The 52,456-nt window shown below is 56.7% G+C and carries 48 protein-coding genes; 14 read left to right on the top strand and 34 right to left on the bottom strand.

Annotated elements, in window-relative coordinates:
- Positions 1 to 272: 272 nt before the first annotated feature.
- Genes hemG through pepQ form a run of 4 tightly spaced genes read right to left on the bottom strand, consistent with a single transcriptional unit; the run spans position 273 to position 4,256 of the window.
- Positions 273 to 806 (bottom strand): menaquinone-dependent protoporphyrinogen IX dehydrogenase, encoded by a 534-nt coding sequence (hemG, locus tag FHW04_RS10850; RefSeq protein WP_031375005.1) that lies wholly within the window; start codon positions 804 to 806, stop codon positions 273 to 275.
- A 17-nt stretch (positions 807 to 823) separates the two neighbouring features.
- Positions 824 to 2,275: a Trk system potassium transporter TrkH gene (trkH, locus tag FHW04_RS10845; RefSeq protein ID WP_031375006.1), complete on the bottom strand. Its 1,452-nt coding sequence runs from the start codon at positions 2,273 to 2,275 to the stop codon at positions 824 to 826.
- 32 nt (positions 2,276 to 2,307) lie between these two features.
- Positions 2,308 to 2,925, bottom strand: coding sequence for an IMPACT family protein (locus FHW04_RS10840; RefSeq protein ID WP_031375007.1), 618 nt, complete (start codon positions 2,923 to 2,925; stop codon positions 2,308 to 2,310).
- Entirely contained in the window at positions 2,925 to 4,256 is a 1,332-nt protein-coding gene (gene pepQ, locus FHW04_RS10835) for a Xaa-Pro dipeptidase (RefSeq protein ID WP_089562560.1), read from the bottom strand. Before pepQ ends, FHW04_RS10840 begins: the two co-directional genes overlap by 1 nt.
- A 187-nt stretch (positions 4,257 to 4,443) precedes the next feature.
- On the opposite strand from pepQ, the gene fadB reads away from it, so the two are divergent.
- Together fadB and fadA are read left to right on the top strand one after the other, a co-directional pair.
- Positions 4,444 to 6,627 carry a fatty acid oxidation complex subunit alpha FadB gene (gene fadB, locus FHW04_RS10830; RefSeq protein ID WP_094106298.1) on the top strand — a complete coding sequence of 728 codons (2,184 nt, stop codon included), beginning with the start codon at positions 4,444 to 4,446 and terminating at the stop codon, positions 6,625 to 6,627.
- Between the two features lie 10 nt (positions 6,628 to 6,637).
- Positions 6,638 to 7,801 (top strand): acetyl-CoA C-acyltransferase FadA, encoded by a 1,164-nt coding sequence (fadA, locus tag FHW04_RS10825; RefSeq protein WP_089562559.1) that lies wholly within the window; start codon positions 6,638 to 6,640, stop codon positions 7,799 to 7,801.
- A gap of 72 nt (positions 7,802 to 7,873) precedes the next feature.
- Here the strand turns inward: fadA and fre are convergent, their stop codons facing one another.
- The 3 genes from fre to pepE all read right to left on the bottom strand — a co-directional run bounded on the left by fre (position 7,874) and on the right by pepE (position 10,907).
- Positions 7,874 to 8,575 carry an NAD(P)H-flavin reductase gene (gene fre, locus FHW04_RS10820; RefSeq protein ID WP_031375011.1) on the bottom strand — a complete coding sequence of 234 codons (702 nt, stop codon included), beginning with the start codon at positions 8,573 to 8,575 and terminating at the stop codon, positions 7,874 to 7,876.
- A gap of 41 nt (positions 8,576 to 8,616) precedes the next feature.
- The gene (gene ubiD / locus FHW04_RS10815; protein ID WP_046289563.1) at positions 8,617 to 10,101 is read right to left on the bottom strand and encodes a 4-hydroxy-3-polyprenylbenzoate decarboxylase; all 1,485 of its coding nucleotides are present in this window, start codon (positions 10,099 to 10,101) and stop codon (positions 8,617 to 8,619) included.
- An 80-nt stretch (positions 10,102 to 10,181) separates the two neighbouring features.
- A complete protein-coding gene (gene pepE / locus FHW04_RS10810) occupies positions 10,182 to 10,907 on the bottom strand; it encodes a dipeptidase PepE (RefSeq protein ID WP_089562558.1) in 726 nt (241 codons plus the stop codon).
- A 209-nt stretch (positions 10,908 to 11,116) separates the two neighbouring features.
- Between pepE and rfaH the strand changes: the two genes are divergently transcribed.
- Positions 11,117 to 11,605, top strand: coding sequence for a transcription/translation regulatory transformer protein RfaH (gene rfaH / locus FHW04_RS10805; protein WP_031375013.1), 489 nt, complete (start codon positions 11,117 to 11,119; stop codon positions 11,603 to 11,605).
- On the opposite strand, the gene tatD is transcribed toward rfaH, so the two are convergent.
- From tatD to udp, 10 genes are all read right to left on the bottom strand, one after another.
- Positions 11,602 to 12,384, bottom strand: coding sequence for a 3'-5' ssDNA/RNA exonuclease TatD (tatD, locus tag FHW04_RS10800; RefSeq protein WP_089562557.1), 783 nt, complete (start codon positions 12,382 to 12,384; stop codon positions 11,602 to 11,604). The two genes, rfaH and tatD, sit on opposite strands and share 4 nt — an antisense overlap.
- Before the next feature lie 90 nt (positions 12,385 to 12,474).
- A complete protein-coding gene (gene tatC / locus FHW04_RS10795; RefSeq protein WP_031375015.1) occupies positions 12,475 to 13,233 on the bottom strand; it encodes a Sec-independent protein translocase subunit TatC in 759 nt (252 codons plus the stop codon).
- Complete coding sequence (gene tatB, locus FHW04_RS10790) at positions 13,233 to 13,991, bottom strand: Sec-independent protein translocase protein TatB (protein ID WP_089562556.1); 759 nt, start codon at positions 13,989 to 13,991, stop codon at positions 13,233 to 13,235. Before tatB ends, tatC begins: the two co-directional genes overlap by 1 nt.
- A gap of 3 nt (positions 13,992 to 13,994) precedes the next feature.
- Positions 13,995 to 14,249, bottom strand: a complete 255-nt coding sequence (tatA, locus tag FHW04_RS10785; RefSeq protein WP_031375016.1) for a twin-arginine translocase TatA/TatE family subunit — start codon at positions 14,247 to 14,249, stop codon at positions 13,995 to 13,997.
- A 111-nt stretch (positions 14,250 to 14,360) separates the two neighbouring features.
- Positions 14,361 to 15,998, bottom strand: coding sequence for a ubiquinone biosynthesis regulatory protein kinase UbiB (ubiB, locus tag FHW04_RS10780; protein ID WP_031375017.1), 1,638 nt, complete (start codon positions 15,996 to 15,998; stop codon positions 14,361 to 14,363).
- Positions 15,995 to 16,600 carry a ubiquinone biosynthesis protein UbiJ gene (gene ubiJ, locus FHW04_RS10775; RefSeq protein WP_031375018.1) on the bottom strand — a complete coding sequence of 202 codons (606 nt, stop codon included), beginning with the start codon at positions 16,598 to 16,600 and terminating at the stop codon, positions 15,995 to 15,997. The genes ubiB and ubiJ overlap by 4 nt, the downstream gene beginning before the upstream one ends.
- Before the next feature lie 11 nt (positions 16,601 to 16,611).
- The gene (gene ubiE / locus FHW04_RS10770; protein ID WP_031375019.1) at positions 16,612 to 17,370 is read right to left on the bottom strand and encodes a bifunctional demethylmenaquinone methyltransferase/2-methoxy-6-polyprenyl-1,4-benzoquinol methylase UbiE; all 759 of its coding nucleotides are present in this window, start codon (positions 17,368 to 17,370) and stop codon (positions 16,612 to 16,614) included.
- Between the two features lie 75 nt (positions 17,371 to 17,445).
- Positions 17,446 to 18,945 (bottom strand): DNA recombination protein RmuC, encoded by a 1,500-nt coding sequence (rmuC, locus tag FHW04_RS10765; protein ID WP_089562555.1) that lies wholly within the window; start codon positions 18,943 to 18,945, stop codon positions 17,446 to 17,448.
- Between the two features lie 85 nt (positions 18,946 to 19,030).
- Positions 19,031 to 20,299: a tetratricopeptide repeat protein gene (locus FHW04_RS10760; protein WP_089562554.1), complete on the bottom strand. Its 1,269-nt coding sequence runs from the start codon at positions 20,297 to 20,299 to the stop codon at positions 19,031 to 19,033.
- A gap of 97 nt (positions 20,300 to 20,396) precedes the next feature.
- Positions 20,397 to 21,158 (bottom strand): uridine phosphorylase, encoded by a 762-nt coding sequence (udp, locus tag FHW04_RS10755; RefSeq protein WP_031375022.1) that lies wholly within the window; start codon positions 21,156 to 21,158, stop codon positions 20,397 to 20,399.
- 302 nt (positions 21,159 to 21,460) lie between these two features.
- Here udp and FHW04_RS10750 point away from each other — a divergent pair, with 302 nt between their 5' ends.
- The gene (locus FHW04_RS10750) at positions 21,461 to 22,294 is read left to right on the top strand and encodes a dienelactone hydrolase family protein (protein ID WP_089562553.1); all 834 of its coding nucleotides are present in this window, start codon (positions 21,461 to 21,463) and stop codon (positions 22,292 to 22,294) included.
- A gap of 58 nt (positions 22,295 to 22,352) precedes the next feature.
- On the opposite strand, the gene metE is transcribed toward FHW04_RS10750, so the two are convergent.
- Positions 22,353 to 24,623 carry a 5-methyltetrahydropteroyltriglutamate--homocysteine S-methyltransferase gene (metE, locus tag FHW04_RS10745; protein WP_089562552.1) on the bottom strand — a complete coding sequence of 757 codons (2,271 nt, stop codon included), beginning with the start codon at positions 24,621 to 24,623 and terminating at the stop codon, positions 22,353 to 22,355.
- A gap of 138 nt (positions 24,624 to 24,761) precedes the next feature.
- On the opposite strand from metE, the gene metR reads away from it, so the two are divergent.
- Together metR and FHW04_RS10735 are read left to right on the top strand one after the other, a co-directional pair.
- Positions 24,762 to 25,688: an HTH-type transcriptional regulator MetR gene (metR, locus tag FHW04_RS10740; protein WP_094106300.1), complete on the top strand. Its 927-nt coding sequence runs from the start codon at positions 24,762 to 24,764 to the stop codon at positions 25,686 to 25,688.
- 83 nt (positions 25,689 to 25,771) lie between these two features.
- Positions 25,772 to 26,251 carry a DUF1456 family protein gene (locus tag FHW04_RS10735; protein ID WP_089562551.1) on the top strand — a complete coding sequence of 160 codons (480 nt, stop codon included), beginning with the start codon at positions 25,772 to 25,774 and terminating at the stop codon, positions 26,249 to 26,251.
- Positions 26,252 to 26,433: 182 nt separating this feature from the next.
- On the opposite strand, the gene FHW04_RS10730 is transcribed toward FHW04_RS10735, so the two are convergent.
- Positions 26,434 to 27,297, bottom strand: a complete 864-nt coding sequence (locus FHW04_RS10730) for a carboxylate/amino acid/amine transporter (protein WP_031375027.1) — start codon at positions 27,295 to 27,297, stop codon at positions 26,434 to 26,436.
- A gap of 376 nt (positions 27,298 to 27,673) precedes the next feature.
- Between FHW04_RS10730 and glpT the strand changes: the two genes are divergently transcribed.
- A complete protein-coding gene (gene glpT / locus FHW04_RS10725) occupies positions 27,674 to 29,014 on the top strand; it encodes a glycerol-3-phosphate transporter (protein ID WP_031375028.1) in 1,341 nt (446 codons plus the stop codon).
- Between the two features lie 48 nt (positions 29,015 to 29,062).
- Here the strand turns inward: glpT and yigL are convergent, their stop codons facing one another.
- Together yigL and pldB are read right to left on the bottom strand one after the other, a co-directional pair.
- Positions 29,063 to 29,863, bottom strand: coding sequence for a sugar/pyridoxal phosphate phosphatase YigL (gene yigL, locus FHW04_RS10720; protein ID WP_031375029.1), 801 nt, complete (start codon positions 29,861 to 29,863; stop codon positions 29,063 to 29,065).
- Positions 29,864 to 29,915: 52 nt separating this feature from the next.
- Entirely contained in the window at positions 29,916 to 30,908 is a 993-nt protein-coding gene (gene pldB / locus FHW04_RS10715; RefSeq protein ID WP_089561590.1) for a lysophospholipase L2, read from the bottom strand.
- 113 nt (positions 30,909 to 31,021) lie between these two features.
- Here pldB and rhtB point away from each other — a divergent pair, with 113 nt between their 5' ends.
- A complete protein-coding gene (gene rhtB, locus FHW04_RS10710) occupies positions 31,022 to 31,645 on the top strand; it encodes a homoserine/homoserine lactone efflux protein (RefSeq protein ID WP_031375031.1) in 624 nt (207 codons plus the stop codon).
- 90 nt (positions 31,646 to 31,735) lie between these two features.
- On the opposite strand, the gene rhtC is transcribed toward rhtB, so the two are convergent.
- From rhtC to pldA, 3 genes are read right to left on the bottom strand one after another with little or no spacing between them, the layout of a single operon-like run.
- Positions 31,736 to 32,359 (bottom strand): threonine export protein RhtC, encoded by a 624-nt coding sequence (gene rhtC, locus FHW04_RS10705; RefSeq protein ID WP_031375032.1) that lies wholly within the window; start codon positions 32,357 to 32,359, stop codon positions 31,736 to 31,738.
- A gap of 12 nt (positions 32,360 to 32,371) precedes the next feature.
- Entirely contained in the window at positions 32,372 to 34,201 is a 1,830-nt protein-coding gene (gene recQ / locus FHW04_RS10700) for an ATP-dependent DNA helicase RecQ (RefSeq protein ID WP_031375033.1), read from the bottom strand.
- Positions 34,202 to 34,225: 24 nt separating this feature from the next.
- Positions 34,226 to 35,104 carry a phospholipase A gene (gene pldA, locus FHW04_RS10695; protein ID WP_031375034.1) on the bottom strand — a complete coding sequence of 293 codons (879 nt, stop codon included), beginning with the start codon at positions 35,102 to 35,104 and terminating at the stop codon, positions 34,226 to 34,228.
- 194 nt (positions 35,105 to 35,298) lie between these two features.
- Between pldA and FHW04_RS10690 the strand changes: the two genes are divergently transcribed.
- Entirely contained in the window at positions 35,299 to 35,769 is a 471-nt protein-coding gene (locus FHW04_RS10690; protein ID WP_031375035.1) for a thioesterase family protein, read from the top strand.
- Between the two features lie 23 nt (positions 35,770 to 35,792).
- Positions 35,793 to 36,692 carry an EamA family transporter RarD gene (rarD, locus tag FHW04_RS10685; protein ID WP_089561591.1) on the top strand — a complete coding sequence of 300 codons (900 nt, stop codon included), beginning with the start codon at positions 35,793 to 35,795 and terminating at the stop codon, positions 36,690 to 36,692.
- Here rarD and FHW04_RS10680 read toward each other — a convergent pair.
- The 10 genes from FHW04_RS10680 to FHW04_RS10635 form a co-directional block, all read right to left on the bottom strand.
- A complete protein-coding gene (locus FHW04_RS10680) occupies positions 36,663 to 37,715 on the bottom strand; it encodes an AbrB family transcriptional regulator (RefSeq protein WP_046289561.1) in 1,053 nt (350 codons plus the stop codon). The two genes, rarD and FHW04_RS10680, sit on opposite strands and share 30 nt — an antisense overlap.
- 97 nt (positions 37,716 to 37,812) lie before the next feature.
- Positions 37,813 to 38,766, bottom strand: a complete 954-nt coding sequence (gene corA / locus FHW04_RS10675) for a magnesium/cobalt transporter CorA (RefSeq protein ID WP_031375037.1) — start codon at positions 38,764 to 38,766, stop codon at positions 37,813 to 37,815.
- Positions 38,767 to 38,944: 178 nt separating this feature from the next.
- Complete coding sequence (ysgD, locus tag FHW04_RS10670) at positions 38,945 to 39,001, bottom strand: YsgD/CorL family protein (RefSeq protein WP_353846917.1); 57 nt, start codon at positions 38,999 to 39,001, stop codon at positions 38,945 to 38,947.
- Positions 39,002 to 39,068: 67 nt separating this feature from the next.
- The gene (gene uvrD / locus FHW04_RS10665) at positions 39,069 to 41,231 is read right to left on the bottom strand and encodes a DNA helicase II (RefSeq protein WP_031375038.1); all 2,163 of its coding nucleotides are present in this window, start codon (positions 41,229 to 41,231) and stop codon (positions 39,069 to 39,071) included.
- Positions 41,232 to 41,387: 156 nt separating this feature from the next.
- Complete coding sequence (gene yigB / locus FHW04_RS10660; RefSeq protein WP_089561592.1) at positions 41,388 to 42,104, bottom strand: 5-amino-6-(5-phospho-D-ribitylamino)uracil phosphatase YigB; 717 nt, start codon at positions 42,102 to 42,104, stop codon at positions 41,388 to 41,390.
- Positions 42,101 to 43,006, bottom strand: a complete 906-nt coding sequence (xerC, locus tag FHW04_RS10655; protein ID WP_046289560.1) for a tyrosine recombinase XerC — start codon at positions 43,004 to 43,006, stop codon at positions 42,101 to 42,103. Before xerC ends, yigB begins: the two co-directional genes overlap by 4 nt.
- Complete coding sequence (locus tag FHW04_RS10650) at positions 43,003 to 43,707, bottom strand: DUF484 domain-containing protein (protein ID WP_031375040.1); 705 nt, start codon at positions 43,705 to 43,707, stop codon at positions 43,003 to 43,005. Before FHW04_RS10650 ends, xerC begins: the two co-directional genes overlap by 4 nt.
- Positions 43,704 to 44,528 (bottom strand): diaminopimelate epimerase, encoded by an 825-nt coding sequence (dapF, locus tag FHW04_RS10645; RefSeq protein ID WP_031375041.1) that lies wholly within the window; start codon positions 44,526 to 44,528, stop codon positions 43,704 to 43,706. Before dapF ends, FHW04_RS10650 begins: the two co-directional genes overlap by 4 nt.
- Positions 44,529 to 44,556: 28 nt before the next feature.
- Complete coding sequence (gene lptM, locus FHW04_RS10640; protein WP_031375042.1) at positions 44,557 to 44,757, bottom strand: LPS translocon maturation chaperone LptM; 201 nt, start codon at positions 44,755 to 44,757, stop codon at positions 44,557 to 44,559.
- 146 nt (positions 44,758 to 44,903) lie between these two features.
- Positions 44,904 to 47,462, bottom strand: a complete 2,559-nt coding sequence (locus FHW04_RS10635; protein ID WP_031375043.1) for a class I adenylate cyclase — start codon at positions 47,460 to 47,462, stop codon at positions 44,904 to 44,906.
- A 313-nt stretch (positions 47,463 to 47,775) separates the two neighbouring features.
- Here FHW04_RS10635 and hemC point away from each other — a divergent pair, with 313 nt between their 5' ends.
- The 4 genes from hemC to hemY are packed head-to-tail and all read left to right on the top strand — an operon-like array spanning position 47,776 to position 51,800.
- The gene (gene hemC, locus FHW04_RS10630; RefSeq protein ID WP_046289559.1) at positions 47,776 to 48,717 is read left to right on the top strand and encodes a hydroxymethylbilane synthase; all 942 of its coding nucleotides are present in this window, start codon (positions 47,776 to 47,778) and stop codon (positions 48,715 to 48,717) included.
- Complete coding sequence (hemD, locus tag FHW04_RS10625) at positions 48,714 to 49,442, top strand: uroporphyrinogen-III synthase (protein WP_089561593.1); 729 nt, start codon at positions 48,714 to 48,716, stop codon at positions 49,440 to 49,442. Before hemC ends, hemD begins: the two co-directional genes overlap by 4 nt.
- A 25-nt stretch (positions 49,443 to 49,467) precedes the next feature.
- Complete coding sequence (hemX, locus tag FHW04_RS10620; protein WP_031375046.1) at positions 49,468 to 50,601, top strand: uroporphyrinogen-III C-methyltransferase; 1,134 nt, start codon at positions 49,468 to 49,470, stop codon at positions 50,599 to 50,601.
- Between the two features lie 2 nt (positions 50,602 to 50,603).
- Positions 50,604 to 51,800 (top strand): protoheme IX biogenesis protein HemY, encoded by a 1,197-nt coding sequence (hemY, locus tag FHW04_RS10615; protein WP_031375047.1) that lies wholly within the window; start codon positions 50,604 to 50,606, stop codon positions 51,798 to 51,800.
- The last annotated feature ends 656 nt before the right edge of the window (positions 51,801 to 52,456 follow it).

The raw sequence follows: 52,456 nt of genomic DNA, 5'->3' as shown, positions 1-52,456 counted from the left end.
GATTGTCTGATAAATTGTTAAAGAGCAGTGCGAGCAGCGGGTTAACCGTCTGTCGCGAGGTGGCGTATATTACGCTTTCCTCCCTCAGAGTCAACCTCTTTTCAGAAGTTTTTCTCCGGCGGCGCAGTCTCCTGTGCCTCTCAACCCGGCGGCCGGTAAGCCGTTGTTCCGTGTCGATGGAGGCGCATTATAGGGAGTTCGCGCGGGCTGACAAGCGTTTATTGCAAAAAGATTACCGTTCGAAGTAATTTTCATCAAATCGCGTTATTTCGCTACGATTTGCCTGGTAACTGTGCAAAATCATTGGCAAAACGGCTGACCTGTTGCCAATCGGTGTACTCCACTTCTTTAGTAGAATCGGTCTCGCCACCGGTCATTCGCATAATCAGCTGAATCATGATGCGATCAAACCAGCGATAACGCGGGTAATAGAGCGCACCAGCAAACACCGCACAGCAATCTGGCCGCCACGGCGACTGTGATAAGAACTTCTGGGTATAGGCATTGGTTTCCGGGGAGCGCTTCTCGGGTTTACGCGCCGTCAGGTTCACCGAGAAGAAACCACTGGTACGCTGCTGCAATTGGTGCAAATGCTGCTTAACAAATGCATCGACCACCGGCTGGAAATGGCCGTAACGAATCGAGGCGCCAATCAGCACCCGATCATACTGTGCCCAGTCAGGCGAAGTGGCATGCTGGATATTCATCACATCACAGTTTTGCTGCTGACCGATCTGCTCAGCTATATAAGAGGCGATTTTTTGCGTTTGTCCGTCACGGGTCGAGTAGAGAATCAGCGCTTTCATTTCAGCATCCTTATTAATTACTCACGCCAGAACGTCGGCGTGAACAGCACCAGCAAGGTAAAGACCTCGAGACGCCCGAATAGCATGGTGGAGATCAATATCCACTTCGCCACATCATTCATTGAGGTGAAGTTATCCGCGACCACCCCCAGACCGGGTCCGAGGTTGTTCAGCGTGGCGGCGACGGCAGCAAAGGCCGAGAAGTCATCTACCCCGGTGGCGATGATTGCCAGCATGCTGATCAGGAACACCAGCGCATAGGCCGAGAAGAATCCCCAGACCGCTTCGAGGATACGCTCCGGCAGCGCCCGGTTGCCCAGCTTGATAGTGTAAACCGCATTCGGGTGGACCAGCCGTTTAAGCTCCCGGTTACCCTGCTTGCACAACAGCAGGATGCGGATCACCTTCAGGCCACCGCCGGTTGAACCGGCGCAGCCACCAATAAAGGCGGAGCACAGCAGCAGAACCGGCAGGAACAGCGGCCAGCGCGCGATGCTGTCGGTAGTAAAACCGGCAGTAGTCGCCATGGAGACGACCTGGAAGAACGCCTGGTTCAGGGTCTGCCAGCCACCGGCGTAGACATTGTGGAACCAGAGCACCAGCGTGCAGATCAACACCAGCGTCAGCTGGACGCCGATAAACATCCGTAACTCCGGGTCACGCCAGTAGACGCGCAGATTACGGCCACTCAGCATGGCAAAGTGCAGACCGTAGTTACAGCCGGAGATCAGCAGAAACACCGCCACGATGGTATTGATGGTGCCGCTATTAAAATAGCCGATACTGGCATCATGGGTGGAAAATCCGCCGATGGCGATGGTCGAGAAGCTGTGGCCAATCGCATCAAAGGCCGGCATCCCCGCCAGCCACAAGGCCAGCGCACAGGCCACCGTCAGCAGCACATAGATCAACCACAGAGTCTTGGCTGTTTCAGCAATGCGCGGCCGCATTTTGTTATCTTTCAGCGGGCCAGGCATCTCAGCGCGATAGAGCTGCATCCCCCCCACGCCCAGTATCGGTAATATCGCCACCGCTAAGACGATGATCCCCATACCGCCGAGCCATTGCAGCATTTGCCGATAGAATAGAATCGCCTTTGGCAGTGAATCCAGTCCGACCAGGGTAGTGGCACCGGTGGTCGTCAGGCCAGAGAACGATTCGAAGAACGCGTCGGTAACCGACAGGTGCGGCTGTTCGGCAAAGATAAACGGCATTGCCCCCACGCTGCCCAGCACCGTCCAGAACAGCACCACAATCAAAAACCCTTCGCGTGGCTTGAGCTCTGTCTTCTGTTTGCGGTTTGGCCACCACAGCAGCGAGCCGATCACCAGCGCCATCATAAATGTCTGGCTAAAGGCCCGACCGGCACCGTCGCGATAAATTAATGCGACCAGGCCGGGCAAAATCATCGTCACTGAAAAGAGGATCACCAGCAGACCGACTATGCGGGTAATGGCGCGAAAGTGCATTCAGCCGTTCCTTTAAATAAAAGAGAAGAACATCAAGGTATGAGCGGGATAAGCGCTAACGCGCCCCGACTAAAGTCTGACAGATTTTGCTGGAATCCGTCGATTTGTCCATAAGGCACGGCCAGCGTCAGTGCAATGCGGTCCTGATACTGGCTGTCGGTGACCTTGCCTTCAAAGCGCTGCACCAGCCGTTCGATATCGCTGAGCTGCGCGTAGTCGCATTGCAAAGTGAACAGTTTCATCGGCACTTTACGCTGGCGCGCCAGTTGCTTAAGCCCCTGCTGCACCCCGCCGCCATACGCTTTCACTAAGCCGCCCGTGCCCAGCATGATGCCACCGTAATAGCGCACCACAACCGCGGTGATTTCACCGATACCGGCGCCCATCAGCTGCGCCAGCATCGGTTTACCGGCGGTGCCGGACGGCTCACCATCGTCAGAGAAACCCAGCTGTTGTGAATCATCTGGCGCGCCAGCCACCCAGGCCCAGCAGTGGTGACGCGCAGCAGGATGTTCATGCCTGACCTGTTGAACAAACGCCCGTGCCGCTTCCGTGCCGTCGGTGTGAGCCAACAGCGTGATAAAGCGGCTCTTTTTGATGGTCTCCTCGCTGACGCTTAACGCCACCGCGGGAATATCAAAGGCGTCCATCAGGCCAGGTGCAGATCGCGGGTCATATTTTCAACGCGATGCGCATGGATCACCACGTTATCCTCAATGCGAATACCGCCGTAAGGCCTGAGCGCATCAATGGCCTGCCAGTTAAAATGCTGGCTGAACCGGCCTTCACGCAGTGGCGTCAGCAGCGAGTCAATAATATAGAAGCCAGGCTCGATGGTTAATACCATGCCGGGTTGCAGCACGCGAGTGCAGCGCAGATAAGGATACTGCGCTGGTGCCGCAAGATGGGTGCCCTGCTCATCCTGCATAAACCCGGCGACGTCATGCACCTGCAGGCCGAGCGGATGCCCTAATCCATGCGGCATGAACGGACCGGTCAGATCTTCCGCCACCAGCGCCTCTTCACTGATGCCCTGCACCAGCTCGAACTTCAGCAGCAATCTGGCGATACGCTGATGCATCTGCAGATGATAATCGGTGTAACGCACGCCTGGCTTCAGGGTCGCGATCAGCGCCAGCTCTTCTGCATTCATCGCCTCGACCATCCGGGCATACAGCGAGCTGCTCTGCGCCGCGTAGCTGCGGGTTAAATCAGCGGCATAGCCAAGATATTCGGCACCCGCGTCAATTAGAAAGCTGTGGCGCTTTACCGGTGGCTGATGATCCAGACGGGTGTAATGCAGCACCGCCGCGTGTTCATTCAGCGCAATGATGTTGCCGTAAGGTACGTCGGTATCGCGATGTCCAGTGGCTGTCAGATAAGCCTGATTGATGTCGAACTCGCTTAACCCGGCAGAAAAAGCCTCTTTGGCGGCGCGATGTCCGGCCACGGCCAGCTTCTGCGCCTGGCGCATACAGGCCAGCTCATACTCGGTTTTGATGCTGCGATGGTAATGCAGGAAATCGATCACCGCTTTGGGATTGATATTGCCAGAACTGATACCGAGCTGCGCTGCCCGCGCATTTACCGGGCCAATATAGGCGACATTCTCACGTTGAGCCGGCAACAGCTGCGCAATCTCATCCGCATTTTTCAGGCCGATGACCTCAATCTCAGCGGTCCAGAAGCTGTCCGGCAGCGGCTCAACGTTATGCCAGTAGTCAACCGGAGAGTAAAACCACAACTTTGGTTTACTGACCCCATCAACCCACAGCCAGCAGTTCGGCACCTGCGTTACCGGCACCCAGGCTTTAAACTGTGGATTCACCTTGAACGGATAGGTGTGGTCATCCAGAAACACCGTCAACAACTCACCGGAATGGATCAGCATCGCATCCAGTTTATTGTGTGCCAGCACCTGCTGCGCCCGTTGCTGCAACGTGGCGATATGCGCGTGATACAAGGTCTTCAGGGAATCCATTGACGTCTCTCCAGTGTCGCGAAATGGCCGCAGTTTAGCATACCCCTTAAGCGGATGCCGTGTTGAGAGCGGCTGTGATCTTGTTAGCAAATAAGCAAAGACCCGTTTGCAAAAAATTAACATCACTCCCACACTCTCGATCATCTGGTATGACCAGATCACTTTTCCGCGGTTTCAGGAGACGCACATGCTCTACCAAGGCGCTAACCTTTCTCTTCACTGGCTGGACGATGGCATCGCCGAGCTGGTTTTTGATGCCCCTGGCTCGGTCAATAAGCTTGATACGCAAACCGTCGCCAGCCTGGGCGAAGCTATTGCAGTGCTGGAGCAGCAGTCTGACCTGCGCGGCGTGCTGCTCAGCTCGGCTAAACCGGCCTTCATTGTCGGTGCTGACATCACCGAATTCCTCTCACTGTTTGATGCACCGACCGAAAAACTGAGTCAGTGGCTGAGCTACGCCAACAGCATTTTTAACCGGCTGGAAGATTTACCGGTACCGACGCTGGCCGCCATCGATGGCTATGCGCTGGGTGGTGGATGTGAATGCGTACTGGCAACCGACCTGCGCGTTGCCACTGCCGATGCCCGCATTGGCCTGCCGGAAACGAAACTCGGGATCATGCCAGGCTTCGGCGGCAGCGTCCGTCTGCCGCGTCTGTTAGGAGCCGATAGCGCAATGGAGATCATTGCCGCTGGTAAAGACGTCGACGGAAACGCGGCACTTAAACTCGGTCTGGTCGATGCGGTGGTGGAACGCGATAAACTGCGCGAGGCGGGCATCACCATGCTTAAAGCTGTGGCGCTCGATGGTAGCTGGCGTGCGCGCCGGGCACCGAAACTGGCACCGCTGAAACTGAGCCCGATTGAAGCGGCGATGAGCTTCACCCTTGCCAAAAGTATGGTGATGCAGACCGCAGGCAAACATTACCCAGCGCCACTGATGGCGGTGAAAACCATTGAAGCGGCTGCCGGTCTTGGCCGTGAAGATGCGCTGAAACTGGAAAATGCCGCTTTTGTTCCGCTGGCGCAGTCTGACGAAGCGCGGGCGCTGGTCGGCATCTTCCTCAACGATCAATACGTTAAAGGGCTGGCTAAAAAACGCGGCAGCGAAAGCGGCGCGCCAACGCAGGCGGCCGTACTGGGTGCCGGTATTATGGGTGGCGGCATCAGCTACCAGTCAGCCTGGAAAGGCGTGCCGGTCAAAATGAAAGACATCAATCCACAGGCCCTGACGCTCGGGATGAACGAAGCCAGCAAGCTGCTTAATAAACTGCTGGAGCGCGGCAAGATTGACGGCAATAAGCTGGCCAGCGTGATTGCAACCATTCAGCCAACGCTGGATTACGCCGGTTTTGAACACGCCGACGTGGTGGTCGAAGCGGTGGTCGAGAATCCTCTGATTAAAGCTAAAGTGCTGGCCGAAACCGAGCAGCACCTGCGGGACGACGCCATCCTGACCTCCAATACCTCCACCATTCCCATCAGTCAACTGGCACAGGCGCTGCAACGTCCGGAAAATTTCTGCGGCATGCACTTCTTCAATCCGGTGCCGCGTATGCCGCTGGTAGAAGTGGTGCGTGGCGAGAAAACCAGTGAAGCGACCCTGAGCAAAGTAGTGGCCTGGGCCAGCAAAATGGGTAAAACCCCGATTGTGGTCAATGATTGCCCTGGCTTCTTCGTCAACCGGGTGCTGTTCCCCTACTTCGCCGCCTTCAGCCTGCTGCTGCGCGACGGTGCTGACTTCCGTCAGATCGATAAAGTAATGGAAAAACAGTTTGGCTGGCCAATGGGACCATCGTGGTTGCTGGATGTGGTCGGCATCGATACCGCGCATCATGCGCAAAGCGTTATGGCGGAAGGTTTTCCACAACGCATGAAACACGATTATCGCGATGCGATCGATCTGCTGTTTGATGCCGGTCGTTTCGGTCAAAAAAATGGCAAAGGCTTCTGGCGCTGGGAAACCGACAAAAAGGGCAAACAGAAAAAAGTGGCAGACAGCGAGGTCGATACGCTGCTGCAACAGGTTTGCCAGCCTAAGCGTGTCTTCAGCGACGAAGAGATCCTTAATCGCATGATGCTGCCAATGCTGAATGAAGTGGTGCGCTGCCTGGAGGAGAAAATCATCGCCTCGCCGGCCGAAGCAGATATGGCGTTGGTATACGGTCTCGGCTTCCCGCCTTTCCGCGGCGGCGCCTTCCGCTACCTCGATACCCTGGGCAACAGCAATGTGGTCGATCAGGCCCGGCGCTACAGTGCACTCGGTGGCCTGTATGAATTGCCTGAACTGCTGGTGCAAAAAGCGCATCAGCATCAAAGCTGGTATCCCGCCGCCAAACCAATTGACGAAGCCGCGCTGAAAAGCGCCTGAGGGCAAGAATATGGAAAATGTGGTGATTATCGATGCGGTACGTACGCCGATGGGTCGTTCAAAAGGCGGTGCTTTTCGTCATGTACGTGCCGAGGATCTTTCCGCCCACCTGATGCGTGAGCTGCTGAGCCGCAACCCGGCGGTCAATCCTGCCACGCTGGATGACATTGTCTGGGGCTGCGTGCAGCAGACGCTGGAACAGGGGTTTAACATTGCGCGTAACGCCGCCCTGCTGGCTGAAATACCGCACTCGGTACCGGCAACCACCGTCAACCGCCTGTGCGGCTCATCGATGCAGGCACTGCATGATGCCGCCCGTGCCATTATGGTCGGCGATGCGCACAGCTGCCTGATTGGCGGAGTGGAACATATGGGACACGTGCCGATGAATCACGGCGTCGACTTTCATCCGGGCCTCGGCCGCACCGTGGCCAAAGCGGCGGGGATGATGGGCCTGACCGCTGAAATGCTGGCGCGTATGCATCATATCAGCCGCGAGCAGCAGGATGCGTTTGCCCTGCGTTCGCACCAGCGCGCCTGGCAGGCAACTCAGCGCGGTGATTTCAAAGCGGAGATCGTCGCCACTGCCGGTCACGACAGCGACGGCATTCTCAAACGCTACGATTACGATGAGGTCATCCGTGAAGAGACCAGCGCCGAAGGTCTGGCGGCACTGCGGCCGGCGTTTGATCCGGTCAATGGCACGGTAACGGCGGGCACCTCGTCAGCTCTGTCTGATGGCGCGGCCGCGATGTTGGTGATGAGCGAATCCCGCGCCCGTGAACTGGGGCTGACCCCGCGTGCCCGCATCAGAAGTATGGCGGTGGTCGGCTGCGATCCGTCAATCATGGGCTACGGCCCGGTGCCGGCCAGCAGGCTGGCGCTGAAACGTGCCGGTCTGAGCGTCAATGATATTGACGTGTTTGAACTCAATGAGGCGTTTGCAGCACAAACCCTGCCATGCATAAAGGATTTGGGTTTGCTGGATCGGCTGGATGAAAAGATCAATCTGAATGGTGGTGCGATTGCGCTGGGTCACCCGCTGGGCTGTTCCGGGGCACGTATCAGTACCACATTGCTTAACATCATGGCGCGACGCGATGCGCAGTTTGGTCTGGCGACCATGTGCATCGGTTTAGGTCAGGGCATCGCCACCGTATTCGAGCGTCTGTAATACGTTGGGTCACTTCTTTGTCCGATTTACCCGCCCATGATGGGCGGGTTTTTTCTTTTGGCTTGTCATCGATCAGATGAAGGCGAAAGCATCACCATACATCTGCGATTCCAGCGCACCGCGTTCGGCGCAGAAGCGATCGCGTGCGATCTTGGCCATCTCGAAACGGCCAGCAATATAGATCTCATGCTCGCTCAGCGTGCTGAAATCCTGCATTACCGCGGTTAATACCGTACCCGAACGTCCCTGCCAGCCCGCTTCCGGTTGCTCGACCACCGGGATCACCTTCAGGTTGGGGTGTTTCACCGCCAGCGCATCCAGCTCATCCAGATCGTACAGATGCTTCAGCTCACGTCCGCCCCAGTAAATGGCGATATCACGATCCGGCTGCTGCGCTAACGCGGTCAGCAGAATGGAACGGGCATAGGAGAAGCCGGTACCGCCAGCGATCAGGATCAACGGTTTGCTGCTCTCTTCGCGCAGCCAGGCATCACCGTGCGGCATGTCGACGGTGATCTGGCGATCGTCACGAATACGATCCATCACCGCCATGGCGTACAGGTTGAGATCGGACGCACCGATGTGCAGCTCAATGATATCCTTTTCCATTGGCGTTGAGGCCAGTGAAAACGGGCGCTTATCACGCTCATCCATCACCACCATCAGATACTGTCCCGCGCGAAAACTGAAATCCGCTTCCGGAATCAGGCGAACGCGATACACCGTGTCGGTAATCGCTTCAACTGAAGTTACTTTACAGCTTAACGTTGTCATGCGTTCCCTCTGTCGGGTCGTCTTTATGGTTGTGCTCGCCATCAACGCTGTGGCGGCTGATCAAAAATACCTAACTCATCCCAGATAGCATCAATGCGCGCGGTAATCGCAGGATCTTTCACGATAGGTGTGCCCCATTCGCGCTGCGTTTCGCCCGGCCATTTGTTGGTCGCATCCATCCCCATCTTCGACCCCAGCCCGGAAACCGGTGAGGCGAAATCGAGATAGTCGATCGGCGTATTTTCCACTAATACCGTGTCACGCGCCGGATCCATGCGGGTGGTAATCGCCCAGATCACATCATTCCAGTCACGCGCATTAACATCATCGTCACACACAATAACAAATTTGGTGTACATGAACTGCCGCAGAAATGACCAGACGCCAAACATTACCCGTTTGGCATGCCCGGCATACTGCTTTTTAATGGTTACCACCGCCAGCCGGTAGGAACATCCTTCCGGCGGCAGATAGAAATCGACAATTTCCGGGAACTGCTTGATCAGAATCGGCACCAGCACTTCATTCAACGCCACACCCAGTACGGCGGGCTCATCCGGTGGACGGCCGGTATAGGTCGAGTGATAAATTGCCTGATGCCGCTGGGTAATGTGCGTCACGGTAAAGACCGGGAAGCTATCTACTTCATTGTAGTAGCCGGTGTGGTCGCCGTAAGGCCCTTCAGGTGCCATGTCGCCTGCCTCGATGTAACCCTCCAGCACGATCTCCGCGCTGGCTGGCACTTCCAGATCGTTCGACAGGCATTTCACCACTTCGGTTTTATTGCCGCGCAGCAGACCAGCAAACGCATATTCTGACAGCGTATCCGGCACCGGCGTTACCGCACCGAGAATAGTCGCAGGGTCAGCACCGAGCGCCACCGAAACCGGAAAACGCTCGCCCGGATGCGCTTTGCTCCACTCCTGAAAATCGAGCGCGCCGCCACGGTGCGACAGCCAGCGCATAATCAGCCGGTTTTTGCCGATCACCTGTTGGCGGTAAATGCCGAGATTCTGTCGCTCTTTATGCGGACCACGGGTGACGGTCAGACCCCAGGTAATCAGCGGCGCGGCATCGCCCGGCCAGCATTTCATCACCGGAATGCGCGACAGATCGACCTCATCACCGCTGAACACCACTTCCTGGCAGGGCGCATTGCGCAGGCGTTTAGTCGGCATGTTGAGCACCTGCTTAAACTGCGGCATCTTATCGAACAGATCGCGAAAGCCTTTTGGTGGCTCCGGCTCTTTCAGAAATGCCAGCAGTTTGCCTACTTCCCGCAGTGCACTCACCTCTTCCTGACCCATCCCCATGGCGACGCGCTTTGGCGTGCCAAACAGGTTACACAGCACTGGCATGTCATACCCTTTCGGGTTTTCAAACAGCAGCGCGGGCCCGCCGGCACGCAGCGTGCGGTCGGCGATTTCGGTCATTTCCAGGACGGGATCAATCGATTGCTTAATTCTTTTTAACTCACCGCGCTGTTCGAGCAGCGCGAGAAAGTCGCGTAAATCGTGATATTTCATGCGGCTTTAGCTTTCCGGCCAGAGTGAATCGGCCATTATAGGGCTGATTATGCGGTTGTGTTGAGGTTTATGCGGCAACCTTAATCACAGCGAAAAGGCACCAGCGGCTGAAGCGCGCGGGTATCGTGATAAGCCTGAATCGGCTCGCCGTGGCGAAACACCTTAAAGTCTTCGTTGCGCACACTGTAATAGCGTAGCCGATCGTCATGCAGATGCAGAAAGCTGCCTTCACGCAGCGCAATCACCGACTCGGACGGATTGACGGCACAGAATTCAGCCAGCCGCTCGTCGCGTGTTTCGCCCATATGACCGCTGACGCTGGCATCCAGATAGTGAGGATTGATCTGCACCGGGAACAGCCCCAGCGCAGGCAGCACCACGCTACTACGCACCGGCATATCATTGGTGGTGCGAATCGACGGCGTCGCCACATTACAGCCAGCACTCCAGCCGATATACGGCACCTGCCGTTCACGCACCGCGCGCTGTATCGCCACGATTAAGCCCTGCTCATGCAGCATCTGGTTCAGCAACCAGGTATTACCGCCGCTGACTAAAATCAGCTCCGCCTGGGCGATTGCCTCAGCCGGTGAGGTAAAAGCGTCAACGGGGCGCACCGCAATGCCCAGTGACGCACTGAGATCGGCGGCGCGCTGCGCATGATCGCCCCGGATAATGGCGTAAGGAATCAGCACCGCTGAACGGATAGCACGTCTGGCAATCATGGCGTGTAACTGCGGCTGAGCATAACCCAGTAACGGCGCATCATCCGCCAGCTTGCCGTTGCTTAACAAAAAGAGTTCCATCAGATGATCCTTTTCGCCGGTATGATGGCCACCGAGTCTGATACAGAGCAGGGTGAAACGTCAATTTCCAATCGCCTTTTCTGTCACTATCCGGCATCTTAAGAAAAGTCTCAGTTTATTTTCTGCGCGCTGCGCTTTTCCCCTGCCCGATGCGCTATAACTCTGGCAGCAGGTTTGCTATTCTTAGCGTCCATTCGATGGGAGCGGTTATGGAATCCTGGTATTTACTCTATTGCAAACGTGGTCAGCTATTGCGCGCGAAGGAGCATCTGGAGCGGCAAGAAGTGAATTGCCTCAGCCCGATGATCGCTCTGGAAAAGATCGTGCGCGGTAAACGCACCACGGTGAGTGAGCCGCTGTTTCCTAACTATCTGTTCATCGAATTCGATCCGGAAGCGATTCATACCACCACCATCAGCAGCACGCGCGGCGTCAGCCACTTTGTGCGCTTTGGCACTACGCCCGCTACGGTGCCGCCTGCGGTGATTGAAGCGCTGGAAACCGATGTCCCGCAAATTCTGCTCGATCCTGAAACGCCACAAATCGGCGATGAAGTTGTCATCACCGAAGGGACGTTTGAAGGGCTACGCGCCATCTTTGCCGAGCCGGATGGCGAAACCCGTTCGATTCTGTTGCTCAACCTGCTGAATAAACAGGTGATGCGCAGCGTGGATAACAAACAGTTCCGTAAGATCTAAACCAGTCGGAACAGCGTCCGCGCATTGTTATCAACGCAGGCCGCCAGCGCCTCGCTGCTCTCGCCACGCCATGTCGCCACCTGTTGCACAATATGCGGTAAGAAGCAGGGTTCGTTACGACGTGAAGTCGGACGCGGTCGCATATCGCGCGGCAATAAATAGGGCGAGTCGGTTTCCAGCAGCAACTTATCGGCCGGGATCAGCGGCAGCATTTCACGCAGTTCAAGCCCGCGACGTTCATCACACACCCAGCCAGTAATTCCTATCGATAATCCCAGCGCCAGGCACGCTTCCAGTTCATCGCGCGTGCCGGTAAAGCAGTGAATTACCGCACCCGGCAGTTTTGGCAGCCAGGGCGCCACGATGGCCGCAAAGCGCGCATGGGCTTCGCGGCAGTGCAGAAACACCGGCATATTCAGTTCGGCTGCCAGCGCCAGCTGTGCTTCAAACGCATATTCCTGCTGCTCATGGGCTGACAGGTTGCGGTTAAAATCGAGCCCGCATTCGCCGATAGCCACCACTTCCGGTTTCTCCGCCAGCCGACGCAGCGTGCTGGCGATCTCCGTTGACCATTCGCTGGCGTGGTGCGGATGCACGCCCGCGGTAGACCAGCAGAAGCCCGGCTGATCTTCAGCCAGTTTCTGCGCCTGCTGGCTCTCCAGCGCATTGGTGCCGGTAATCAGCATGCCGGTGACGCCCGCTTCACGCGCGCGTTTTACCACCTTTGGCCGGTCGGAGGCGAATTGCGTGCTGGTCAGGTTTACACCGATATCAAACATAATTTTTCCCACAGTTTTACTAAACAAAAACCGCCCCGGAGGGCGGTTCGGATTGATCTCTGCCCGCCAGAGCGGGACCTGAAGATCGCGTCAGGATTCGGTGTTATGTTCCTCATCCTGTGCCCGGCGGCCTTTGCCCACATAGTATCGGGAAAAGAATACGCCGACTTCAAACAGGCAGTACATCGGAATAGCGAGCAAAGTTTGGGAAAAAACGTCCGGCGGCGTCAGTAACATGCCGACCACGAAGGCCCCGACCAGAATATAGGGACGTTTCTTTTTCAGATCGTCCGGGCTGGTGATACCAGTCCAGCACAACAGTACAATCGCTACCGGCACTTCAAACGCCACGCCAAACGCCATAAACAACGTCATGACAAAATCGAGGTATTTGGTAATGTCGGTCGCCATGGTGACGCCAATCGGCGCGGTTTTGGTAAAGAAACCAAACGCCAGCGGGAAGACGACAAAGTAGGCAAATGCCACACCGATATAGAACAGAAAGGTGCTGGAAAACAGCAGCGGCATTACCAGTCTACGTTCATGGCGATAGAGCGCAGGCGCAATGAACGCCCAGACCTGATAGAGGATCACCGGCACCGCCAGAAATACCGACACAATAATCGTCAGTTTAATCGGGGTGAAAAACGGCGAAGCCACATCGGTGGCGATCATGCTGGAGCCGATTGGCATCTGACTGATGAGCGGTGCCGCCACCAGTTGATAGATATCATTGGCAAAATAAACCAGCGCCAGGAATATCACTAAAACGGCGATGATGCAGTTCAGCAGTCGCTTACGCAGCTCAATCAGATGACTGATGAGCGGTTGGGTATCTTCAACGGCCATTATCGTTCATCACTTGCAGAAGAGGGGGAAGCGGAAGTGCGCGTAGTGGCGGCGTCAGGTTTGCTGGCTAATGCCGTGTCAGCACGGGCTGGTGCCTGAGCGGGCGCGCTGGCTACAGTCGCTGCTGACTGCCCGGCTGATGCCGTTTCCACAGACGGTGCCTGAGCGGGCGCGCTGGCTACAGCCGCTGTCGGCTGCCCGGCTGATGCCGTTTCCACAGACGGTGCCTGAGCGGGCGCGCTGGCTACAATCGCTGCCGGCTGCCCGGCTGATGCCGTTTCCACAGACGGTGCCTGAACTGGCGCGCTGGCCTGATGATCAGCCGCCGCAGGCGTGCCTGACGGCGACGCAGTGCCGGCCGCTGCCGGATGCACTTCCGGCTGGTCCGCCAGAGGCGGCGCCGATCGGTGCTGTGGCGAGTGAATAGTGTTGGCTTCGTCTTCCTCTTTTTCAATGTCGATGCTCTGGCTGACCGAGCGCTTCATTGAATCCGCAGTCTTACGCAGCTCTTCCATTGACTCTTTCAGCTCCGGCGACAGTGTCCCGCGGCCCGCTTCTTCCACCTTTTTCAGACTGTCCTGCAACTCCTGCAGTTTCAGCTCCTGCGCCAGTTCGTTTTGCACATTGGCTGCCAGCGAACGAATCGCCCTGATCCAGCCGACCACGGTTTTCACCGCAACCGGTAAACGTTGTGGGCCGAGTACAATCAGCCCGATAACGAACACCAATACCAGTTCACTAAAACCAATGTCGAACACGGTTTACACCTGCTTGTCGTTCTTAACTTCTTCTTTAGTAGCCGAAGTTTGCTGTTTGTCCGCCAGCGTTTTGGCGCTGAAGTCAGCGTCCTGCTCTTTCGGTTGATCCTTTTTGTCGTCCTCATCGCCCATGGCTTTTTTGAAGCCACGAATCGAGGAACCCAAATCCGAACCCAGATTACGTAATTTATTGGTACCGAACAGAAGTACAACAATCACGGCAATAATTAACAATTGCCAAATACTGATACCGCCCATGAGATAGCCTCTAATATTCTGTGAAAAACGATGGGGTAATGCACCACAGAGCGCCCTTATCAACCCGGGCCTGAGCCAGCGACATTACCGTGTTTTTGGCTGAAGTGACAATCAGTTTGTCTTACGCCAGCCGATTAACCATGAGACGATGCCCGCTGCCATTAATACCGCCGGAAACAGGTCCCAGTCCGGTCGCGAAAGCAGCACTGCCGTGCCGCTGAGCAGCAGGGTTGCGCCAACGCCAAACAGATAGCGTGCCTGGTGATGCCGGGTACGCTGCGCATTGAGATCGCCCACTAATTTGTCAACGCTATGCCGCAAAAGTTTATGCTGGCGCATGCTGTCATAAAACAGTTCCGGCAGTTCCGGTAACTTCTCGGCCCAGAACGGTGCTTTCTCTTTAACCGCGCGAATGATGGCGGGCAGACCGACCTGATCCTTGATCCACTCTTCGAGGAACGGCTTGGCGGTCTTCCACAGGTCAAGCTGCGGATAGAGCTGACGACCAATACCTTCCACATACAGCAGAGTCTTTTGCAGCAGCACCAGCTGCGGCTGGACTTCCATATTAAACCGACGCGCGGTATTGAACAGATTCAGCAGCACGTGACCGAAGGAAATTTCAGCCAGCGGCTTTTCAAAAATCGGCTCACAGACGGTGCGAATCGCAAATTCAAAATCTTCGACGTTGGTATCGGGCGGCACCCAGCCAGAGTCAACGTGCAGCTCCGCCACCTTGCGGTAGTCGCGGTTAAAAAAGGCGATAAAGTTTTCAGCCAGATAGCGCTTATCTTCTTTGTTGAGCGACCCGACAATACCGCAGTCGATGCCGATGTATTGCGGATCTTCCGGATGCTCATAGCTGACAAAAATATTGCCGGGATGCATATCAGCATGGAAGAAACTGTCGCGGAATACCTGGGTGAAGAACACCTGCACGCCACGCTCTGCCAGCAGCTTCATGTTGACCCCGTGTCGCTCCAGCGTGGCGACGTCCGAAATCGGAATGCCGTAAATACGTTCCATCACCATCATGGTTTCGCTGCAGTAGTCAGAATAGACTTCCGGTACATAAAGCATCCGGCTGTCTTCAAAATTGCGGCGTAACTGAATGGCGTTCGCGGCTTCGCGTAACAGGTTCAGCTCATCAAGCAGGGTTTTTTCGTAGTCGCGCACCACTTCAACCGGACGCAGACGACGGCCATCAGGCAGTAAACGCGGCACCCAGCGCGCCAGGCGATAGATCAGCTTCATGTCAGCTTTGATCACCGGCAAAATATCCGGACGAATGACTTTGATCACCACTTTCTTACCGGTCGACTTCAGCGTTGCCGTGTGAACCTGGGCAATCGACGCTGATGCCAGCGGCTTAATGTCAAAATCATCAAACCAGGTTTCGATCGGTGCGCCCATTGAGGCTTCGATCTGCGCTTTCGCTTTAACGCCATCAAACGGTGCAACCCGGTCCTGCAGAATGGCCAGCTGATCGGCGATCATCGGCGGGAACAGGTCACGGCGGGTCGACAGCATCTGACCGAACTTAATCCATACCGGCCCCAGCTGCTCCATCGCCATGCGCATGCGGGCGCCGGTCGGTTCATTCTGATGCAGATTGGGTAACCAGAAAATACAGCGACGCCACAGGCGAAGCGGAAGGGTAAGGCGCGTGTTGGGAATCAGTTCATCAAGGCCGTAAGTCAAAAACACCTTCATGATCAAATATAAGCGGCGGATCTCTCCAAAACTCATTTTGCCTCCAGCTGCGCCAGACGCGCATTAAGCGCCTCAAGCGAACGTTCCATCGCGTCGACCTCCTCGGAAAACCAGGCTAATTCGAGCGAGCCTGGCGCGACACGCCACTCTTCGGTCAGTGCCTGACCGAGGTAATCCTGCCGACGCCCGACTTCGCCTTTTATCCGGCGAAAGACTCGTTGTGCGCCCTGACTGATGCCCTGTGCCGCAATATCGCCGACCCACGGCGCCAGGTATTCCGCCGGATCCAGCTCGGCAAGATCCATCAGCGCGGAAAACTGCTGCACTACCTGCAAATCACCTTCTACCTGCAACTCACCGCTGCGAATCAGCGGCGTCAGCTGCTGGCGATCGCGCAGCTTCGGCAAGGTTTTCAGTGAAGTAATCACCGTGCAGTCGCTGGTATCCTGCCAGTCAGCCACCACATCCAGCTGCTGCTCACTGAATACCAGCACCAGCGGATGGGAAAACTCGCTCAGACGCAGCGTCAGGACCTTACCGGTCAGACGCTGCCGTGCCGCCTTCAGGCCGCGATCGCGATACAACATGCGGTTCAGCGCTGTTTCCAGGCCCGCGGTAATCAAGGGCGTTAGGTTCATCACCATCTCACTCAGAACTTAAATCCACGGTGTAAGGCCACAATGCCGCCGGTCATATTGGAGTAAGTGGTATTTTCAAAACCGACGTCGTTCATCATCGCTTTCAGCGTTTCCTGATCGGGATGCATGCGGATCGATTCGGCCAGATAGCGATAGCTCTCGGCGTCCTGCGCCACCAGTTGCCCGATACGCGGCAGAATATGGAACGAGTAAGCGTCATAGGCTTTGCTCAGCGGATCAATCACCGGTTTGGAGAACTCAAGTACCAGTAACCGTCCGCCCGGCTTCAGCACACGGAACATAGAGGCCAGCGCCTTCTCTTTTTCCGTTACGTTGCGTAAGCCGAAGGAGATGGTGATGCAATCGAAGTAGTTATCCGGGAACGGCAGAGCTTCTGCGTTGGCCTGCACGTAGCTCACGTTGCCGACCACGCCGAGATTGCGCAGCTTTTCACGGCCCATCTTCAGCATCGAACTGTTGATATCGGCCAGCACTACCTGACCCGTTTCGCCCACCAGGCGAGAAAATTTAGCCGTCAGATCGCCGGTTCCGCCGGCCAGATCTAACACGCGTTGACCGCGACGTACGCCGCTGCTGTCAATGGTAAAACGCTTCCAGACACGATGGACGCCAAAGGACATCAAATCGTTCATCAGGTCATATTTTGCCGCTACGGAGTGAAACACATCCGCAACTTTGTCGGCTTTTTCGCTTTTGGCGACCGTCTGAAAGCCAAAATGGGTGGTTTCCTGCTGTGATTCATCTGCCATCGGTTTTACCTGCTCCACAAACAATACTTCCCGAAGTGTATCAGAGTCACGGAAGTCAGGCACGCTGCGCCCATACTATTCGTGGAGGCGTCTCACACGCATGGCTCTGTCATCCGCATCATCATCGTCGTCCTGCTCTTCATCAGCCGGATTTTCCGGCATCGCCCGCTCCACCAGCTGAGGATTAATCGACCGTTTCACTTCAACCCCCAGCGCACGGAAACCTTCCGTCTGCGCAATCAGGTTGCCGCGTCCTTCGGCCAGTTTTTTCATCGCCTCGCGGTAGCTGATTTGCGCCTTATCCAGGCTGTGACCAATACCACTCATGTCATCAACGAACAGCCGCATTTTGTCATACAGCCGGGTGGCGCGGTCAGCAATACGCTGCGCATTGCGGCTTTGGTGCTCGTAACGCCACAGGTTATTGATGGTACGCAGCGCTACCAGCAGCGTGGTGGGACTGACCAGCATGATATTCTGCTGCAGCGCCTCGCCAATCAGCTCTGGCTGGCGATCGATCGCCAGCAAAAACGCCGGTTCGACCGGAATAAACATCAACACATAATCAAGCGAGCGTAAACCGGGCAATTGTTGATAATCTTTACGTCCCAGCAGACGAATATGGCTGCGCATCGCGCTGACATGTTCCTGAATCGCCTGTTCACGCTCAACCTCATCTTCGGCATTGAAGTAACGCTCATAGGCGACCAGCGTCATTTTGGCGTCCACCACCACATCTTTGCCCTGCGGCAGACGCACAATGACATCCGGCTGCATCCTGCCCTGCTGCTCCGACTGAATGCTGACCTGGGTTTCATACTCATAGCCTTCACGCAGCCCGGACGCTTCCAGCACCCGGCTGAGCACCACTTCGCCCCAGTTGCCCTGGATTTTATTGTCGCCTTTCAGCGCTTTGGTAAGGTTGAGCGCTTCCTGCGCCATTTGCGCATTAAGCTGCTGTAACTGACGGATTTCGTGGGTCAGGGTGTGCCGCTCACGCGCTTCCGCGCCAAAGCTCTCATGCACCTGACGACGGAAACCATCCAGCTGTTCACGCAGCGGGCCGATCAGGCTGTCGAGGCTCTGGCGATTCTGTTCATCGACGCGGCGGCCGCTATTTTCGAAAATACGGTTGGCGAGGTTTTCAAACTGGGCGCTGAGGCGTTGCTCGCTGTTGGTCAGCAGACGCTGCTTCTCTTCGGCGGCGAAGCGGGTCTCTTCAAGACGGATGGTTACCTCACGCAGCTCCGCTTCCTGGGCGCTGTTGACCTCCAGCTGGTTACGCAGTTCCCGGTTAAGCTGTTCGCTCTCGTTGCGCCAGTAATCGAGCTGTTGCAGACGTTCATTGGCACCACTCAGCGCACCATGAAGCTGGCGCAGTTCCTGCTCACGCTGCTGCGCCTGCTGCTGAAGCTGTTCAATCTGCTGCTGCTGGCGCTGTTGTGCCTCTTCCAGCAGACGGCGCTCGGTTAAGAAACTGGCGGCCTGATGCCCGACACGTAACTGTGCCAGCATCCAGCCAATTCCTGCGCCGGCGAGTGCCAGACAGACGCTGATAATGATGTGCTGATCCATGATTTCCCCGCGACTCAAGCTACTGAGGGAAAAGGTAGAGTCGCACTGTATGAATGTCCAGATATATTTACCTGCACTCAATCACTTACCGCACGGTCACCGTCAGCTTTCCGGCCTGCCAGTCTTCAATCAGGAAGAACGGCATCGGCAGCAGCCATTGGCCACTTTTCACCTGGGCCGGATATTGCCAGCTTTTGCCGCCCGCGCTGATGTCCACCACCTGCCGGGTGCCGTCGGCGGCGGCGGACTGTCCGGTCAGGCTGGCAAAGCCCACGTTGCTGCCAACGTGAAATCGGGGCATCTGCCAGCGTACCGGCGGATGCGCTGGCCACGGCTGAGCCTGATGGAAATGAAACAACTCATCATGATTGAGAATGCTTTCACGCACCGTTGGCCACAGCGCCGTCTTGAGGAAGTACTGATCGGTAAAGCGTTCGCTGCCACGGTACTGCGCAATAAATTCGCGCATCGTTTGTTCAACCTGCTGGAAAACGCCATGGCAGCCGCCCCACATGCCGGCCAGCAGTAACTCGGTGTGGGAAAAATAGTCGCGCATGTGGTGGAACCAGTACGGCGATGCCAGCCAGGCGTTAACCGCCGCCGCTTCGCGCTCGGAAAGCAGCGAGTCGGCATCACGGACAATAAAGCGTTTAACGCTGGGATCGTCCATCACCAGAAAGCGCCACAGCGTCGGGAACCGCGTTTTTTCCTGCGACATATCAACCCGCTCAACGTGGGGCTGATCGAGCCGTTGCCAGACATGCTGCGGCACGCTGTCATCCAGATAGATGCGGCAGATCCAGCCGGGAAAGAGCTGCGGTGCCACCTCAACATTTTTAATCAGGGTTTCACAGTAGCGCGGCTGGTCGCCATACAGGCTGAACGCGATCACGTTCTGCTGCGGCTGGCTGAGATCGATTGGCTCAGGCTGCGCAGCGGGAAAGGCGACCCGCGGCCCCTGACGAAAGCGGGCGTCTGACTGCATCAGCGATTCCAGGCCGTAACGCGCCACCTCATCCTGCTTATCCAGCCAGCCACACACTTCGGTCAGGCCATCCAGCCAGGTTTCTGACGCGGTGGCGCGCACGGCCGGCGGCGACTGGTAAATTTTCTGGTAGGTTTTGTACGCTTTGTGATGCTGACCGAGACGCATCAGGCAGAGCGCATAGTCACTCAGTACCTGCATCTGGTGAGGCTGATAACGCAACACCTCTTCGCAAGAGCGGACGGCCTGCGCATAATCGCCCTGCTGCATGGCGGCGCGGAACCGGGCGGCACTGCTCTCCAGACGGGCATTGAGCGCGGCGGAATTCGGGTTAACGACGGGACGACGAACGGGAATAGTTTTGCGCATCGGGCACTCTCAGAGTCCGTTGAAAGGCTGCGCCGGGATTATCCGGCAGCAGGCAGGCCTCATAGCGGCCCGTTAACCTGCTGCCTGGCTGTGAGGGTTATAACAAGCGGCGTGCCGCTTCAACCACAATTTTTACCGCATCGCTTTCGGTCTGTTTCATCGTCACCGCATCCGGGATCTCTTTCTGGGTACGGTTAACGATCACACCAGCCACCATGCCGGCGCGCAGGCCCTGGCTGGCACACATGGTTAACAGTGTAGCGGATTCCATCTCATAGTTGAGTACGCCCATCTCCTGCCACTCTTTCATCGATCCCTGGAAGCGATTCACCACCCGACCAGAGAAGGTATCGTAGCGTTCCTGTCCCGGATAGAAGGTATCAGAAGAGGCAGTAATGCCGATATGGGTCTTCGCGCCACAGGCTTCTGCCGCAGCCACCAGCGCCGTGGTACAGGCAAAATCGGCCACTGCCGGAAACTCCATCGGTGCGAAATGCAGGCTGGCACCGTCGAGCCGCACGGAACCGGTAGTCACCAGCACATCGCCAACGTTGATGTGCGGCTGGATAGCGCCGGTGGTGCCAACGCGCAGGAAAGTGCGTACGCCAAGCTGTGCCAGTTCCTCAACCGCAATGGAGGTAGAAGGACCGCCGATACCGGTTGAACAGACCACCACCGGCTTACCGTCGAGTTTTGCCAGCCAGCTGGTGAATTCACGGTGTGAGGCCAGATGCGTGGCATCCTCCATCAGTCCGGCAATTTTCTTCACGCGCTCCGGATCGCCGGGCACAATCGCCAGGGTAGCGCCCTGCAGATCGGCTTTAGTCAGGCCAAGATGGAAAACGTCAGACTGTGTCATTTCAGACTCCTGTTAAGGGAAGGTAGCGCGTCACTCTACGTCAGCACGCCCGATAAATATGTGACAACATTCACTTAAGAAAATGAAAGTTACATTTTTCACTAAAAACAATGTGATGATTATCACAATATCACATCGGGTTCGCCGTCATTGCGATCGGCGGGGCTGTGTCGGGGTCATCGCAGTGTTAAAGAGTTGGGTGATATTGTCCGCTGCTGACTCTGTTACCCGACGTCTGGCTCGCACCGTTTCCGGCCAGGCTATAGTTACGTGATTGCGCAATTGCTCGCACGGAGAGAATAATGAAAACCAGTGATAATATGACACAAAAAGCCGCGGCAGGGACCTTTGCGCCTGCCGTTCAGCCGACCGCTTCCACCACCATTATTACCGACAGCCCGGCGATTCAGTCGGGTGAGACCTCAGTGCCAAGCCAGGGCGAAAATATGCCCGCGTTTTTTGCCCGACCGAAATCCGCAGAGGGTTCGCTGCCAGTGGTGCTGGTGGTACAGGAAATTTTCGGGGTGCATGAGCACATCCGTGATATCTGCCGCCGGCTGGCGCTGGAAGGCTATCTGGCCATCGCCCCGGAACTCTACTTCCGTGAAGGCGATCCCAACGATTACCACGATATTCCGACGCTATTCAGCGAGCTGGTGAGTAAGGTGCCCGACAGCCAGGTGCTGTCCGACCTTGATCATGCCGCCAACTGGGCAGCGCGTAACGGCGGTGATATCCGGCGGATGGGCATTACCGGTTTCTGCTGGGGCGGCCGCATTAGCTGGCTCTATGCGGCGCACAATCCACAGCTGCGTGCCGCCGTCGCCTGGTATGGACGGCTGACCGGCGATCGGACCATGAAGCAGCAGAAACACCCTATTGATGTCGCCGTCGATCTCAGCGCCCCGGTATTAGGCTTATACGGCGGTCAGGATGACGGAATTCCGCTGGAGAGCGTTGAGCAGATGCGTCAGGCGCTGCACGCCGCCAATGCCACCGCGGAAATCATCGTCTATCCCGAAGCCGGACATGCGTTTAATGCTGACTACCGTCCGAGCTATCATGCCGAATCGGCCAGCGATGGCTGGGCGCGGATGCTGGCCTGGTTCAGGCAGTATGGCGTAGCTTCACAGTAAGCGAAAAAAGGGGCGCCTGCGCGCCCCGATTATTTCTTATTCCCTGCCGGACGCCCGTTTACGCCGTTTTAGCCCGCAGGTTTTTTGCCGCAGTGACCATGTTAGCCAATGCCTGCCGCGTTTCGGTCCAGCCACGCGTTTTCAGCCCGCAGTCCGGATTTACCCACAGCCGTTGCGGCGGAATACGCTTCGCCGCTTTCAGCAACAGCGCTTCAATCCATTCGACGTCCGGTACATTAGGCGAGTGAATGTCGTAGACGCCTGGGCCAATCTCATTCGGATAGTCAAAGTGTTCAAACGACGCCAGCAACTCCATGTCAGAGCGCGAGGTTTCGATGGTAATCACATCGGCATCCAGCGCAGCGATGGAATCCATGATGTCGTTAAACTCGCAGTAACACATATGGGTGTGGATCTGGGTGTCATCCTGCGCCACAGCGGCATTCAGGCGGAAAGCATCGACCGCCCAGTTCAGATAGGCAGCCCAGTCGGACTGATGCAGCGGCAGCCCTTCGCGCAGCGCGGGTTCATCAATCTGGATAATGCCAATACCGGCTTTTTCCAGATCGGCCACTTCATCACGCAGCGCCAGCGCAATCTGTTTTGCGATGGTTTCACGTGACACATCTTCACGCGGGAATGACCAGCAGAGAATGGTCACCGGACCGGTCAGCATCCCTTTCACCGGTTTGTCCGTTAGCGACTGGGCATACTTCGCCCACTCAACGGTGATCGCTTCCGGCCGGCTGATGTCGCCGATAATCACCGGTGGTTTCACGCAGCGTGAGCCATAGCTCTGTACCCAGCCATTCTGGGTGAAGACGAATCCATCCAGATGCTCGCCGAAATATTCAACCATGTCGTTACGTTCCGCTTCGCCGTGCACCAGCACATCCAGCCCCAGCCGCTCCTGCTCAGTAATCGCCTGTTTGATATGTTCAGCGATGCCGGTACGGTAATGATTGCTGTCGAGGCGACCCTGTTTGAAATCGAGGCGCAGACCGCGAATTTCCGGGGTTTGTGGGAAAGAGCCAATCGTGGTGGTCGGCCAGGCGGGCAGATTAAAGCGCTGACGCTGTGCCTTAGCCCGCTCGCTGTAGCGGCTGTGTCGTTCGCTGTCCTGCGGCGTGATAGCCAGCAGGCGCTGAGCGACCGCGGCGTTATGTACGCGGCTGGAGTGAGCACGGGCGCGAACCGGCGCGCTCCAGGCCGCCAGTGACGCGGCATCGTTGTGGTTGAGCGCCTCGGTCAGCAGCGAAAGTTCGGTGCATTTCTGCAGCGCGAAGGCGAACCAGCTTTTCACTTCCTCATCCAGCCGGGTCTCAACGCTCAGATCGATAGGGCTGTGCAGCAGCGAGCAGGAGGAGCCGATCCACAGCTGCGCGCGCTGAGCGACCAGCGGCTGCAGGCGCTCAAACCAGCGGCTCAGATCGGCGCGCCAGACGTTACGCCCGTTGATCACCCCCAGCGACAGCAGCCAGCTGGCGGGCAATTGCTGATTCAGTTGCTGAATATCATCCCGGCCATGCACCAGATCGACATGCAGCCCCTGCACCGGCAGCTGGCGAATCACCTCAATGTTCTGACCGATACTGTCGAAATAGGTGGTGAGCAGCAGTTTACTTTGTCCCTGCAACGCATCGTAGGCGGGCTTAAACGCCTCACGCCACGCCTGCGGCAGCTCCAGCGCCAGCGCAGGTTCATCAATCTGCACCCATTCGATATCGCGTTTTGCCAGCTCGGCCAGCACCTGCTGGTAAACCGGCAGGATCGCTTTCAGCAGCGACAGACGATCAAACGCTTCCCCTTTGACCTTACCCAGCCACAGATAAGTCACCGGCCCCAGCAGCACCGGCTTGATGTTGTGGCCCAGTGCCAGCGCCTCGTCGACTTCATCCAGCAACTGAGTCCAGGCCAGCCGGAAGGTCTGGCCCGGCGTAAATTCTGGCACCATGTAGTGATAGTTGGTGTTAAACCACTTGGTCATTTCCGCCGCCGCCGCAGGTTCGCCGGTCGGCGCGCGGCCTCGGCCCAGACGGAACAGCGTATCCAGATCAACCGAACCCTCTTTATTCTGATGACGTGCCGGCACGTTGCCCAGCATCAGGCTGGTGGTCAGCACATGATCGTACCAGGCAAAGTCACCCACCGGCAGCAGATCGACCCCAGCCTCTTTTTGTTGTTGCCAGTGACGTGCACGCAATTCACGGCCCACCTCCAGTAATTCCTGCTGGCTGCAGTCACCGGCCCAGTAGCTCTCCTGGGCTTTTTTCAGTTCACGGCGCAGGCCGACACGCGGAAAACCAAGGGTATGGTTAAGGATTGTCATTCGCTGTTCTCCAGATAATCTTTCACTTTGGCTGACAGCCAAAGATGTTTAGCCGTCCAGATGTTTACACCGCTATAATCTGCGGGTACTGTATGTTCCTCAAGCGCAATATGTTCACTTTCGATGTGAAGGACTCTCATGATCGAACTCAAGCACCTGCGGACGCTTCAGGCTCTGCGTAATACGGGTTCGCTGGCGGCGGCGGCATCCCAGCTTCATCAGACGCAATCGGCGTTGTCCCACCAGTTCAGCGATCTGGAACAGCGGCTGGGATTCCGCCTGTTTGTGCGTAAAAGTCAGCCGCTGCGCTTCACGCCACAGGGCGACATCCTGCTGCAGTTGGCCGAACAGGTACTGCCGCAGATCCAGCAAGCGTTGCAGGCCTGTCATGAGCCGCAGCAGACCACTCTCAGGGTGGCGATTGAGTGCCACAGCTGCATCCAGTGGCTGACGCCGGCACTGGATAATTTCCGTCAGAGCTGGCCGCAGGTGGTGATGGATTTCAAATCAGGCGTCACCTTTGATCCTCAGCCTGCGCTGCAGCAGGGCGAGCTGGATGTGGTGCTGACCTCCGACATCCTGGCGCGCTCCGGGCTGTTCTATTCGCCGATGTTTGATTTTGAAGTGCGACTGGTGCTGGCACCGGATCATCCGCTGGCGCAGGTTGAACATATTGCCCCTGAGGATCTGGCCGACGAGGTACTGATGATCTATCCGGTGCAGCGTCAGCGCCTTGATATCTGGCGTCACTTTCTGCAACCGGCCGGCGTCAGCCCGGCGCTGAAAAACGTAGATAACACCCTGCTGATGATCCAGATGGTCTCGGCCCGCATGGGAATTGCCGCGCTGCCGCACTGGGTGGTAGAGAGTTTTGAGAAGCAGGGACTGGTGGTAACCAAAACGCTGGGTGACGGGCTGTGGAGCCGTCTTTATGCCGCGGTGCGCGATGGCGAGCAGCGTCAGCCGGTGCTGGAAGCCTTTATCCGCTTTGCCCGCCAGCATGCCTGTGAACATCTGCCTTTTGTCCGCGATGCGCTACAGTCCGGTGCGATATTGCAGCGTTAAGTCGGAGGGTACAAACCTGCGCGGAGGTGGGCAAAATCCCCTATAATGCGCAGCCTGTCGACTGACCATGAGAAGATCTCACCATGACTAACAACGATATTCTGCGCAGCGTGCGCTACATGCTCGATCTGAGCGATGCCAAAATGGTGGAAATTTTTGCGCTGGCGCAGTGTGAAGTCCCACAGACGGATATTCAGGCGTGGCTGAAAAAAGATGAAGATGCGGCGTTCCGTCCCTGCCCCGATGTGCTGATGGGCTACTTCCTCAACGGCCTGATTTTTTACCGTCGCGGAAAAGGCGAAGAGATGCCCGCCCCGTCCATTGAGCGCAAGATGAATAACAACATCTTTATGAAGAAGTTGCGCATCGCCTTTGATCTGAAAACCACCGATATTCCTGAGGTACTGAAACGCGTGAACTTTACCGTTTCGCAGGCTGAGATTGGTGCGATTTTCCGCAAGCCTGACCATAAGAACTATCGCGAATGCGGTGATCAGATTCTGCGCAACTTCCTGAAGGGGCTGGCGATGATCCAGCGTCCGAAGAGTGGAAAGCCAGCTTAACTTCTGTTGCCGATCGCGTCGGGTACCTGCGTGGTCAGAAGTGGCGCACCTGATCGCAAAGAAAGCCTGCATCCATGCAGCACTGCCTCGCCATCCCTGGCCCGGACGATCCACAGGGATGTGAGATTCCTTCGCGATCGGACGCGCCAGCCCGGGAGGCAGCACCCATGCAACAGCCCTGTTTATGATCGGTCACCGCGCCCCACCACCCAGCGCTTATGCACCCACAGCGAGGCGAGGATCACCAGCGCTCCGGCAATGAAGCTCGGCCAGTGCGGTTTCTCCTGCCAGATAGCCAGATTAACCAGCAGACCGGCAGGCACGTGCATGTTGTTCATGATGCCAAGCGTGCCGGCATCAACCTGGGTCGCGCCATAGTTCCACATAAAGTAGCCCAGCCCTGAAGCGGCCACGCCCAGCCACACCAGAATGCCCCACTGCAGTGAGGTGGTGGGTAATTTCTGCGGATTGCCCCAGGCAAACCAGGCGATTACCGCGATCACCACCGCCCCCAGATAGAACCAGGAGAAGGCGGTGTGCTGCGGCATCGGACGGGTTTCCTGCAGGCGCTTATAGCCCACCATACCGGCAGCAAAGCAGATGTTTGCCAGCTGCACCAGCAACAGGCCGGTCCAGAAGTTATCGCTGACTTTGTCGTAGCGAATGATGGCCGCACCCGCTACCGCCAGCAAGGCGCTGAAGATATAGCCGACCCGCAGCGGACGGCGGCTGATCAGATCATAAATCAGGGTGACATAGAGCGGCGTCATCACGGTAAACAGCAGGAACTCTGACACGCTGAGATAGAGGTAGGCTTCGAAACTCAGCAGGTACATCACCCCTAATTGCAACATCCCCACCAGCATATAGAGCAGCAGCGTTGAGGGACGATAGCCGCGCCAGCGCAGGAACGGCAAAAAGACCAGCGCGGCCAGCGCCAGTCGCATCAGCACGGAAAACCAGCTGTCCACCTGACCGGCAAGATATTCGCCAATCAGGCTAAACGAAAAAGCCCACAGAATGGTGGTAATAATCAATAAGAACACGGTAACGACCCCGAAATTAACAGAGCGACAGTGTAAACAATGTGCTGTCAGGCGGCTGCACTATCTGGTTTACATCTGGTTATTTACCAGGCAAACAAATACAACCGACAAGAGCTTTGTTACGGCTGGTTAGCATCACCTTCTCTTTTCACGCCTGCCTGCGGCGCAAAATGCGCGAAATAAACCATCTGATGATCACTTTCGCTCTTAAGTGTAATAAAACTGTAACAAATGTGTCACACATCACAGTAACACCGCGTCACTAATTTTATTCTTTGCGCGAAATGGAACATCACGCCGCCATTTTCCCTTTGCTTTTTTTTGACCCAACCACTGGGAATGTAAAAACCATAAAGTGCCCTGGAGGGCCTCACTGATGCTGAGTATTTTTAAACCTGCACCACGTCAGCCGCAGGTGGCAGCGGATCGCGTTGATCCGCTCTACCGTCGCCTGCGCTGGCAAATTTTCATCGGGATCTTTTTCGGCTACGCCGCCTACTACCTGGTCAGAAAAAACTTTGCGCTCGCCATGCCGTATCTGGTGGAGCAAGGCTTTTCACGTGGCGACCTCGGTTTCGCTCTGTCAGGCATTTCCATCGCCTACGGCTTCTCCAAATTCATCATGGGCTCGGTGTCCGATCGCTCAAATCCACGCGTCTTTTTACCGGCCGGGCTGATCCTGGCTGCTGCGGTGATGCTGTTTATGGGATTTGTGCCGTGGGCCACTTCCAGCATCATGGTGATGTTCGTCCTGCTGTTTATCTGCGGCTGGTTCCAGGGAATGGGCTGGCCACCGTGCGGACGGACCATGGTGCACTGGTGGTCACAGAAGGAGCGCGGCAGCATTGTCTCAGTGTGGAACTGCGCCCATAACGTTGGCGGCGGCCTGCCGCCACTGCTGTTTCTGCTCGGTATGGCGTGGTTCAACGACTGGAAAGCGGCGCTCTACATGCCCGCTTTTGGTGCCATCCTGGTGGCGTTCATCGCCTTTGCCCTGATGCGCGACACGCCGCAGTCCTGTGGTCTGCCGCCGATTGAAGAGTACAAAAACGACTATCCGCCGGATTACGATGCCAGCCATGAAGAAGAGCTGACGGCTAAGCAGATCTTCATGAAATATGTACTGCCCAATAAACTGCTGTGGTACATCGCCCTGGCAAACGTGTTTGTCTACCTGCTGCGCTACGGCATTCTGGACTGGTCACCGACCTACCTGAAAGAGGTGAAGCACTTCACGCTGGATAAGTCCTCCTGGGCCTACTTCCTGTATGAGTATGCCGGCATTCCGGGAACGCTGTTGTGTGGCTGGATGTCGGACAAAGTGTTCCGGGGTAATCGGGGTGCGACCGGGGTGTTCTTTATGACGCTGGTCACCATCGCCACCGTGATTTACTGGCTGAACCCGGCGGGCAACCCCGGCGTTGATATGGCCTGTATGATCGTGATTGGCTTCCTGATTTACGGGCCGGTGATGCTGATTGGTCTGCACGCGCTGGAACTGGCACCGAAGAAGGCCGCCGGCACCGCTGCGGGCTTTACCGGTCTGTTTGGTTATCTGGGCGGTTCCGTCGCGGCCAGCGCCATTGTCGGCTACACCGTCGACTACTTTGGCTGGGACGGCGGCTTCCTGGTGATGATTGCTGGCTGTGTACTGGCGGTGATCCTGTTGTTACTCACCATGGTTAGCGAGCATAAACACAAGCAAAAACTGGCCTGACGGCAATAAAAAAGGGCCGGTTAACCGGCCCTTTTTTGCGCTGTTCTGTCAGGAAAGATAGAGGTCACGCAGCGTCTGCGGCACCGCATCGTCGGCGTTGGACCCGATCACTTCCAGTTCAGGCAACCGGTCTTTCAACCGCTGGTGCGCGTTGTGCATGATGAATCCTTTACCCGCCATGCTCAGCATCTCGACATCATTCATGCCGTCGCCAAAGGCGATGCAATTATGCAGCGTATGACCCAGTTGCTTCGCCACGGCTTCGAGCGCATGCCCCTTCGATACGCCGCCCGCCATCACTTCGAGGCAGGTAGGCAGTGAAAAACTGACGTTGACCCGATCGCCCCAGCGCGCTTCAATCGCCTGCTCCATCGGAATCAGATGCTCGGGATCTTCGCAGGTAAAAAAGACCTTACTGATGTTATCCGTCGGCAACAGACCCGGTTCATAAACCTGATAGTTGAATACCGATTCACGGAAATAGTCCTGCTCAGCGGGACGTGAACGGCTGACAAACCACTCATCATCACGGTAAACGTGGGTCAGAATATCGCTGTGATGATACTGCAGGCCAAACAGGTCGTTAGCGATATCCTCATCCAGATTATGGCTGAACACCAGCTCGCCCTGGGCGTTATGTACCCGCGCGCCGTTTGAGGTGATCATATACGCCGGGATAGCCAGGCTGTCACGCATCTGTCCGACATCGATATGATGGCGACCGGTGGCGAAAACAAAGTGGATATCCTTTGCCACCAGTTGTTGCAGCGTTTCACGTGCAAAAGGCGTCAGGCGATGTTCGGGAGAAAGCAGCGTGCCATCCAGATCGGATGCAACGATGTGGTACATGAAAACCTCGGGTATCTGATTCTGCTGGCCGTGGCCAGTCGGATAATGAACGTCAGCGATGCGATGAAAAAAAGTCGATCACTGCATTAAGCGCTTCGGCGCGCATGTCGTCTTTTTCGAACAGGATCTCATGACGCGCACCGTTGATCACCCGCGGTTTGTTGCCTTCGCACGGATGACCCGCCGCCGCCATGGCAGCACAAAAAAGATCCTGCGAACGATTATCCACCACCTGATCGTCGCTGGCCTGCAGCAGCAGTAGCGGGGTGGTGATTTTATCGGCCTGACTGATAATGTTGCGACCGGCATGAATGCCTTCGCGCACCCAATGATAAGTCGGGCCACCGACGCGAATTGCCGGATCGTCGGCATAAAAACGCAGGCTGCGCCGATAACGCTCAGCACTGTGCGTCAGCCGGTTAATGCCAAACGGATGCGCCCGCCAGCGCCCGGTACCCAGCGCGTAACCGTCGCGCAGCGCCGGGCGTTTCTCGGCCCAGTCGAGGATCCGGTGCGCTAGGAAAGAGGGCAACGGCAGCGCGATACCAAACATCGGTGCCACCAGCGCAACCGCATGAAAAGCCTGCGGCTGTCGCGCCAGAAACAGCGTTAAAATGGCCCCGCCCATGGAGTGGGCCAGCGCATAACGCTGCTGATAGTGGCCGCTGACAATTTCTTTCAGGTAGAGCGTCTCCAGATCGTCGACGTAATGCGCGAATTCTGCCACGTGGCCGCGGTGTGAATCTTCCAGCAGACGATCGGAGCGGCCCTGACCACGATGATCGAGGATCACCACGTCAAAACCGCAATGGAACAGATCGTACGCCAGCTCAGGATATTTTATATAGCTCTCGATGCGGCCGGGCACAATCAGCACCACACGCTTATGTTGTGGTGAGGTGAAGCGTACGTAACGCAGAGTGAGATTACCGACGCCGGTAAATTCACGCTCCTCACGCCGGTGCCAGAAATCGAGCAGTGGCCCGGTAGCGAAGGCAGCAAAGGCTTTTTCTCGTCGCAGCCAACTGGCTTTGTGTTGATTCATTCGCCCCCCTGATGACCGGAAAAAAGTGTCCTTAACGCTGTGTGTCGGCCATAGCGCCGCGCTTATTTCTGGCGTATTGTGTCACATTTCCGCCGCTAAAGAGAGCGCATCCCATGACCATTGAATGGTGGCTGACCTACCTGCTTACCACCACAATTCTTAGCCTGTCGCCCGGTTCGGGCGCTATTAATACCATGAGTACCGGCATCAGCCATGGTTATCGCGGCACGGTTGCCTCGATCTCCGGTTTGCAGGTCGGGCTGGCCGTGCATATTGTGCTGGTCGGGATCGGTCTGGGTGCGCTGTTCTCCCAGTCGCTGCTGGCGTTTGAAATTCTCAAATGGGCCGGTGCTGCCTATCTGGTGTGGCTTGGCATTCAGCAATGGCGATCGGCTGGCGGCATCGATCTTGATGCGGTTGCCAAAGCGATGCCGCGTCGTCGTCTGTTCAAACGCGCCGTTCTGGTTAACCTGACCAACCCGAAAAGTATCGTTTTCCTGGCCGCGCTGTTTCCGCAGTTCATCCAGCCGCATCAGCCGCTATTGATGCAGTACGTGGTGCTGGGCGTGACCACCGTGGTGGTCGATATTATCGTGATGATTGGCTACGCCACCTTAGCGACGCGCATTGCGGGCTGGATTAAAGGGCCGAAGCAGATGAAGCTGATGAACCGTATTTTTGGCGGGCTGTTTATGGCGGTGGGTGCGCTGCTGGCCAGCGCGCGGCGCATTGCCTGAGAGCTACCAGCCGGTGAAAAAGACGCAATCGCCCTGCCCTCTGGCGATTGTGGCGCGGCCTGGCGATGAACCGGCCGCACGCGTTCCGCCTTAGCGGGAAATGATCAGATGAATACCAAAGCCGGCAAACAACACGCCAGCCATGCCATCGACCCACTTCGCCAGGCGCTGATACCTGTTACGCATCCACGGCATTGCGAAGATAGCGGCAACCAGCGCAAACCAGGCAAATGTCTCGCCGATAATCAGTAAGAACAGGCCCCAGCGCTCGGCTGCACCGACGTCATCGCCTACAAACAGGGAAAATACGCTGCCGAAGTAGATGATCGCTTTAGGGTTGGACAGGTTGGTCAGCAGACCCTTGATGAAACTCATGCCACGTTTCGGCAGCTCAACCACCGGCTCATCCTGCTGCGGCTGTTTATGACGCTGACGCGCTGAACACATCAGCTGCCAGCCCATCCACAGCAGATAAAGACCGCCGCCCACCATAATGATCTGATGCAGCCAGGCCATTTTCTCCAGAATCAGATGCAGCCCCATCAGCGCCACCCCGGCCCAGACCACGATGCCGAGTGTAATGCCCAGCACGCCCATCATCGCCTCTTTGCGTGAACGGCTGGCGGCGGTTTGCGAAACGAAAAAGAAATCGGGGCCGGGGCTCATCAGTGCGACCAGATGAACCAGTGCCACGGTGGCGAATAACATCAGCATTATTAGTATCCTTTACTCTTCATCATCAAGATGCTCTTTGATCATCACCAGGAAAGGTTTGCCAAAGCGCTCCAGTTTGCGGTGACCGACGCCATTGACGCTGAGCATCTCTGACGCGCTAACCGGCATCTGTTCTGCCATCTCAATCAGCGTGGCGTCATTGAACACCACGTAAGGCGGAATATTCTCTTCATCAGCGATCGCTTTACGCAGCTTGCGCAACTTGGCAAACAGTTTGCGATCGTAGTTGCCGCCATAAAATTTCGCCGAACTGTTGCTCTTCGGCTTCGCGGTAATCAGGCGCGGCACTGCCAGCATCAGCGGCACTTCGCCGCGCAGCACCGGCCTTGCCGCTTCGGTTAGCTGCAGCGCTGAATGCATCGCGATGTTTTGCGTCACCAGTCCGAGGTGAATCAGCTGACGTAACACGCTGACCCAATGCTCATGGCTCTGGTCTTTGCCCAGCCCATAAATCGGCAGTTTGTCGTGACCGTGCTCGCGGATCCGCTGGTTATTGGCACCGCGCAGCACTTCGACAATATAGCCCATACCGAAACGCTGGCCGACGCGATAGATACCGGACAGCGCTTTCTGCGCCTCGACCAGTCCGTCGTAACGCTTGGGCGGATCGAGACAGATATCGCAGTTGCCGCACGGCTGCTGTCGGCCCTCACCAAAATAGTTGAGCAGCACCAGACGGCGACAGGTCTGCGCTTCAGCAAAGGCGCCCATCGCGTTGAGCTTATGACGCTCAATGTCCTGCAACGGGCCTGGCGCTTTCTCTTCGAGACATTTTCGCAGCCACGCCATATCCGCCGGATCGTAGAGCATCATCGCCTCGGCAGGCAGGCCATCACGCCCCGCTCGCCCGGTTTCCTGATAGTAGGATTCGATGTTGCGCGGGATATCGAAATGCACCACGAAGCGGACGTTGGGCTTATTGATGCCCATCCCGAACGCCACCGTGGCGACCACGATTTGCAGATCGTCACGCTGGAATGCTTCCTGAACCCGGGCGCGCTGCTCGCTGTCAATGCCGGCATGGTAGGCCCCGACGCTCAGTCCCCGACTTTGCAGGCGCGCGGCGGTATCTTCGACCTTCGCCCGGCTATTGCAGTAGATAATGCCGCACTTACCGCGCTGATCCTGCACGTAACGCAGCAGCTGCTCGGTAGGTTTAAATTTTTCGACCAGCGTGTAGCGAATATTGGGACGGTCAAAGCTGCTGATCTGGATCAGCGGATCCTGCATATGCAGCAGGTTAACGATATCGTTACGGGTGGTTTCGTCGGCGGTGGCGGTCAGAGCCATCACCGGCAAATCCGGAAAACGCTGACGCATCTGCCCCAGCGCGCCATATTCCGGACGGAAATCGTGACCCCATTGAGAAATACAGTGCGCTTCGTCGACCGCCAGCATGGCCGGCTGCCAGTACGCCAGATTCTCCAGGAAGTTATCCATCATCAGGCGTTCTGGCGCGATATAAAGCAGCTTAACCCGACCGGTACGGCAATCTGCCATCACCGCCTGCTGTTGCTCACGCGTCATGGTCGAATTGAGATACGCCGCCGCAACACCGTTGGCCAGCAGTTGATCGACCTGATCTTTCATCAGCGAGATCAGCGGCGAGACCACCAGTGTCAGCCCCTCGCGCACCAGCGCCGGAATCTGATAGCACAGTGATTTACCGCCGCCGGTCGGCATCACGACCAGACAATCACGCCCGCTCAGCGCCTGGTTGATGATCGTCTGTTGACCGGGACGAAACTGCTGGTAGCCGAAGGTATCCTGCAATACCTGCTGCGCCAGCGCTTCCTGATTTAGGACTGCCGAGGTTGCCACTCTATTCCTGTCTTACGTAATTGATTAGAACAAGTCGTTAAGCGTTACGCCTACACCCAGACGGGTCTGACGATGGTCGTAATCGATCAGCGATTCGCCATAGCCGCTAAACACCTGGGTATAGAAGCGAACATGCTCCGAGATCGGATAGCTCCAGGCCATGGTCGCGCCGCCATAACCGCTGTTCCAGTTATAGTTGCCTTCGACGCTAAAGATGCTGTCGCCGAGCTTATAGCCAACTTTGGCGCGGTAGTAACCCATATATTTGGTGATATCGGGATTATCATCGCTGCTTTCGCCTTCCGGAATCCGGTACCAGGGTTTGATTTCCGCCAGGAAATTCCCGTTCTCCGCCATCAGGCGGGTATAGACGCGGTTCCAGCTACGTGAGGTTGGGTCGCTTCGGCCATTGGATTCATGGTTCAGGCCCACTTCCACGTCACGCAGCGTCCAGCCAGCAAAAGAATAATCGGTTGCCCAGCCGAGGAAAATCTGAGGCTCATAGTTGGTTTCGCGGAATGGTGATGACTCACCGCGATTCGACAACTGCCACCAGGAACGCTGCGTATATGAGGCAGCCAGCACCGAGTTATCGCCCAGGATACCGCGCCACAGCGGGAATGCCAGACTGAGCTGGAATTTTACCTCATCCTTACGGGCGTTTTCTGCCCAGTTGTAGGAGGAGATCGCCTCTTTATTGAGATCGCTGGTGTAAGTGTAGAGAAGATAGTTGTTCTCGTAAGGATAGAGGACGAACGGATTATCATGCTTCTCCAGCAGGTTAGCGATGATGCTGCCACGAACCTGCGGCGCGTCATGCACTTCTTTAACCTGAGCTTCGTCCGCCTGCGCCAGTGCAGGAAGTAATAACATAGCCGCCAGCAAGGCGCGATGCTTACGCATAAAATTCTCCGGTGAGCGCTGCGTAGTAAAAATTTCTGAAAGGGTGTCGTAAAAAGCAGGCCATTCTACACGCAAATGGCAGTGAAGATGAGAGCTGATTTCTTAAACTGGAAACCCCCTCGCGAGCGGCATAGAATACACATCTCATTAACATTACGCGCCCCTCTGGCCCGAATTTTTCAGGACACTTCATCATGTCATCACTTGTGCTGACGCAGCAGGATGCCCGCCGTCTGGTTGGCGAGATTTTCGTCTACCACATGCCGTTTAATCAGGCGCTAGGTCTGGAGCTGACGCGGCTGGATGCCGACTATGCCGAAATCAGTTTCGCCAATCAAACCATGCTGGTCGGCAACACTGCCCAGCAGATTCTGCACGGCGGCGTGATCGCTTCCGTGCTGGACGTCGCGGCGGGCATGGTGTGCGTCAGCAATGCCCTGACGCGCCAGGAGAGCATCAGCGAAGAGGAGCTGCGTCAGCGCCTCTCCCGCATGGGCACCATCGATATGCGCGTTGACTATTTGCGTCCGGGACGCGGCGAACGCTTTACCGCCACCAGCAGTCTGCTGCGCGCCGGTAACAAAGTCGCGGTGGCCCGCGTCGAATTGCACAACCAGCAGGGTGATTATATCGCTACCGCAACCGCCACTTATCTGATCGGCTAATTTCGCCTTACAACAGGACAGACATGGATACGCAACAAACTCGCCAGGGCGTTGGCTTTGCACTGGGCGCTTACTTTATCTGGGGCATCGCCCCGGCTTATTTCAAGCTGGTAAAAAATGTTCCGGCAACCGAAATCATGACGCACCGGGTAATCTGGTCAGCCCTGTTTATGCTGATCCTGATCTCCCTGACGCGCAGCTGGCCAGGCGTTCACAGCGTCCTGCGCCAGCCGAAAAAAGTGCTGCTGCTGGCGCTTACCGCGCTCACTATCGGCGGCAACTGGCTGCTGTTTATCTGGGCGGTGAATAACCAGCATATGCTGGAGGCCAGTCTCGGCTACTTTATTAACCCGCTGATCAACGTAGTATTTGGCATGCTGTTTTTGCGCGAGCGTTTTCGCCGCTTACAGTGGCTGGCAGTGGTGCTGGCTACCGTCGGTGTGCTGGTACAGCTCTGGCAGTTCGGTTCGCTGCCGATTATCGCGCTGGGTCTGGCGCTGAGCTTTGCTTTTTATGGGCTGTTACGCAAAAAGATTCAGGTGGATGCGCAGAGCGGAATGCTGATTGAAACCCTGTGGCTGTTTCCGCTGGCGGCCATCTACCTGTTTGCTTTTGCCGACAGTGCCACCAGCCATCTATCGGCCAACCCGCTGAGCCTGAACCTGAAGCTGGTGGCGGCAGGTATTGTCACCACCATTCCGCTGATGCTGTTCGCTGCCGCCTGTAGCCGCCTGCGTCTCTCTACCGTCGGCTTCTTTCAGTATCTTGGCCCGACGCTGATGTTCGTGCTGGCGGTGGTGTTCTACGGCGAAACCATCACGCCAGACAAAATGGTGACCTTTGGCTTTATCTGGCTGGCACTGCTGGTGTTTGTCTGTGATGCGGTGGCATTTTCATTCCGTGGCCGGCCGCGCATAGCGTGAGATAAAGCGCGCCATTGCCGGACCGGTCAGCAGGATGGTAAACAGCCGCAGCGTCTGTAATGCCATCACAAAGGCCATATTGACCTGGGTTCCGGCAGCAATAATCGCCACCGTGTCCAGTCCGCCTGGGCTAGTGGCGAGATAAGCCGTCATCAGATCGATGTGCAGTACGCGCGTCAGCATCCACGCCAGTCCGCCACACAGCAGCATCAATCCAAAGATCGACGCCAGCATCTGCGGCAGCGTGCGCAGAGCCAGCAAAAATACCGGCCGGGTGAAGCGCAGGCCGACGCTCCAGCCAATCAGCGCGTAAGCCAGTGCCAGCAGCCATTCCGGCACCTGCAAAATTGCCATCCCGCTGGTGTTCAACGCCGCACCCGCCAGGGCAGGCAGCAATAAGGCACCGGAAGGAATGCGCAACCGGGTCCCGAGCCATGCTCCAGTCAGCATCACCGCCAGCGTTACCGCAAAACCGCGATTCAGCGGCGGGAACCACAGCAGCGAAACGCTATGGGCCGCATCGCCCAGTCCGATCCGGGCCACCAGCGCCGCCGCAGTGGCGACAAACAGCACCCGCAGATATTGCATGAATGCCACCAGCCGCACGTCGGCACCGAAATCGCCAGCCATTGCGACCATTGCCGATGCACCGCCCGGTGACGATCCCCATGCGCCGGTCGGGCCGGGCAGATGACTGAAGCGGACCAGCAGAAAGCCTGACAGGCCGCTGGCCGCCAGCGTCAGCAGCAGCACCGCCAGCACCACCGGCCAGTCCTGAATCAGCGGAGTCAGAATAGAGGGCGAAAGGCTCTGCGCAATCATGCAGCCCAGTACCGCCTGCGCCAGCAGAAACAGCCGTTTATCAATGCGCATTGTCGCGCCTGACAGCCCCATCACCACACCGACAATCATCGGTCCCAGCAACAGCGCGGCGGGCAGATGAAAAAATTGCAGCACGCCGCCCAACAGCACCGAGCTGAATAACAGCAGTGTCCACTGCGCGCGCAACGAGAGTGCATCCATAAGAAGTTAATTATTTGTAAAAAGAGGGGGTAAGATTACGCAGAAATGCAGACGGGGACCAGCAAAACGGGCCGTCTCAGACGACCCGCTGCCTGCTTTATAACCAGTTCTTACGTTTAAAGTAGAGATAAGGCGCCAGTCCGGCCAGAATCATCAGGCCAATCGCGGCGGGATAACCAAAGCTCCACTTCAGCTCTGGCATAAACTCAAAGTTCATTCCGTAGCTTGAGGCGACCAGCGTCGGCGGCAGGAACACCACCGAAACCACCGAGAAGATCTTGATAATGCGGTTCTGCTCGATGTTGATGAAGCCCATCGCCGCCTGCATCAGGAAGTTCACCTTCTGGAACAGCGATTCGTTATGCGGCAGCAGCGACTCGATATCGCGCAGGATTTCACGCGCCTGCTCCAGCTGATTGCCCGGCAAACGCGCTTTACGCACCAGGAAGTTGAGCGCGCGCTGGGTATCCATCAGGCACAAACGCACCTTCCAGCCGATATCTTCCAGTTCGGCTAAACGCGACAGCGCCAGATCGTACTCTTCGCCCTGCTGACCTTCCATGATCACCCGGCTCAGTTTTTCCAGGGCGCTATAGATGTTCTCAATCTCATCCGCCAGCTGTTCGATTTTGGTTTCAAACAGGTCGAGCAGCAGCTCAAACGCATTGCCGTCGATCAGCGTCTGATTACGGGCGCGCATGCGATAGAGCCGAAAGGCCGGTAGTTCGCGTTCACGCAGCGTATAGAGACGGCCTTCACGGATGGTGAACGCCACGGTGGAGTTACCGGCGTGATCTTCAGCATCTTCATAGAAGAAGAAGGAGTGTATATGCAGGCCATCTTCATCTTCGAAGAAGCGCGCCGAGGCCTCAATATCCTCCAGCTCTGGCCGGGTTGCCAGGCTCTGACCGAGTTCGGATTGCACCCGGTCACGCTCGCCCTCTTCCGGTTCGATCAGATCGACCCAGACGGAGGTGGTCAGTTTGTCGTTTTCGTCTTCCAGCTCCAGACGCGTCAGGCGGCTGTGATCCAGTTTAAATGCGCTCAGCATAGCAATACTCCCCATTGCAGACTAAATGGGACAAGGCAGTCCGCCGTTCACCAAGCGGAACGGGCAACCTGAACACGGAAACACAGTTTCAAGGGTAAATCAGTGCTGACTCGTGCGACGGGATTAGAAAAGGGAGGTCGCTGATAACCGCTAAGGCTACCCGCGTAGAGAGGTAGCCTTAGATGTTATTCCTGTTATCCAGGTTAGTGAGCCAGCATCGACTGGGCGTGTCCAAGGCATTGTCCTCTCATGATAATAGTGGGCGCATGTTACGCTGAGACGAAAATGTCGTCAACCGCAGGCTACAGGGTTTCCAGTTTGGCGTAAGCCGCCACTAACCACTTGATTCCCTGCCCCTGGAAAGCCACCTGCAGGCGGCTATGCTCACCGCTGCCTTCCAGATTAATGATGGTGCCTTCACCAAATTTCGCGTGATGCACCCGCTGGCCCAGCGCGAAACCGCTGTCGTTTTTGCTTATCGGCGCACCCATCCGCTGATGATTCACCGGACGGCTGACGCTGGCGCGTAAGCGCACTTCTTCAATGCACTCTTCCGGCAGCTCGCCGATAAAACGTGAAGGACGGTGATACACTTCTTTACCATACAGTCGGCGGGTTTCGGCGTAGGTTAGCGTCAGCTTGATCATCGCGCGGGTCACACCAACGTAAGCCAGTCGACGTTCCTCTTCCAGCCTGCCGCCTTCGTCCAGCGACATCTGGCTCGGGAACATCCCCTCTTCCATGCCGACGATAAACACCTGGCTGAACTCCAGCCCTTTCGCCGAGTGCAGCGTCATCAGCTGCACCGCATCCTGCCATTTGTCGGCCTGGCCTTCGCCTGCCTCCAGCGCCGCGTGCGATAAAAAGGCCTGCAGCGGCATTAAGTCTTCATCTTCATCCTGATAGCTGAACTGGCGTGTGGCGGTTACCAGTTCCTCAAGGTTTTCGATTCGCGCCTGACCTTTTTCACCTTTCTCCTGCTCATACATCAGCCACAGACCGGAGTCTTTGATCACCCGGTCAGTCTGGACGTGCAGCGGCAGCTCTGCGGTTTCCGTCGCCAGCGAATCGACCAGTTCACAGAAACGTTGCAGCGCCGACGCGGCCCGGCCAGCCAGCGCGCGGGTTTGCAGCAGTTCACGCGTTGCCTGCCACAGCGTCATCTGTCGTTCACGCGCGGTCTGGCGCACCACGTCGAGCGTACGATCGCCCACGCCACGCGTCGGGGTGTTAACCACGCGCTCAAATGCTGCATCATCATTGCGGTTGGCCATCAGGCGCAGATAGGAGAGCGCATCTTTGATCTCCTGACGTTCGAAGAAGCGCATACCGCCATAAATACGGTAGGGCATACTGCTTTGCAGCAGCGCCTCTTCCAGCACGCGTGACTGGGCGTTGCTGCGATAGAGAATGGCGCAATCATTCAGCGCGTTGCCGTTTTCCATCCACGTCTTGATGCGGTTTACCACGAAGCGCGCTTCATCCAGCTCATTGAAGGCGCAATAGATGGAGATGGGTTCACCGTCGCTGCCGTCGGTCCACAGCTCTTTACCCAGACGGCCGTTGTTGTTGGCGATCAGGGCGTTGGCGGACTTCAGAATGTTGTTGGTTGAGCGATAGTTTTGCTCAAGGCGGATGGTTTCCGCGCCGGGGAAATCCTGCAGGAAGCGCTGGATATTCTCGACCTGCGCCCCACGCCAGCCATAGATAGACTGATCGTCATCGCCGACGATGATCACCCGGCTGCTGTCCCCCGCCAGCATGCGGATCCACGCATACTGAATGTTGTTGGTATCCTGGAATTCGTCCACCAGCACGTTGGTGAAGCGTTCGCGGTAGTGATTCAGAATGTGTGGCTTATTGAGCCACAGCTCATGGGCGCGCAGCAGCAGTTCAGCAAAGTCGACTAAACCGGCACGGTCACAGGCTTCCTGGTAGGCCTGATAGATACGCAGCCAGGTCTGCTCAACCGGATTGCCATAACTTTCAATGTGCTTTGGCCGCAGACCTTCATCTTTTTTGCCGTTGATGTACCACATGCCCTGGCGAGCCGGCCACTGCTTCTCATCCAGATTCATCGATTTGATCAGACGTTTTAGCAGCCGCAGCTGATCTTCACTGTCGAGGATCTGAAAGTCCTGTGGCAGATTGGCATCCAGATGGTGGGCACGCAGCAAGCGGTGCGCCAGGCCGTGGAAGGTACCGATCCACATGCCGCCCTGGCTGGTGCCGATCAGCTGCTCGATACGGTGACGCATCTCGGCCGCCGCTTTGTTGGTAAAGGTCACCGCCATAATCGAGTAAGGCGAACAGTTTTCGACCGACAGCAGCCAGGCGATGCGATGGACCAGCACCCGCGTTTTTCCACTGCCCGCGCCTGCCAGCACCAGCAGGTTACTGCGCGGTGCCGCTACGGCCTCGCGCTGTTTGTCATTCAAACCGTCGAGCAGTTCAGAAACGTCCATAAGCCCCGTTTACCAAAGAAAAAGGTCGTCGCCCGGTCTGTTACGCCTGACGCCAGGCGACGGCTGCCGGTGTCCGGCCTGCGGCGGGAACAAACCCGGCTGCCGCCACGGCCGCAGCGCGAAAGTAAGGGAGACGACTGGATAAATTTACAGCCATTATAGCAGTGAGGTGAGTGATGCCAACTGCGAAATTTCGACATGCGGCAACAGGCGCGCATCGGCGATCTGCATCAGGTTGTCCTGACGCAGGTTAATCCAGCAGGCCTGCATACCGCAACGCAACGAGCCAGCCACATCGGTGGTGAGGTCGTCGCCGACGTGCAGAATGTGCTGAGGGGCGATGTTAAGCCGCTGTGCCGCCAGCTGATACATATCCTGCCACGGCTTCGCACGTCCATCCGGCCCCGCCCGCAGCGTGAACCGGAAGTAATCGGCAATGCCCATTTTTTCCGGGCAGGCATTGCCGTTGGTGACCGCCACCAGCGGGACTTTCTCCGCCAGGATTTTCAGCGTCTGATGGGTCTCATCCGGCATCTCAACCTGACTACGCCATTGATGAAACACCGCCATGACCTGCTCCGCTCCGGCCATCGCATCAGCCGCAGACAAGCCGATATTGAGCATCGCCAGCTCAACCGAACGCCGCCGCCACTCCGACACATCGTGGTAGATCTCCGGTTCACGCAGCAGCAACTCATCGCGCAGCGCCTGATAAGCCTGCGGCGTAAAATCGCGCAGCGTCGGATGAAAGGCCTGTAACGCCGCGTGGGACTCAGCGCTGGTCCGGCGGATCACCGGATGGTTATCATACAGCGTGTCATCAAGGTCGAAGGTAATCGCTTTGATGGCAGCCAGCGGACGATAAAACTTCATTCGTTCTTTCCTCGTTTGGCCCGGGGATGCGCAGCATCATAGACCGAAGCCAGATGCTGAAAGTCGAGATGGGTATAAATCTGGGTGGTCGAGAGATTGGCATGGCCCAGCAGCTCCTGCACCGCGCGCAAATCACCGCTCGATTCCAGCAGGTGAGTCGCAAAGGAGTGCCGCAGTTTATGCGGATGAATATGGCTGGTCACGCCCTGCTTAATGCCCCATTCGGCGAAACGCTTTTGCACGTTGCGCGCCGATATCCGGTTGCCGCGCGTAGAGAGAAACAGCGCGTCATCCTGGCCGCCAAAGCTGGTGCGCAGCGGCAGCCACTGCTGGATCCAGCTGACCGCGGTACGGCCAATCGGCACACGACGCTCTTTGCTGCCTTTACCCACAACCCACACCTCGCCGGAATCGAGATCGACATGACGGCAATCCAGATTCACCAGTTCAGAGAGACGCAGACCACCGCCGTACATCACTTCCAGCATGGTGCGGTCGCGCACCGCCAGCGGATCGCTGGGATCGATCTCCAGCAGCTGGTTTACGTCATCGACATCAATATTTTTCGGCAGATGGCGCGCCTTACGCGGCGTCATTACCCCTTTCGCCGGGTTCGCGCTGAGCAAACCCTGGCTGACCTGCCAGTCGAGAAAGCTGCGCAGCGCGGAGAGGCGTAATGCAAGACTGCTGGCGGCCAGACCGGCGCGACGACTGCGTGCCGCCATGCTGCGCACCTGCGCCGGTTCAAGCTGCGTCCAAGCGCTGAGCTTCATCTCATCGGCAATCGCGACCAGCGCCGCCAGCTGGCGAGCATAGCTGCTCTGGGTCAGCGGACTGAGCTGGCGCTCCACCTTGAGGTAGCGCAGAAATCCGTCGACGGCCTCCTGCAGCGCGCTGCTCATGCGCGTTCGATCCAGCGAGTCAGCAAATCAGGCATCATCTGTGACAGGTGCTGCAGCAGCAAGGTACCCATGCCAGATTGATAATGCTGGCTGTCGCGGCTGCTGAAGATCAGCACGCCCAGATCGCCGGCTTCGCCCATCAGCGACATCGCGACCGAACCGATCGCTTTCGCCTGCGGTAGCAGCAGCAGTAATTCCGGGCCATTGATATTGCCCAGATAGTGATGCTGATTACCGAAGCGCTGGATGCGCAGCGGCTCAAAGGCCTGACGCGACAGGCTAAGCTGGAAGAAATCCGAAGGCGCGCCGAGCTGCCATTTATCGCTGAAGAGCCGCACGTTGGCCCCGGCCAGGCCGAGTTCACGCGCCCAGCGGTGCAGACGGTTCAGCATCTCCTGCAGCGAATCCGCTGCCGCCAGATGGCTTTGCAGCGCCAGCAAGCGATCAAACAATTCGTGATTGGCGGTGGCCTGTTCCATCAGCAGGGTAATCTCTTCTTCCAGCTGCTGGATATGGTTACGCTGCCGCGCCATGTGCCACTCAACCAGTGACACGCTGCCGCGTACCGGATGCGGCACCGCCATCTGTTCAATCTGGCGGGCGTTGCGAATGAAGAAATCGGGATTTTGCCGCAGATAATCACTGACGGCCTGATCGTCCAGCAGGACCGTACTGTCCGCCTGCTCTTCGATATTTTTCATAGATGAATAAACCCATCGTAGACATGTGTGGCGGGACCGGTCATGTAGAGTGGCTGACCCGCCCCCTTCCAGGCGATATGCAGCGTTCCGCCGGGCAAATCAACGCGCACTTTCGGCGCCAGAATACCCTGCTGAATGCCGCACGCAACGGCAGCACAGGCTCCGCTGCCGCACGCCTGCGTTTCCCCTGCGCCGCGTTCATACACGCGCAGACGAATGTGTTCCGGATTGATGATTTCCATAAAGCCGACGTTAACGCGATCCGGGAAGCGCTCATGGCTTTCCAGAATCGGCCCCAGCAGTTCAACCTGCGCGGTTTTTACGCTTTCGACCTGAATAACGCAGTGGGGATTGCCCATGGAAACTGCCCCCAGCATCACCGTCTGCTCGGCCACGCGCAGCAGATAGAGATTCTCGGCTTTATTGGCGCGAAACGGCACCTGCTGCGGCTCAAAGTTGGGCTCGCCCATGTTGACGCGCACCTGATCGTCCGGCGTCACGCTCAACACCATACGGCCATTCTGGGTACTGACGCGAATATCACTTTTGTTGGTCAGCCCTTTCAGCTGAACGAAGCGGGCAAAGCAGCGCGCGCCGTTGCCGCACTGCGCGACTTCGCTGCCATCGGCATTGAAAATGCGATAGTGGAAATCGAGATCGGGATCGTAAGGCGGTTCAACAATCAGCAATTGATCAAAACCGATCCCCAAATGACGATCGGCCAGCCGGCGGATCAACTCCGGCGAGAAAAAGACGTTTTGTGTCACCGCATCGACCACCATAAAGTCGTTGCCGAGACCGTGCATTTTGGAGAACTGCATTTTTAGCTCCGCCGGATAAGCCATTATATTAGTTCGCTTGCGCGCTCGAATCGCCGGTCACCAGACCGTTGACATCCGCTTTAGAGGCGTCTGCTTTCTGGCGTTCAGTCGGGGCTTGTTGCTTCTTCGGCTGGTCCTTCGGCGGGAAGTAAAGCGGCCCTTTCAGACCACAACCGGCAAGGCTGGTCACGGCCAGCGCCATCGCCAACAGGCTTATCACTTTCTTCATTCTTTATGCTCTTCATGTCCTTTACCTGGATGCTTATCATCGCAGTTGAAGTTGGAAAAGCAACAGGAAATCCCCGCAAATAGCGTGAGCAGAGTGTCAGGCCGGAAAGATGACGGCCACCTGAGCAGGCAGGCGGCCGATCGGGTTCAATGCACCTGATAGCGCGGTTGATAGTCGCCGTTGTCGTTATCAGGCGGCGAGGCGCACAGCTGCGTCAGCGTCTGGCTGCGGAACGGAATCACCTGGAAACGTTCACCGGTATTCACGATCTGATAGAACTGCGGCAGGTTGAAGTTGATAAAACTTGAGCCGTAGGTAAAGCGATCGTGCGACGAGGAGTAGAAACGGCTGACGTCTCGCACCAGCTCCTCTTTGCTGCCTTCGCAGTGATGGTAAACCTCAACCCGGTTAGTCTCATCAAGAATGTAGATGTTGAAACCGCGCTCATCGGTGGTGTTTTCAAAGAAGAACTGGATGATGCCTTCGCTGGCATAGCCGTTAACCACCGGCGGCAGCGGCGTCTGGTTGGTTTCCACCTTGATCGACAGGCCGTGCAGCTTGTTATTGGAAATCGCGCCGTAAAATTCGACGGCGTTTTCCAGCTTCTGTACCGAAACGCTCATGCGTTCAAAGAACAGACCCCAGGTCTGGCCGGCCATACGCAGCGCTTTGAAGCGACCCGGCTCCTGTCGCGTACTGGAAAGCCGTAGCTCAATGCATTCCGACACCAGTTGCTGCACGCGGGTCCGAATCAGCCCGCGCAGATGCTGGCTGTAGCAGAACACTTCGACCGTATCCGGCGGCGCGGCATCCTGATGCATCTTGCCAAGAATGGTTTTCAGCCCTTCGATCATCGCCTGTTCGCCGCTGAAGTGCAGCGTACGCACTTCATTCCACGAGTTACGATAGAGCAGGTCGATACTGCCAATCAGGCACTGCTGCTGCTGGCCGAAGCTGAACACGTCGAGCTTACGGAAGTCGAAGTGCACCACCTGATTACGGAACGCCGAGGTTGGATCGTGCTCGAGGTTGACGATAATCGCGAGGTGACGAATTTCACACGGGCTGTAGAGCGCTTTTGGCGTCGGGGCCGGCAGGCGAAGCGGGAAATGACTGGAGACGTCATTGACCAGCTCCTGCAGACGCGCCAGATCGCAGATCTCATTGCCTTTAATGTGCAGCCGGGTTTTGCGGGTCAGCAGACCGTTAAACCACGCCCACGCCACCAGCTTATTCAGATAGCGGTTATATTCCAGCGGCTGATGGCTGATGATCGAATCCATGTCCGGTGCCTGATTATACAGGTACCAGCCAGCGCGGTTGGCCCGGCCAGGCGGCACATGAATAAAGGTCAGGTTCGGCTCAGAAAGATCGGGCGAAATCTGCGGGTTGACCAGGGTAACCTTGCCTGGCAGTGCTTCAAACGCAGCGTACAGTTTACGGGTCAACACGCCGATGTCCTGCGGACTCGCGCTGACGCTTAAATTGTTGCGGCGGGCAAACCGGATCAGGTTGCGATAACTCTGCATCATCGCATCCAGCAGTTCATTGTGCGCTTCACGCACCCGCTCGATTTTCCACTCTGCGCGGTTATCCAGGATGGCTATTTTCTCGTCATCCCAGCCCCACTCTTTCACCAGCTGCGACAGAATTTCACGCCGCCATCCGGTGCGATGCTGATGTTCTTCGGTGCTGAGTTTCTCGCACACTTTGAGGTAGAAACAGCGGCGCACCAGATCGAGACGTGGCTGATCGTCCACGCTGGTCAGATAATGCGTAACGCGTTCCAGCATCATGCAATAGGGATCAAGCCCGAAGCAGATGATTTCGCCGTCGTGCAGGCGCTGTTTGATGTCCATCGCCAGCAGTTGTGTATTCGGGTATTCCCAGCTGTAGGCTTCCAGCAGCAGGGTTTTCAGCACCGCTTTATACGGCGAGTCGATACTTTTATACAGCTGCCACAGGCTGGCACCGAAGTACTCTTCCGCCGACAGCGTGCCAAGGCCGCCCAGATCGAGCCATTCGTTTGGCGTCAACACACCCTTGGCGTAGAGCGACATCACATAGTCGTCATAATGGTGCTCTTCTTCACCGGGCACCATGTTCCACAGGATACGTTTACCCGCCATGCGCACCGCCGTGCGGTAAAACTCGTCCAGCAGCAGAATATGTTGGGTCGAACCGCAATCTTCACCGCCCAGATTACCGCTTTCGTTATGCCGGAAACGGTTCTCATCGATCAGGAAGAAGCTCACTTCCACGCCCATTGAGACGCACCATTTCTGCAGCATGGTACATTTACGCTGCAGATTGAGGCGCTCTTCATTGTCCAGCCAGGATTGATGACAGACCCAGATGTCGAGATCCGACACGCTGTTCTGACCGACCGACGAGGTGCTGCCCATCGAATAGATCGCGGTGATCGGCATTTCGCCTTTTGGCGCATCGGCAAGGCGCAGATCGCTGTCGCCGGTCAAATCGGCCAGTAGCTGACGCTGATTTTCATCAGGCGTGAAGAAGCTGATGCCATGTGGAACGTTACCTTCAAGGTAACCCGGCATCTGCGGATGTTGATAATGTAATAAGGTTGGCAGCAGACTGTAGACGCGCTGAAAAGCGGGTCCCATGGCAGCCAGTGCACGATCGACGCGCAGCTGGTTGATTGCATCCAGTCTCTGTTTCAGTGTCTCAATGTAGAGGTACAAGACGTTTCGCCTGATTGTCCCAGTGTTTAAGCACCCTGTTTCCACCATCTGCCGCTTATAAAGTGAAAAAGTGGGCAGATTATTGCTGGAAACGTGATCAATCTAACACTCGGCAGATTGACCGTAAAGAAAGTTGCGCTACTTAACAGTTTAGCACGTTCTTACTGGCTTCCCGCCTTTTCAGCATCGGTATCAAATGAGCCTTGATAAATCGGGCCTAATCCGTGAGCAGGCCGTTTTCAATCCGTTGAAACTGACAGCATTCCCTCATAGATGATAGGATATTCAGTGAACGATCAAAATGGTTAACAGCATGTTAGACAAAATTTTCAGAATTGCTACAAGACAAAGCCCGCTGGCATTATGGCAGGCACATTATGTACAGCAACGCTTGATGAGCGCCCATCCTGGCCTGCAGGTTGAGCTGGTGCCGATGGTCACCAAAGGTGACATTATCCTTGATACGCCGCTGGCTAAAGTGGGCGGCAAGGGGCTGTTTGTCAAAGAGCTCGAACAGGCGATGCTGGATGGCCGGGCCGACATGGCGGTGCACTCAATGAAAGATGTGCCGGTCGATTTCCCTGCCGGTCTGGGTCTGGTCACCATTTGCGAGCGCGATGATCCGCGCGATGCGTTCGTTTCTCATCACTATGACTCCATTGATGCCCTGCCGCATGGCGCGGTCGTCGGCACCTCCAGCCTGCGCCGTCAGTGTCAGATCAGCGCCCGTCGTCCGGATCTGGTGATCCGCTCGCTGCGTGGCAACGTCGGTACCCGATTGGGTAAACTCGATGCTGGCGACTATGACGCCATTATTCTGGCCGTCGCCGGACTGAAGCGCCTCGGACTGCAGGATCGGATCCGTCAGGCGCTGCCGGCAGATGTTTCCCTGCCCGCGGTCGGTCAGGGCGCGGTCGGCATTGAGTGCCGTCTCAACGACAGCCACTTAATCAGCCTGTTGCAGGCGTTAAACCACGATGATACCGCCGTCTGCGTCAAAGCAGAACGCGCCATGAATACCCGCTTAGAAGGCGGTTGTCAGGTGCCCATCGGCAGCTTTGCGGTGCTGGAAGGCGATGAGCTCTGGCTACGTGGCATGGTCGGCGCGCCGGATGGCAGCGTGATGGTCAGCGGCGAGCGCCGCGGGCCGCGCGATCAGGCAGAACAGATGGGCATTTCACTTGCCGATGAGCTGCTTAACGGCGGCGCGCGTGAAATCCTGCGTGAAGTTTACCAGGGGCAGCCGCCGGCATGACCATTCTGGTGACGCGTCCGGAACCCGCAGCAGCAGAGCTGGTATCACGCCTGCATGCCCTGGGTAAGCAGGCATGGAGCCTGCCGCTGATTGAATTCGCGCCGGGCGTCGACCTGCCTCATCTGCCGCAAAAGTTAGCCGATCTGCAACCTGGCGATCTGGTTTTTATCCTGTCGCAGCAGGTTATCCACTACGCTCAACACGCCGTCACAGCGTGGCCCCCCGGGCTGGACTATTATGCAATTGGTCGATCCACTGCGCTGGCGTTCCATACCGTCAGTGGTCAGCAGGTGACCTGGCCGCATGCACATGAAACCAGTGAAGAGTTAATTCAGTTAAATACGCTGCAGCTGGTTGCCCATAAGCGTGCGCTGATTTTGCGCGGTAACCCCGGCCGGGAGCTACTGGCGGAGACCTTAACGCAACGCGGCGCAGAGGTGTCGTTTGCCGCCTGCTACCAGCGCTGTCAGAAACACTATAACGGTGCGACAGAAGGCCGGCGATGGCGCGATCGCGGCGTCTCGGTGCTGGTGGTGACCAGTGGAGAAATGTTACAACAGCTTTTTTCGCTGTTCCCCGCGATCGATCGCGAGGAATGGCTGCTCAACTGCCGACTGATTGTCGTCAGTGAACGTTTGGCTACCCTGGCCGCAGGATTGGGTTGGCAGGATATTCAGGTAGCCGATGGTGCCGATAACGATGCGCTATTGCGCGCGTTACGCTGAACTTTAACAATGGGATGTGCCACATATGACGGAACAAAAAGACTCCTCCGCCATGGTTGAAGAAACCACCCCAGCGGTCGACCGCTCTGCTGCCAGCAACGCCACACCACCCCGTAAAGCAAAAAACGGTGGCATGGTGCTGGGTGCGGTTGCGATCGTCATTGCGCTGGCGATTGGTGCAGGTTTATACCTTAATGGGAAACATCAGGCTGATTTACAGGCACAAACCAACCAGCGTCTGAGCGAACAGCTTAGCGCGCTTCAGCAGCAGGCCAGCAACGACAAACAGCAGCTAACGCAGCAGCTGAGTAGCACCGAAACCGCGCTGCAGAAGGCGGAAGCCCAACAGGGCGCCTCTGCCAAAGAGCTGGAAACGCTGCGTGAGAAAGTGGCTGTGATTTCAGGCAACGACGTGCGCAGCTGGTTGCTGGCGCAGGCGGATTACCTGGTGAAACTGGCGGGTCGCAAACTGTGGAGCGATCAGGATGTCACCACCGCCGCCGCGTTGCTGAAAAGCGCCGATGCCAGCCTGGCTGACATGAACGACCCGAGCGTGATGAATGTCCGTCGCGCGTTAACCCAGGATATCAGCACCCTCTCATCGGTCAGCCAGGTCGACTATGATGGCGTGATCCTGAAGCTGAATCAGCTGTCGAACAATGTCGACAATCTGCGTCTGGCCGATAACGACAGCGATGATGCGCCGATGGACAGCGACGGTGGTGAGCTGTCAGGTTCAGTGCGCGAATGGCGACAGAATCTGGTGAAAAGCTGGCACAACTTTATGGATGACTTTATTACCATCCGTCGCCGTGATAACACCGCACAACCGCTGCTGGCACCTAATCAGGATGTTTATCTGCGTGAGAACATTCGTTCCCGTCTGCTGATTGCCGCTCAGGCGGTTCCGCGTCATCAGGATGAGATCTACAAACAGTCGATCGACACCGTCTCCGCCTGGGTTCGCGCCTGGTACGATACCAATGATGCCGCCACCAAAGCGTTTCTCGCCCAGCTGGATGAGCTGAGCCAGCAGAGCATCAATATGGATCTGCCGGACAACCTCGAAAGCCAGCCGTTACTTGAGCAGCTGATGCAAACCCGCGTGCGGAACCTGTTAGCGCAACCCTCTGCCGCTGCTAATCAGCAGGGAGGCTAAGCATGCTTAAGGTATTTATCCTCTTTATCCTGCTGATTGCTGGCGTGGTGCTGGGACCGATGATCGCTGGTCATCAGGGCTACGTGCTGATTCAGACCGATAACTGGAATATCGAGACCAGTGTGACCGGGCTGGTGATTATCCTGATCATCAGCCTGCTGGTGATTCTGGCCGTGGAATGGCTGCTGCGTCGCGTGCTGCATACCGGTGCCCGTACCCGCGGCTGGTTTACCGGTCGTAAACGTCGTCGCGCCCAGCGTCATACCCAGTCCGCGCTGATGAAGCTGGCGGAAGGCGACCATCGTCAGGTTGAAAAACTGCTGTCTAAAGATGCCGATCATGCCGATGTGCCGGTCGCCAACTACCTGCTGGCGGCGGAAGCAGCTCAACAGCGTGGCGATGAAGTCCGCGCCAATCAGCATCTGGAGCGGGCGGCTGAACTGTCAGACAGCAACACCATTCCGGTGGAAATTGCCCGTGCGCGTATTCAGCTGGCGCGTAATGAAGATCACGCCGCGCGTCACAGCATCGATCGTTTACTGGAAGTTGCGCCGCGCCATCCTGAAGTGCTGCGCCTGGCCGAGCAGGCTTATATCCGTACCGGCGCCTGGAGCGCCCTGCTGGATATTCTACCGGCGATGCAGAAAGCACAGGTTGGCGATGACGATCACCGCGCTGCCCTGCAGCAACAGGCCTGGCTGGGCCTGATGAGTCAGGCGATGGCCGATCAGGGTAGCGACGGACTGAAGCGCTGGTGGGGCAATCTGAGCCGCAAAACCCGTCAGGAAACCACGCTGCAGGTCGCGATGGCTGACCACCTGATTGAGTGTGACGATCACGATACCGCGCAGTCAATCGTCCTGGAGGGGCTGAAACGCCACTATGACGATCGGCTGGTGCTGCTGATGCCACGCATCAAGAGCGGGAATCCGGAAGCGCTGGAGAAAGCGTTACGCCAGCAGATTAAACAGCATGGTGCTACGCCGCTGCTGCACAGTACGCTGGGTCAGCTATTGATGCGTCATGGTGAATGGCAACAGGCGGCCGAAGCGCTGCAGCAGGCGCTGGCACAGCGTCCTGATGCGTTCGACTATGCCTGGCTGGCGGATGTATACGATCGCCTGCGTCGCCCGGAAGAAGCGGCAAAGATGCGTCGTGAAGGCTTATTGCTGACGCTGAAGAACAATCCCGGCGCCTGATTGGCCGGAGAGAAAGATAAAAGCCGGGCTTGCCCGGCTTTTTTGTGCCCGACATTTACCGCCAGCCGGCAGTAAACCGCAGATAAAAAAACACCTGCCATAGGCAGGTGCAAGATCAGGTCGGTAAGACAACCGGGAGGTACCTGACTCAACGTGGTGTCTGTTAACCCTGTAAGACTTTCGCGATACAGGCAGGCAGACAACAGGTACCTAAAAATTGGCTCTGCATCATTCCCAGGTTTATGTTGCATCAGCAAACATAAGAGGTGGAATGAGCATCTACAGGTTTATTATTGCATAATTCATGCCAGCTTAGATTTTATTTTCAAAGCCTTTTTAAATCAGTTATTTAATAAAAATACGGAATAAGGTGACGTAAACAGCCTGCCGCGAGTGTCGGTATTCAGCGACACCGGTCCGCTTCGCTGTCTCTCTCTGGAGACAGCCACGAGAAACTGTCGAACATCCTTATAAAATCAACAGGTTAACTGTCGCAGAATAGCGACGCGGCCGGTCTTTCGCTAACCGACAGACGAAAAAAAACCTGTCTTTTCAGTCAGGTTTCTAAAATGGTCGGCGAGAGAGGATTACCTGGCTCTGCGAGCCTGCCCTGCGGGACGTTGTTGAAGCAACGTTGTCTCGCTGCGCTCGGCTCA

This window comes from Pantoea sp. AN62, assembly GCF_050432985.1.
GTDB classification, from domain to species: Bacteria; Pseudomonadota; Gammaproteobacteria; order Enterobacterales; family Enterobacteriaceae; genus Pantoea; species Pantoea brenneri.
Note: the sequence above shows the minus strand (reverse complement) of the source record. Positions and strands in the feature narration are given on the sequence as shown.

Excerpts from the sequence above, each read along its gene's own strand:
- hemY (WP_031375047.1), top strand. The coding sequence starts at position 50,604 with ATGCTTAAGGTATTTATCCTCTTTATCCTGCTGATTGCTGGCGTGGTG.
- fre (WP_031375011.1), bottom strand. The coding sequence starts at position 8,575 with ATGACAACGTTAAGCTGTAAAGTAACTTCAGTTGAAGCGATTACCGAC.
- ubiJ (WP_031375018.1), bottom strand. The coding sequence starts at position 16,600 with ATGAACCTAACGCCCTTGATTACCGCGGGCCTGGAAACAGCGCTGAAC.
- hemD (WP_089561593.1), top strand. The coding sequence starts at position 48,714 with ATGACCATTCTGGTGACGCGTCCGGAACCCGCAGCAGCAGAGCTGGTA.
- rmuC (WP_089562555.1), bottom strand. The coding sequence starts at position 18,945 with ATGGATCAGCACATCATTATCAGCGTCTGTCTGGCACTCGCCGGCGCA.
- fadB (WP_094106298.1), top strand. The coding sequence starts at position 4,444 with ATGCTCTACCAAGGCGCTAACCTTTCTCTTCACTGGCTGGACGATGGC.
- FHW04_RS10750 (WP_089562553.1), top strand. The coding sequence starts at position 21,461 with ATGAAAACCAGTGATAATATGACACAAAAAGCCGCGGCAGGGACCTTT.
- pldB (WP_089561590.1), bottom strand. The coding sequence starts at position 30,908 with ATGAATCAACACAAAGCCAGTTGGCTGCGACGAGAAAAAGCCTTTGCT.
- ubiE (WP_031375019.1), bottom strand. The coding sequence starts at position 17,370 with ATGGCAGATGAATCACAGCAGGAAACCACCCATTTTGGCTTTCAGACG.
- FHW04_RS10650 (WP_031375040.1), bottom strand. The coding sequence starts at position 43,707 with ATGAAAAATATCGAAGAGCAGGCGGACAGTACGGTCCTGCTGGACGAT.
- rarD (WP_089561591.1), top strand. The coding sequence starts at position 35,793 with ATGGATACGCAACAAACTCGCCAGGGCGTTGGCTTTGCACTGGGCGCT.
- uvrD (WP_031375038.1), bottom strand. The coding sequence starts at position 41,231 with ATGGACGTTTCTGAACTGCTCGACGGTTTGAATGACAAACAGCGCGAG.
- tatC (WP_031375015.1), bottom strand. The coding sequence starts at position 13,233 with ATGGCCGTTGAAGATACCCAACCGCTCATCAGTCATCTGATTGAGCTG.
- ubiD (WP_046289563.1), bottom strand. The coding sequence starts at position 10,101 with ATGAAATATCACGATTTACGCGACTTTCTCGCGCTGCTCGAACAGCGC.
- ubiB (WP_031375017.1), bottom strand. The coding sequence starts at position 15,998 with ATGAGTTTTGGAGAGATCCGCCGCTTATATTTGATCATGAAGGTGTTT.
- xerC (WP_046289560.1), bottom strand. The coding sequence starts at position 43,006 with ATGAGCAGCGCGCTGCAGGAGGCCGTCGACGGATTTCTGCGCTACCTC.
- pepQ (WP_089562560.1), bottom strand. The coding sequence starts at position 4,256 with ATGGATTCCCTGAAGACCTTGTATCACGCGCATATCGCCACGTTGCAG.
- hemX (WP_031375046.1), top strand. The coding sequence starts at position 49,468 with ATGACGGAACAAAAAGACTCCTCCGCCATGGTTGAAGAAACCACCCCA.
- yigB (WP_089561592.1), bottom strand. The coding sequence starts at position 42,104 with ATGAAGTTTTATCGTCCGCTGGCTGCCATCAAAGCGATTACCTTCGAC.
- rhtC (WP_031375032.1), bottom strand. The coding sequence starts at position 32,359 with ATGCTGATGTTATTCGCCACCGTGGCACTGGTTCATCTGGTCGCACTG.
- pepE (WP_089562558.1), bottom strand. The coding sequence starts at position 10,907 with ATGGAACTCTTTTTGTTAAGCAACGGCAAGCTGGCGGATGATGCGCCG.
- FHW04_RS10840 (WP_031375007.1), bottom strand. The coding sequence starts at position 2,925 with ATGGACGCCTTTGATATTCCCGCGGTGGCGTTAAGCGTCAGCGAGGAG.
- udp (WP_031375022.1), bottom strand. The coding sequence starts at position 21,158 with ATGACACAGTCTGACGTTTTCCATCTTGGCCTGACTAAAGCCGATCTG.
- FHW04_RS10690 (WP_031375035.1), top strand. The coding sequence starts at position 35,299 with ATGTCATCACTTGTGCTGACGCAGCAGGATGCCCGCCGTCTGGTTGGC.
- FHW04_RS10760 (WP_089562554.1), bottom strand. The coding sequence starts at position 20,299 with ATGCGCAAAACTATTCCCGTTCGTCGTCCCGTCGTTAACCCGAATTCC.
- yigL (WP_031375029.1), bottom strand. The coding sequence starts at position 29,863 with ATGTACCACATCGTTGCATCCGATCTGGATGGCACGCTGCTTTCTCCC.
- trkH (WP_031375006.1), bottom strand. The coding sequence starts at position 2,275 with ATGCACTTTCGCGCCATTACCCGCATAGTCGGTCTGCTGGTGATCCTC.
- FHW04_RS10680 (WP_046289561.1), bottom strand. The coding sequence starts at position 37,715 with ATGGATGCACTCTCGTTGCGCGCGCAGTGGACACTGCTGTTATTCAGC.
- rhtB (WP_031375031.1), top strand. The coding sequence starts at position 31,022 with ATGACCATTGAATGGTGGCTGACCTACCTGCTTACCACCACAATTCTT.
- dapF (WP_031375041.1), bottom strand. The coding sequence starts at position 44,528 with ATGCAGTTCTCCAAAATGCACGGTCTCGGCAACGACTTTATGGTGGTC.
- tatD (WP_089562557.1), bottom strand. The coding sequence starts at position 12,384 with ATGTTTGATATCGGTGTAAACCTGACCAGCACGCAATTCGCCTCCGAC.
- FHW04_RS10735 (WP_089562551.1), top strand. The coding sequence starts at position 25,772 with ATGACTAACAACGATATTCTGCGCAGCGTGCGCTACATGCTCGATCTG.
- hemC (WP_046289559.1), top strand. The coding sequence starts at position 47,776 with ATGTTAGACAAAATTTTCAGAATTGCTACAAGACAAAGCCCGCTGGCA.
- hemG (WP_031375005.1), bottom strand. The coding sequence starts at position 806 with ATGAAAGCGCTGATTCTCTACTCGACCCGTGACGGACAAACGCAAAAA.
- pldA (WP_031375034.1), bottom strand. The coding sequence starts at position 35,104 with ATGCGTAAGCATCGCGCCTTGCTGGCGGCTATGTTATTACTTCCTGCA.
- metE (WP_089562552.1), bottom strand. The coding sequence starts at position 24,623 with ATGACAATCCTTAACCATACCCTTGGTTTTCCGCGTGTCGGCCTGCGC.
- corA (WP_031375037.1), bottom strand. The coding sequence starts at position 38,766 with ATGCTGAGCGCATTTAAACTGGATCACAGCCGCCTGACGCGTCTGGAG.
- rfaH (WP_031375013.1), top strand. The coding sequence starts at position 11,117 with ATGGAATCCTGGTATTTACTCTATTGCAAACGTGGTCAGCTATTGCGC.
- lptM (WP_031375042.1), bottom strand. The coding sequence starts at position 44,757 with ATGAAGAAAGTGATAAGCCTGTTGGCGATGGCGCTGGCCGTGACCAGC.
- fadA (WP_089562559.1), top strand. The coding sequence starts at position 6,638 with ATGGAAAATGTGGTGATTATCGATGCGGTACGTACGCCGATGGGTCGT.
- glpT (WP_031375028.1), top strand. The coding sequence starts at position 27,674 with ATGCTGAGTATTTTTAAACCTGCACCACGTCAGCCGCAGGTGGCAGCG.
- tatA (WP_031375016.1), bottom strand. The coding sequence starts at position 14,249 with ATGGGCGGTATCAGTATTTGGCAATTGTTAATTATTGCCGTGATTGTT.
- metR (WP_094106300.1), top strand. The coding sequence starts at position 24,762 with ATGATCGAACTCAAGCACCTGCGGACGCTTCAGGCTCTGCGTAATACG.